Origin of the sequence: Anaerostipes rhamnosivorans, assembly GCF_005280655.1 — a bacterium.
GTDB lineage: Bacteria > Bacillota > Clostridia > Lachnospirales > Lachnospiraceae > Anaerostipes > Anaerostipes rhamnosivorans.
Genome location: NZ_CP040058.1, coordinates 498,701 through 555,873, shown reverse-complemented (window position 1 = coordinate 555,873; position 57,173 = coordinate 498,701). Strand labels below are relative to the sequence as shown.

Annotated in this window: 57 protein-coding genes, 2 pseudogenes and 1 other annotated feature (2 of these 60 running past the window's edge); of the genes and pseudogenes, 9 read left to right on the top strand and 50 right to left on the bottom strand. The window is 47.5% G+C overall.

Annotated elements, in window-relative coordinates; genetic code table 11:
- Together AR1Y2_RS02785 and aspS are read right to left on the bottom strand one after the other, a co-directional pair.
- A protein-coding gene (locus AR1Y2_RS02785) for a YjbE family putative metal transport protein (protein WP_137327596.1) crosses the window boundary here: on the bottom strand, positions 1-218 show its 5' portion. 1,156 nt of this gene lie to the left of the window's left edge; the window shows 218 of its 1,374 coding nt (coding positions 1-218); the start codon lies at positions 216-218; its stop codon lies beyond the left edge, outside the window.
- 166 nt (positions 219-384) lie between these two features.
- A complete protein-coding gene (gene aspS / locus AR1Y2_RS02780; protein ID WP_137327595.1) occupies positions 385-2,130 on the bottom strand; it encodes an aspartate--tRNA ligase in 1,746 nt (581 codons plus the stop codon).
- 84 nt (positions 2,131-2,214) lie between these two features.
- Positions 2,215-2,442, bottom strand: a binding site (T-box leader).
- Between the two features lie 631 nt (positions 2,443-3,073).
- Here aspS and AR1Y2_RS02775 point away from each other — a divergent pair.
- Positions 3,074-6,772 (top strand): EAL domain-containing protein, encoded by a 3,699-nt coding sequence (locus AR1Y2_RS02775; protein ID WP_137327594.1) that lies wholly within the window; start codon positions 3,074-3,076, stop codon positions 6,770-6,772.
- Between the two features lie 91 nt (positions 6,773-6,863).
- Here the strand turns inward: AR1Y2_RS02775 and AR1Y2_RS02770 are convergent, their stop codons facing one another.
- The 10 genes and pseudogenes from AR1Y2_RS02770 to AR1Y2_RS02725 form a co-directional block, all read right to left on the bottom strand.
- On the bottom strand, positions 6,864-7,259 hold the full coding sequence (locus AR1Y2_RS02770) for a MerR family transcriptional regulator (RefSeq protein WP_137327593.1): 396 nt from the start codon (positions 7,257-7,259) through the stop codon (positions 6,864-6,866).
- A 13-nt stretch (positions 7,260-7,272) separates the two neighbouring features.
- Positions 7,273-8,019 (bottom strand): energy-coupling factor ABC transporter ATP-binding protein, encoded by a 747-nt coding sequence (locus tag AR1Y2_RS02765; protein WP_137327592.1) that lies wholly within the window; start codon positions 8,017-8,019, stop codon positions 7,273-7,275.
- Positions 8,020-8,033: 14 nt separating this feature from the next.
- The gene (gene cbiQ, locus AR1Y2_RS02760; RefSeq protein ID WP_137327591.1) at positions 8,034-8,834 is read right to left on the bottom strand and encodes a cobalt ECF transporter T component CbiQ; all 801 of its coding nucleotides are present in this window, start codon (positions 8,832-8,834) and stop codon (positions 8,034-8,036) included.
- Entirely contained in the window at positions 8,818-9,840 is a 1,023-nt protein-coding gene (locus tag AR1Y2_RS02755; protein ID WP_137327590.1) for an energy-coupling factor ABC transporter permease, read from the bottom strand. The genes cbiQ and AR1Y2_RS02755 overlap by 17 nt, the downstream gene beginning before the upstream one ends.
- A 1-nt stretch (position 9,841) precedes the next feature.
- On the bottom strand, positions 9,842-10,675 hold the full coding sequence (gene larE / locus AR1Y2_RS02750; protein ID WP_137327589.1) for an ATP-dependent sacrificial sulfur transferase LarE: 834 nt from the start codon (positions 10,673-10,675) through the stop codon (positions 9,842-9,844).
- Positions 10,662-11,925 (bottom strand): annotated as a pseudogene (gene larC, locus AR1Y2_RS02745) (nickel pincer cofactor biosynthesis protein LarC). The gene larE and the pseudogene larC overlap by 14 nt, the downstream one beginning before the upstream one ends.
- On the bottom strand, positions 11,922-12,668 hold the full coding sequence (larB, locus tag AR1Y2_RS02740) for a nickel pincer cofactor biosynthesis protein LarB (protein WP_137327588.1): 747 nt from the start codon (positions 12,666-12,668) through the stop codon (positions 11,922-11,924). Before larB ends, larC begins: the two are co-directional and overlap by 4 nt.
- A 27-nt stretch (positions 12,669-12,695) precedes the next feature.
- The gene (locus AR1Y2_RS02735; RefSeq protein WP_137330178.1) at positions 12,696-13,814 is read right to left on the bottom strand and encodes an aldo/keto reductase; all 1,119 of its coding nucleotides are present in this window, start codon (positions 13,812-13,814) and stop codon (positions 12,696-12,698) included.
- A 186-nt stretch (positions 13,815-14,000) separates the two neighbouring features.
- Complete coding sequence (glpK, locus tag AR1Y2_RS02730; RefSeq protein ID WP_137327587.1) at positions 14,001-15,497, bottom strand: glycerol kinase GlpK; 1,497 nt, start codon at positions 15,495-15,497, stop codon at positions 14,001-14,003.
- Between the two features lie 139 nt (positions 15,498-15,636).
- A pseudogene (locus AR1Y2_RS02725) lies at positions 15,637-16,128 on the bottom strand (DUF4865 family protein).
- 202 nt (positions 16,129-16,330) lie between these two features.
- Here AR1Y2_RS02725 and AR1Y2_RS02720 point away from each other — a divergent pair.
- A complete protein-coding gene (locus tag AR1Y2_RS02720) occupies positions 16,331-17,152 on the top strand; it encodes a LysR family transcriptional regulator (RefSeq protein ID WP_137327586.1) in 822 nt (273 codons plus the stop codon).
- Here the strand turns inward: AR1Y2_RS02720 and AR1Y2_RS02715 are convergent.
- Positions 17,121-18,011, bottom strand: a complete 891-nt coding sequence (locus AR1Y2_RS02715; RefSeq protein ID WP_137327585.1) for a DMT family transporter — start codon at positions 18,009-18,011, stop codon at positions 17,121-17,123. The two genes, AR1Y2_RS02720 and AR1Y2_RS02715, sit on opposite strands and share 32 nt — an antisense overlap.
- Positions 18,012-18,164: 153 nt before the next feature.
- Between AR1Y2_RS02715 and AR1Y2_RS02710 the strand changes: the two genes are divergently transcribed.
- Positions 18,165-19,256, top strand: coding sequence for a DUF2974 domain-containing protein (locus tag AR1Y2_RS02710; protein WP_137327584.1), 1,092 nt, complete (start codon positions 18,165-18,167; stop codon positions 19,254-19,256).
- A 100-nt stretch (positions 19,257-19,356) separates the two neighbouring features.
- The gene (locus tag AR1Y2_RS02705) at positions 19,357-19,938 is read left to right on the top strand and encodes a zinc dependent phospholipase C family protein (RefSeq protein WP_137327583.1); all 582 of its coding nucleotides are present in this window, start codon (positions 19,357-19,359) and stop codon (positions 19,936-19,938) included.
- A gap of 18 nt (positions 19,939-19,956) precedes the next feature.
- On the opposite strand, the gene AR1Y2_RS02700 is transcribed toward AR1Y2_RS02705, so the two are convergent.
- Positions 19,957-20,757 (bottom strand): protein-ADP-ribose hydrolase, encoded by an 801-nt coding sequence (locus AR1Y2_RS02700; protein WP_137327582.1) that lies wholly within the window; start codon positions 20,755-20,757, stop codon positions 19,957-19,959.
- Positions 20,735-21,577, bottom strand: coding sequence for an SIR2 family NAD-dependent protein deacylase (locus tag AR1Y2_RS02695; protein ID WP_137330177.1), 843 nt, complete (start codon positions 21,575-21,577; stop codon positions 20,735-20,737). Before AR1Y2_RS02695 ends, AR1Y2_RS02700 begins: the two co-directional genes overlap by 23 nt.
- A gap of 231 nt (positions 21,578-21,808) precedes the next feature.
- Between AR1Y2_RS02695 and AR1Y2_RS02690 the strand changes: the two genes are divergently transcribed.
- Positions 21,809-22,150, top strand: a complete 342-nt coding sequence (locus AR1Y2_RS02690; protein ID WP_137327581.1) for a winged helix-turn-helix transcriptional regulator — start codon at positions 21,809-21,811, stop codon at positions 22,148-22,150.
- Positions 22,151-22,180: 30 nt separating this feature from the next.
- On the opposite strand, the gene AR1Y2_RS02685 is transcribed toward AR1Y2_RS02690, so the two are convergent.
- The 7 genes from AR1Y2_RS02685 to AR1Y2_RS02655 all read right to left on the bottom strand — a co-directional run bounded on the left by AR1Y2_RS02685 (position 22,181) and on the right by AR1Y2_RS02655 (position 29,706).
- Complete coding sequence (locus tag AR1Y2_RS02685; protein WP_137327580.1) at positions 22,181-23,278, bottom strand: metallophosphoesterase; 1,098 nt, start codon at positions 23,276-23,278, stop codon at positions 22,181-22,183.
- 22 nt (positions 23,279-23,300) lie between these two features.
- Positions 23,301-24,500, bottom strand: a complete 1,200-nt coding sequence (locus tag AR1Y2_RS02680; RefSeq protein WP_330554820.1) for an aldo/keto reductase — start codon at positions 24,498-24,500, stop codon at positions 23,301-23,303.
- Positions 24,501-24,548: 48 nt separating this feature from the next.
- Positions 24,549-25,295, bottom strand: a complete 747-nt coding sequence (locus tag AR1Y2_RS02675) for an aminotransferase class IV (RefSeq protein ID WP_137327579.1) — start codon at positions 25,293-25,295, stop codon at positions 24,549-24,551.
- Complete coding sequence (gene pabB / locus AR1Y2_RS02670; protein ID WP_137327578.1) at positions 25,292-26,665, bottom strand: aminodeoxychorismate synthase component I; 1,374 nt, start codon at positions 26,663-26,665, stop codon at positions 25,292-25,294. Before pabB ends, AR1Y2_RS02675 begins: the two co-directional genes overlap by 4 nt.
- Positions 26,655-27,257, bottom strand: a complete 603-nt coding sequence (locus tag AR1Y2_RS02665) for an anthranilate synthase component II (protein WP_137327577.1) — start codon at positions 27,255-27,257, stop codon at positions 26,655-26,657. Before AR1Y2_RS02665 ends, pabB begins: the two co-directional genes overlap by 11 nt.
- Before the next feature lie 425 nt (positions 27,258-27,682).
- The gene (locus AR1Y2_RS02660; RefSeq protein ID WP_137327576.1) at positions 27,683-28,948 is read right to left on the bottom strand and encodes a zinc-binding dehydrogenase; all 1,266 of its coding nucleotides are present in this window, start codon (positions 28,946-28,948) and stop codon (positions 27,683-27,685) included.
- An 11-nt stretch (positions 28,949-28,959) separates the two neighbouring features.
- Positions 28,960-29,706, bottom strand: a complete 747-nt coding sequence (locus AR1Y2_RS02655; RefSeq protein WP_137327575.1) for a nucleoside/nucleotide kinase family protein — start codon at positions 29,704-29,706, stop codon at positions 28,960-28,962.
- 209 nt (positions 29,707-29,915) lie between these two features.
- On the opposite strand from AR1Y2_RS02655, the gene AR1Y2_RS02650 reads away from it, so the two are divergent.
- Positions 29,916-30,677: a DeoR/GlpR family DNA-binding transcription regulator gene (locus AR1Y2_RS02650; RefSeq protein ID WP_137327574.1), complete on the top strand. Its 762-nt coding sequence runs from the start codon at positions 29,916-29,918 to the stop codon at positions 30,675-30,677.
- A 112-nt stretch (positions 30,678-30,789) separates the two neighbouring features.
- Here AR1Y2_RS02650 and AR1Y2_RS02645 read toward each other — a convergent pair whose 3' ends face one another.
- From AR1Y2_RS02645 to AR1Y2_RS02630, 4 genes are all read right to left on the bottom strand, one after another.
- Complete coding sequence (locus AR1Y2_RS02645) at positions 30,790-31,239, bottom strand: PTS sugar transporter subunit IIA (RefSeq protein WP_137327573.1); 450 nt, start codon at positions 31,237-31,239, stop codon at positions 30,790-30,792.
- Positions 31,240-31,279: 40 nt separating this feature from the next.
- Positions 31,280-32,665, bottom strand: a complete 1,386-nt coding sequence (locus AR1Y2_RS02640; RefSeq protein WP_137327572.1) for a PTS fructose transporter subunit IIC — start codon at positions 32,663-32,665, stop codon at positions 31,280-31,282.
- A 1-nt stretch (position 32,666) separates the two neighbouring features.
- Positions 32,667-33,590 carry a 1-phosphofructokinase family hexose kinase gene (locus tag AR1Y2_RS02635; RefSeq protein ID WP_175403573.1) on the bottom strand — a complete coding sequence of 308 codons (924 nt, stop codon included), beginning with the start codon at positions 33,588-33,590 and terminating at the stop codon, positions 32,667-32,669.
- A 112-nt stretch (positions 33,591-33,702) separates the two neighbouring features.
- Positions 33,703-34,455 (bottom strand): MurR/RpiR family transcriptional regulator, encoded by a 753-nt coding sequence (locus AR1Y2_RS02630; protein ID WP_137327570.1) that lies wholly within the window; start codon positions 34,453-34,455, stop codon positions 33,703-33,705.
- 151 nt (positions 34,456-34,606) lie between these two features.
- On the opposite strand from AR1Y2_RS02630, the gene AR1Y2_RS02625 reads away from it, so the two are divergent.
- Positions 34,607-35,464, top strand: a complete 858-nt coding sequence (locus AR1Y2_RS02625) for a tagatose bisphosphate family class II aldolase (RefSeq protein ID WP_207670571.1) — start codon at positions 34,607-34,609, stop codon at positions 35,462-35,464.
- 47 nt (positions 35,465-35,511) lie between these two features.
- Here AR1Y2_RS02625 and sdaAA read toward each other — a convergent pair whose 3' ends face one another.
- The 11 genes from sdaAA to AR1Y2_RS02575 form a co-directional block, all read right to left on the bottom strand.
- Entirely contained in the window at positions 35,512-36,402 is an 891-nt protein-coding gene (sdaAA, locus tag AR1Y2_RS02620; RefSeq protein WP_137327568.1) for an L-serine ammonia-lyase, iron-sulfur-dependent, subunit alpha, read from the bottom strand.
- Between the two features lie 13 nt (positions 36,403-36,415).
- Positions 36,416-37,078, bottom strand: a complete 663-nt coding sequence (gene sdaAB, locus AR1Y2_RS02615) for an L-serine ammonia-lyase, iron-sulfur-dependent subunit beta (protein ID WP_137330175.1) — start codon at positions 37,076-37,078, stop codon at positions 36,416-36,418.
- Between the two features lie 224 nt (positions 37,079-37,302).
- Positions 37,303-38,460, bottom strand: a complete 1,158-nt coding sequence (locus tag AR1Y2_RS02610) for an iron-containing alcohol dehydrogenase (protein WP_137327567.1) — start codon at positions 38,458-38,460, stop codon at positions 37,303-37,305.
- Positions 38,461-38,465: 5 nt separating this feature from the next.
- Complete coding sequence (locus AR1Y2_RS02605) at positions 38,466-39,305, bottom strand: class II fructose-bisphosphate aldolase (RefSeq protein ID WP_137327566.1); 840 nt, start codon at positions 39,303-39,305, stop codon at positions 38,466-38,468.
- Between the two features lie 92 nt (positions 39,306-39,397).
- A complete protein-coding gene (locus AR1Y2_RS02600; protein ID WP_137327565.1) occupies positions 39,398-40,654 on the bottom strand; it encodes a zinc-binding dehydrogenase in 1,257 nt (418 codons plus the stop codon).
- A 22-nt stretch (positions 40,655-40,676) separates the two neighbouring features.
- Positions 40,677-41,048 carry a PTS glucitol/sorbitol transporter subunit IIA gene (locus AR1Y2_RS02595; protein WP_137327564.1) on the bottom strand — a complete coding sequence of 124 codons (372 nt, stop codon included), beginning with the start codon at positions 41,046-41,048 and terminating at the stop codon, positions 40,677-40,679.
- A gap of 18 nt (positions 41,049-41,066) precedes the next feature.
- Positions 41,067-41,618: a hypothetical protein gene (locus tag AR1Y2_RS18210; RefSeq protein WP_330554759.1), complete on the bottom strand. Its 552-nt coding sequence runs from the start codon at positions 41,616-41,618 to the stop codon at positions 41,067-41,069.
- A gap of 14 nt (positions 41,619-41,632) precedes the next feature.
- Positions 41,633-42,004 carry a PTS sorbose transporter subunit IIB gene (locus AR1Y2_RS18205; RefSeq protein ID WP_330554758.1) on the bottom strand — a complete coding sequence of 124 codons (372 nt, stop codon included), beginning with the start codon at positions 42,002-42,004 and terminating at the stop codon, positions 41,633-41,635.
- Between the two features lie 29 nt (positions 42,005-42,033).
- A complete protein-coding gene (srlA, locus tag AR1Y2_RS02585; RefSeq protein ID WP_137327563.1) occupies positions 42,034-42,585 on the bottom strand; it encodes a PTS glucitol/sorbitol transporter subunit IIC in 552 nt (183 codons plus the stop codon).
- A gap of 15 nt (positions 42,586-42,600) precedes the next feature.
- Positions 42,601-43,065 carry a transcriptional regulator GutM gene (locus AR1Y2_RS02580; RefSeq protein WP_137327562.1) on the bottom strand — a complete coding sequence of 155 codons (465 nt, stop codon included), beginning with the start codon at positions 43,063-43,065 and terminating at the stop codon, positions 42,601-42,603.
- A gap of 12 nt (positions 43,066-43,077) precedes the next feature.
- Complete coding sequence (locus AR1Y2_RS02575) at positions 43,078-44,040, bottom strand: sugar-binding transcriptional regulator (RefSeq protein ID WP_243118831.1); 963 nt, start codon at positions 44,038-44,040, stop codon at positions 43,078-43,080.
- Positions 44,041-44,484: 444 nt separating this feature from the next.
- Here AR1Y2_RS02575 and deoC point away from each other — a divergent pair, with 444 nt between their 5' ends.
- Positions 44,485-45,198, top strand: a complete 714-nt coding sequence (gene deoC / locus AR1Y2_RS02570) for a deoxyribose-phosphate aldolase (RefSeq protein ID WP_137327560.1) — start codon at positions 44,485-44,487, stop codon at positions 45,196-45,198.
- A gap of 2 nt (positions 45,199-45,200) precedes the next feature.
- Complete coding sequence (locus AR1Y2_RS02565) at positions 45,201-45,992, top strand: YdcF family protein (protein ID WP_243118830.1); 792 nt, start codon at positions 45,201-45,203, stop codon at positions 45,990-45,992.
- A gap of 3 nt (positions 45,993-45,995) precedes the next feature.
- On the opposite strand, the gene AR1Y2_RS02560 is transcribed toward AR1Y2_RS02565, so the two are convergent.
- The 13 genes from AR1Y2_RS02560 to AR1Y2_RS02500 form a co-directional block, all read right to left on the bottom strand.
- Complete coding sequence (locus AR1Y2_RS02560) at positions 45,996-46,865, bottom strand: AraC family transcriptional regulator (RefSeq protein WP_137327559.1); 870 nt, start codon at positions 46,863-46,865, stop codon at positions 45,996-45,998.
- Between the two features lie 26 nt (positions 46,866-46,891).
- The gene (locus AR1Y2_RS02555; RefSeq protein ID WP_137327558.1) at positions 46,892-47,851 is read right to left on the bottom strand and encodes a sugar-binding transcriptional regulator; all 960 of its coding nucleotides are present in this window, start codon (positions 47,849-47,851) and stop codon (positions 46,892-46,894) included.
- 186 nt (positions 47,852-48,037) lie between these two features.
- On the bottom strand, positions 48,038-49,084 hold the full coding sequence (locus AR1Y2_RS02550; protein ID WP_137327557.1) for a galactitol-1-phosphate 5-dehydrogenase: 1,047 nt from the start codon (positions 49,082-49,084) through the stop codon (positions 48,038-48,040).
- An 18-nt stretch (positions 49,085-49,102) separates the two neighbouring features.
- On the bottom strand, positions 49,103-49,573 hold the full coding sequence (locus AR1Y2_RS02545; RefSeq protein WP_137327556.1) for a PTS sugar transporter subunit IIB: 471 nt from the start codon (positions 49,571-49,573) through the stop codon (positions 49,103-49,105).
- 12 nt (positions 49,574-49,585) lie between these two features.
- Entirely contained in the window at positions 49,586-50,146 is a 561-nt protein-coding gene (gene hxlB / locus AR1Y2_RS02540) for a 6-phospho-3-hexuloisomerase (protein ID WP_137327555.1), read from the bottom strand.
- Complete coding sequence (gene alsE, locus AR1Y2_RS02535) at positions 50,136-50,834, bottom strand: D-allulose 6-phosphate 3-epimerase (protein WP_137327554.1); 699 nt, start codon at positions 50,832-50,834, stop codon at positions 50,136-50,138. Before alsE ends, hxlB begins: the two co-directional genes overlap by 11 nt.
- 15 nt (positions 50,835-50,849) lie before the next feature.
- Positions 50,850-51,899, bottom strand: a complete 1,050-nt coding sequence (locus tag AR1Y2_RS02530; protein ID WP_137327553.1) for a galactitol-1-phosphate 5-dehydrogenase — start codon at positions 51,897-51,899, stop codon at positions 50,850-50,852.
- Complete coding sequence (locus tag AR1Y2_RS02525) at positions 51,900-52,310, bottom strand: PTS sugar transporter subunit IIA (RefSeq protein WP_137327552.1); 411 nt, start codon at positions 52,308-52,310, stop codon at positions 51,900-51,902. It lies immediately after the preceding gene.
- Between the two features lie 18 nt (positions 52,311-52,328).
- Positions 52,329-53,933 (bottom strand): PTS system mannose/fructose/sorbose family transporter subunit IID, encoded by a 1,605-nt coding sequence (locus AR1Y2_RS02520; RefSeq protein WP_137327551.1) that lies wholly within the window; start codon positions 53,931-53,933, stop codon positions 52,329-52,331.
- Between the two features lie 127 nt (positions 53,934-54,060).
- Positions 54,061-55,470 (bottom strand): PTS ascorbate transporter subunit IIC, encoded by a 1,410-nt coding sequence (locus tag AR1Y2_RS02515; RefSeq protein WP_137327550.1) that lies wholly within the window; start codon positions 55,468-55,470, stop codon positions 54,061-54,063.
- 13 nt (positions 55,471-55,483) lie between these two features.
- Positions 55,484-55,762, bottom strand: a complete 279-nt coding sequence (locus AR1Y2_RS02510) for a PTS sugar transporter subunit IIB (protein WP_137327549.1) — start codon at positions 55,760-55,762, stop codon at positions 55,484-55,486.
- On the bottom strand, positions 55,759-56,175 hold the full coding sequence (locus AR1Y2_RS02505; RefSeq protein ID WP_137327548.1) for a PTS sugar transporter subunit IIA: 417 nt from the start codon (positions 56,173-56,175) through the stop codon (positions 55,759-55,761). Before AR1Y2_RS02505 ends, AR1Y2_RS02510 begins: the two co-directional genes overlap by 4 nt.
- Positions 56,172-57,173, bottom strand: the 3' portion of a protein-coding gene (locus AR1Y2_RS02500) for a BglG family transcription antiterminator (protein ID WP_243118829.1). The gene runs 963 nt beyond the window's last position; only the last 1,002 of its 1,965 coding nucleotides appear in the window; its start codon lies off the right edge, out of view — the gene reads right to left on this strand; its stop codon occupies positions 56,172-56,174. Before AR1Y2_RS02500 ends, AR1Y2_RS02505 begins: the two co-directional genes overlap by 4 nt.

Here is a 57,173-nt window from a genome sequence, read left to right as displayed (position 1 = left end):
GCTCCGCCAATGATCCGGATATGCAGCCATGGAATACGAAATAAAAAACCAATGATCCCCGTAAAGATCATTTTGAGTAAAATTGAAAGCCAGACTCCCAGATTCCTGGCAGCCTTTGCACGGTGTTCTGAAAGCCCCCTGGTGGCAAGGGCAATGACTCCGATATTGTCAAAGGACACTACCAGGTTGATGAATATGATCTGAAGAAGAGTTCCCAAAAAGGCTTCCTCCCGTAAATTGCTTATTCATTTACCATTTATATGCAGAAAGCCGCACATTCATTTCTGAATGTACGGCTTTACTCGTTACTCTTTCTAGATTTTTTATATGTTTGGTGTGAGGCATTCTAAAAGCCGAACGGAAACCATGTGGAAAATACCACACTTAATCTCTGACTTTAATATGTGTCTCACGAAGCTGAAGCTCTGACACTTCTCCCGGAGCCCCGCACATAAGATCCTGTGCAGTTCCGCTCATCGGGAAGGCGATGACTTCACGGATATTTTCTTCATTTCTTAAAAGCATGAGCATCCGGTCAATTCCAGGTGCCATTCCTGCATGAGGAGGTGCCCCGAACTGGAACGCATTATAGAGAGCCCCAAACTTTTCTTTCAGTGTCTCCTCATTATATCCTGCGATCTCAAATGCTTTGACCATAACGTCCAGATCATGATTTCTCACGGCTCCGGAGGACAGTTCCACTCCGTTGCACACGATATCATACTGGTAAGCCAGGATATCCAGAGGATCCTTTTCATTCAATGCCTCTAAACCTCCCTGCGGCATGGAGAATGGATTGTGGGTGAAGGCAGTCTGGCCTGTCTCCTCATCCTTCTCGTACATCGGGAAGTCGTTGATATAACAGAAGCGGTATGCGTCTTTTTCGCAGAGATCCAGACGTGCCGCAAGCTCATCCCTGATCTGTCCTGCAAACTGGCATGCGAGCTTTTCACTGGCTGCGATAAAGAAGATCACATCTCCGGCCTCAAGTGCTGCAGTGTCAGCCAGCTCTTTCTTCATGTCATCCGGGATAAATTTATCGATCGGCCCTTTATAGGTCATGTCCTCTTTTACTTCCAGGTATCCAAGACCTGCCATACCGATAGACTGGGCAAACTTCAGAAGCTTTTCATGGAATCCCTTAGACAGGTTTGCATGGACCTTGATTGCTCTCACAGTCTTGTCGTGGAACGGTTTGAAGGTACATCTCTGGAAAAAGTCTGTTACGTCCACAATTCGCAGTGGATTTCTCAGGTCCGGTTTGTCTGTACCGAATTCCAGCATCGCCTGCTCGTAGCTGATCACTGGAAACGGTGTCTCTGTTACGCTAGAACCTTCCGGCGCAAACTTCTTAAATGTCTCAGCTAAAACTTCCTCACCAATCTTAAATACATCTTCCTGGGTCGCAAAGCTCATCTCAAAATCCAGCTGGTAGAACTCTCCCGGAGAACGGTCAGCACGGGCATCCTCATCCCTGAAGCAAGGTGCCACTTGATAGTATTTGTCAATGCCGGACACCATCAGGAGCTGCTTATACTGCTGCGGTGCCTGAGGCAGTGCATAAAACTGGCCCTTATATTTTCTGGAAGGCACGATATAATCCCTTGCGCCTTCCGGAGAGGATGCACAGAGAATTGGTGTCTGGATTTCCATAAATCCAAGATCGTCCATCTTTTTTCTCAGAAAGCTGATGACTTCCGACCGGAACTTGATATTATCTTTTACTTTGCGGTTTCTTAGATCTAAATAACGGTATTTTAGGCGGACATCCTCACGGATTTCCTTGGAACTTGACACCTCAAACGGCAGGTCTGTGTATACTTTTCCCAGCACGTTGATCTTGTGTGCCTCCAGCTCAATGGTTCCTGTAGGGATCTTAGGGTTGTAGGTTTCCTCATCACGTTCTTCAATGACTCCTTCAATTGAAAGGCATTCTTCCTTCCTTACATCTTTCAGAAGATCCCCGTCTCTTAACACGACCTGCATCACACCGTACATGTCTCTTAAATCAATAAATGACACTCCGCCGTGGTCACGGATGTTTTCCACCCATCCGGCGATCTTTAACTGGGACCCGATATCGCCTTCGGAAATCTGATCCATTGTTTTGCTGCGGTACATATCTGACATTTTTTTCTCCTTTTACTTCAAATCGTTTGCATAATTCATTCTTTTATTAATGTAACAAAAAAAGCTGCCCATCCTAAAAGTTCATTTCAGGACGAACAACTGTAAAGTCCGCGGTACCACCTGTTTTGCCGCCAAAGCAGCCTCTCTGGTATGCTGAATAACGCACAGCCTGCGGCGCACCTACTGATCCTTTGGACGTTCAGATTGCAGCTCCGAAGTGTTCTTCACATAAATTCACTCTGCGGGGTTTCCACTGTCTCCCGTTCACTGGAAGCGATAATCTATGTTACTTTTCTTCATTCACGCTTTTTGGATTATTATAATTCAGCTTCATCCTCTTTGTCAAATTATTTCTGACCCTTTTCGCTTATTTCTATGACATTTTCACCAGTTCTCCGGCTTGCTGTCTCAGGGACGTAAGATTTTCTAACTTTCAGCAAAGCCTCTCCGGCGGCCCGTTCGGAACTCGCTGGCGCTCAGACAGCCTCACTGCGCAGTGCGCACCGCCTACGAGTCTTTACTTCAAGAAGAAAAACTAACGTCCCTTCGAATGCAAGGCCTCCGAACTGGTGAAAATGGACGTAATGTCTGCTGGAGATGGCTGTTGTTCTTTTGAATTGTACTAATCAGAAGGCATATAAAATGTAGGTTGATGTGAGTCAAAAGGGGCTGCTCCACGAAAGTTATTTACCACTATTGGAGGAGCGCATTTCAAAAGCGCGACGGAAATAGTGGTGAATAACTTTCGAAAAGTTGCTCCTTTTTGACAGAAGCCCTTCTCCATCAGACATTACGTCCATTTTCTACATGATTGGAGTGAGGCATTCTAAGAGCCGAACGGAAATCATGTGGAAAATGTCATACATTTCATTGACTGGTTTCACTAAAAAATACTATAATAGTAGTGAAAATTATAGTGAAGTTGTCTGACAGGAACAGGTATATGAATCCAAAAAATTTTACTTCTGAAACCAGTATCTATATTATTGACCAAAATTACAGAATTGTTCACTTTAACAGAGAACTTCAACAGATTTTTCCCGAGATCTGCTGCGGTGATATCTGTTATGAGACTTTTTGTGCGGAAGATTCCCCCTGCTGCGGCTGCCCTCTGAATGTACCGGACAATGAAAGCACTCTGTTTTATAACAAAAAGCTGAATCAATGGGTGGAAGTAAATACTGGTACGATCAGCTGGCCCGATGCCGGAGTCTGCCATGTACTCCTGTCCAGATCGATTTATGAGGGGAATAAAAATCTGTTTTATAACCTAACCGATCTGTCTACTTATGACGAACTTTTTGAACTAAACCTAACAAAAAATACCTACAAGACCCTGTATCATAGGTCTAATAAATATGTCAATTTAGCAGAAGATGGGTCTCTGTCAGAACTGCTTAAGGATACAGCCCGCCATATGATCCACTCTGAGGACACCGCTGCTTTTCTGGATTTTTGGAATCTAGATACCATTGCAGAACGGCTGGAGGATGCTACCCCTTCCCCCTTGCTGCTTGGACAGTTCCGAAAGAAAAAAACTGACGGCAGTTACTGCTGGGTTTCCCAGACCGCAGTCCCAATCAGACACAGCGAGAACGGCGATGAGATTATTTTTTGTTTTGTCCAGGATATCCAAGAACAGAAGCAAAAAGAGTTAAGCAGTTTGGTCTCTCAGGACAGTAAAATAAAACCATCCAATTCCATTGACTATCTGACCGGCTTGTACAGAAAAAATATTTTCCTTCAAAAGGCCAGTGAATTTCTTAAGCATTCGGGTGACAAGCCCTATTGTCTGATGGCCATCGATATAGAGCATTTCAAACTTTTTAATGAATGGTACGGGCAGAAAGCCGGTGACCAATTCCTAATCGACATCGGCAGCCATCTTAAAAATGCGCAGAATGAACACGGAGGGATCGCAGGTTATATGGGAGATGATGATTTCTGTATCATTCTTCCCGATGACCATGCTTCGATTGCCCGCCTTCAGCATCAGATCATGGGATATATAAAAAATTATCAGGGCAATGTAGGTTTTCTTCCTGCTTTTGGCCTGTACAGCATCTCAGACTGCCATACCCCTGTCAGGACCATGTATGATCGGGCAGCGATCGCCATGTCTTCCGTCAAAGGAAATTACAATCAACGGTCCTGCCGGTATGACAGCCGTATGATGCAGAAGATGAAAAACAACCACATTCTTCTTTCTGAGATCCAGCATGCACTGGAACAAGAAGAATTCACTTTTTATGCTCAGCCGAAATGCAACATGGCCACCGGTAAGATCATCGGCCTGGAATCCCTGGTGCGTTGGATTCATCCGCAGCGCGGCATGATCCCTCCGGGCGATTTTATCCCTTTGCTGGAACGCAATGGATTTATCACTAATCTGGATCTCTATGTGTGGGATCTGGTGTGCAGGTCCGTTAGGCATTGGATCGACCTGGGACACAAAGCCATCCCCATCTCTGTCAATGTTTCCAGAGTTGATATCTACTCTCTGGACATTGTAAAGACGTTTCAGGATCTGGTCCAAAAATACAGCCTGGATCAAAGCCTCATAGAAATTGAAATCACAGAGAGCGCCTACGCGGAAGAATACGAACTGATCAATGACACCATCGTAAAGCTCCGTGCCTCTGGATTTACTGTGCTGATGGATGATTTCGGCAGCGGTTATTCCTCCTTAAATATGCTCAAGGATGTAAATGTGGATGTGCTGAAAATTGATATGAAGTTTCTTGAGATGGACGAGCAGAGTGCGGGAAAAGGCTACGGCATCCTGGAAGCCATTATCAGTATGGCCCGCTTTATGGGACTTAAGATCATAGCAGAGGGTGTAGAAACAAAAGAACAGATGAATTATCTCCTGGATATGGGATGTACCTACGGCCAGGGTTATTACTTTTATCATCCTATGCCTATGAAAGTGTTTGAGCCTCTCCTCGCGGATGAAAACAATCTGGATCTTCGGGGTATCAAAGCCCGCCAGCTGGAACGCCTGCACATCAAAGAACTGTTAAATGAGAATGTGTTCAGTGAGACCCTGCTCAACAATATCATGGGCGGTGTTGCCTTCTACAATGTTCACGGAAAAAAGGTGGAGCTGGTGCGGGCCAACGAACAGTACTTTAAGATCACAGGGACCAACTCTGTGGATCTCGAAGAACAGCGCCAATCCATTATTGAAAGTATTTATAAAGCAGACCATGAAGCCGTTTTCGATCTGTTTGACCGTGCTGACTGCAGCATATTAAACGGGGCAGAAACCGACGTGCGCCGTCTCAAGGACAATGGGGATACCATCTGGCTGCATATGCATGTTTATCTGCTGAAAGAACAGGACGACCAAAGGCTGTACTATGGTTCTGTAAGCGACGTAACGGAGCAGAAGCTCAGAGAACAGAGGCTGGCTGCGTCTCAGCGGGCACTCTCAGCGGTTGTCCATATCTCGGAAAACGACCCTTCCTTTATGAAACTCACAGAAGATAACCGGCGTACCGCTGCCTCTATTTTTGCCCAGATGTCCCCCGGCGGTATGATCGGCGGCTACTGCGAAGACGGTTTTCCTCTTTACTTTGCCAACCACGAGATGGTGCGGCTGCTGGATTACGATTCCTTTGAAGAGCTTGAGAGGGCGATTGATGGCAAGGTCATCAACACGATCCATCCCGATGACCGGGAGCAGGTTGCCAAGGATATCGGTCCGGAATACTATGCCGGGCTTGAATATACGACCACCTACCGGATGCCGAAAAAGGACGGCACCTGGTTCTGGACCTTGGACAAAGGCAAAGTGATCGAGGCTGAGGACGGACGGCTTGCCATTATCAGCGCATGTACGGATATTTCAGAACCTATGGGTGTACAGCTTCAGCTGGCCGAACGGAACAGTATGCTCATGCGCAAGAACAAGGAGCTGGTTTTTTTAAATAATGACATGCCGGGTGGCTATCATCGGTGTGCCGACACGCCTGGTTTTGAATTCCTCTATGTGAGTAACCGGTTTTTACAGATTTTCGGTTACACCCGAGAAGAAATTCAGGACCGCTTTGACAACAAGTTTATGAACATGGTACATCCTGATGACCGTGCTCTCGTTTCAAACGGCGTAGTAGAGCTTGAACAAAAAGATGAGAGCACGAATCTTGAATACCGGATGCTCAGCAAACATGGATACATATGGATCGTTGATCAGAGCAAATACATGAAATATCAGGGAAAACGGTTTTTGCAGGGAGTGATCATGGATATCTCCGAATCAGTCAGCCTCCGCAGCCAGATGGAACATCTGCTGGAGTATCTCCCTGAGAGTGTCTCCCTGCTTGGGGTAGAAAATGGAGACATTAAGTTCAAGCTGCTTTCTACAGGCTTCTTTGAGCAATACGGGTATACTCTCCAGACGCTGGAACAAGCTCTCACCGGGCAAGCTTTTTTCTGTTCTGATGAACCACAGATACAGGATGTAAAAGAGAAACTTTTACATGCCATGGACTGCCGCACTGCTTATAGCACCTCCCTGCAGATCTGTCTGCCTGAAAACAGCACCATCGGAATCACACTGGATGCCAGGCCGGTTGAGCGGACTGCGGACAACTTTTCTTTTCTGTGTATCTGTGAGAAAACAGAGGTACAGCAATAAAATTTGTAGATATTTTCCATAATCAAAACAGGCTGCCGAATTTGATATCGGCAGCCTTCTCCTATATTCTCTTTATCGGTCACTTTATCGGTCATTCCTTTTGTTTCTTCTTCTCCTGAAGCTGATGTTTCACCGTCATCTTTCCCTGTTCGTACTTCTCGATCTTATAGTTCAAACGCTCCAGAGTTTCCTGCATGTCGTCCATTTTCTGAACAAGGCGTCTCCTCTGTTCCACGAGAATGTCTTTCCTTGCACTGATGGTCTCATCCCCCTGCCGGAACAGCTCCACGTACTCGATCAGTGCCTCGATCTGGACTCCTGCTTTCCTCATACACTTCATCAGCCCCACCCACTGGCAGGATTCCTCATCATAATCCCTGATACCGTTAGGCTTTCTCGGAACGGGCGGGATCAGCCCGATTCTCTCGTAGTACCGCAGCGTATCTGCGGAAATATCGTACCTTTTGCTCACCTCTGCTATGGTCATGATTTATTCCTCCTTACCGTGCTCTGGAAAATGACAGCGGAAGCTCCAGTCCGTTGTGTTCCAGAAGTACTTTGTCTTTTAATAATTCTTCTGCCGGCCCGTCAGCAGTAATCCTGCCGTCTGAAATCAGTATAACCCTTTTGCATGTATCATAAATAAAATCCAGGTCATGGGAAGCGATGATCTTTGTCCCTGGCAGTTCATTGAGGACCCGGATCAGATTCCTCCTGTTTCTCGGGTCCAGGGCTACAGACGGTTCGTCTAACAGGATCACATCAGGCTCCATGGACAGGATGGTGGCAATGGAGGCCAGCTTCTTCTGCCCTCCGGACAGCCTGTAGATCTGCTTTTCTTTCATCTGTTCCATATGGACATTTTCCAGCGCACGGATTGTCCGTTTTTTTACCTCTTCCTCTGAGAGGCCATAATTGCGCGGCGCAAACGCCACGTCCTCGTATACGGTGGACATAAAAAGCTGGCTTTCCGAGTCCTGGAATACATACCCTGTCTTTCTCCTGATATGAGCCAGAGAACTCTTCTCCACCCTGGTCCCGCCAATCTTTATGTCTCCCTTGTAGTCTGCCAGGAGCCCGACCAGCAGTTTCAAAAGGGTCGACTTCCCTGCTCCGTTGGCTCCGATCAAACCGATCGTTTCCCCTTCGGCTGCTGAAAAGCTGATATCAGTCAACACGTTGTTTCTGTTCTCTGCAGCCTTCCTTTCATAAGAAAAAGTGAGGCCCTTTAATTCTACACTGTTCATAATCCCTCCACAGATTACCCAAATACTGTTCCGATAAGCCTGAACACAGGAATATACCTGAGCATAAAAGTCAGACAGATCCATCCTGCCAGAAAAGCCAGACTCTTTGTATCCGCTTTCCTTCTCTCTGCTGGATAAAAGCTGCCGTCGTATCCCCTGAGCGTCATACTCTCATAGACTGTCTGGGCCCGGTCAATACTCCTGAGCAAAAGCTGTCCCAGCAGCGGGCCCCATGCATGATAACGGATCCCCTTCTGGTCCGGCGCCCGCAGGGCATATGCCTGTGAAATCCGTTCTGCTTCTTTGAGCAGTACGATGATGTAACGGTAAATGAGCAATACCATAGTCACCATCATTTTGGGGATGTGGATCAGGCGCAAGGCATAACAGATGCTTTCCATAGATGTGGTCAAGATCAGCAGATAAGAAGCCAGCACCGCAAACACCCCTTTCATCATCAGGGTAGCCATAGATACCATCCCTCCCGTTACCGGGACGGCACCCAGCTGAAACAACACGCTCCGGTCAATAAAGGGATTGGCGATTCCCACGACACAGACCAGCAGCAACACCGGCTTTAACTTTTTAAGGCTTCTCCTGACCGGAACTCCCCCCGCCGTCATCATGGTCAGAGGATAAAGGACCATACTCAAGGTTCCTGTCAGATCATAAACCTGAAATGACATGGTAAGAGCGATGTACCAGACCGTCACCAACAGCTTGCAAAGGGGATGGATCCTGTTGATCCATCCGTCTCCTGAGGCCATAGCATCCAAATGATGGAGCTCATGGACGGCCTCACTGATTTTGCTCATGTCTTCCTTTCCTTCCAAACAGCCGAAGCAGCCAGCAGAGACTGGCACACAGAAGAATCACTGCGATCCCCCCAAAGATCCCGGACACGGAAGTGCCCAATGCCGCTCCCTGGTTTGGAATGGAGTAATCCGGGAGGATGGATGTCATACTCTGGATCCTCTCAGCCGCCGCATGGACTGCCCCTGAGGAGGCAAGTTCCGCAGAGCCTGTGATCCTCTCAATGGACCACTCAAGCCCGTCCGGATTTGCAGACGCAGCCAAGGATAAGGCTCCTCCCACAACCACAAAACCGCCTGCCAGCACTAGCAATACTTTTCTGAAAGAGAGTCTCGGCTTCTTTTTGCTTTCCGCGGTCCCGATGGAAGTACCCGTCCAGATCAGCTCCGGCCTTGCCTCATATAAGAAGCACAGCACTGCCGCCGTGATCAGTCCTTCCACCAGGCCGATGGCCAGATGGATCGGCTGCATCGCCGCTGCAAATACCCCAAACGGAAGTTCCGTGATGCCTGAGGCCAGAGTTTCACCCGTCACAGAAAGGGCCCCCAGCTGAAGAGTAAGAATACAGCCCACAATGGATGCCACTGTGATCTTTCTTTTGTCCACTCCATTTTTCATAAACTGCCTCCACAGAAGGCCGGCCCCTATAAAGCAGCCATAAAAAGCCATATTCCATATGTTGCAGCCAAGGGCAAGAAGCCCTCCGTCCGCAAACAAAAGGCACTGGATCAGAAGGACTCCTATCATCGTCAGAAATCCCGCAAAAGGTCCCAGAACCGCCGATACCAAAAGGCCGCCGCAAAGATGGCCCGAAGACCCGGTCCCGGGGATCGTAAAATTGATCATCTGCCCCGCGAACACAAAGGCGCCCATCATTCCCATCAGCGGAACCTTTTTAGGATCGTCTTCTTCCTGTACTTTTTTTACCGCCCATCCCGCCGCCGCTGCGGAGCAGGCATACATTGTGCCTGCCACCGCCGGGGCCACAAGCGCGTCTGCCATATGCATATTAAATCTCCTTTCTTTGTTTCAAGTTCACGTCCATACTGCCGGACCGGAAGCCTTCCAGATCCGCTGAAATATATGTAAAGCCTAATTCTTTCAGCCGCAGGATCACAGTTTTTCTGTAGTTGAGAAAAGAAATCAGATCCTTATCATCCACTTCAATCCTGGCCGTATCTTGGTGAATACGGACACGGACATTGTAAAATCCCAGATCTCGTATAAACTTTTCTGCCTCATCTGCCATCTGCATGTTTTCTATGGACAACTTGGTTCCATAGGGAAATCTGGTGGCAAGGCATGGGCTTGCCGGCCGGTCTGCCACTGAGATGCCATATTCTGATGCCAGTTTCCGGATATCTGCCTTTGTCATGCCCGCTTCAGCAAGCGGGCTTTGAATCCCCAGCTCCTTCACGGCCTGGATCCCCGGCCGGTAGACTTTCAAGTCATCTGCATTGGTCCCTTCCAGCACGGTGCTGATCCCTGCCTTATCCGCCGCCCGGAGCAGTTCGGAAAACAAATACTTTTTGCAGAGATAACACCTGTTTTCCGGATTGTATTGAATCCCCGCATGGGAAAGTTCATCCACGCAGATTACTTTGTGGACCGCTCCTGACTCCTCTGCCACCTTCCGGGCGATTTCTGCGTCCTGGGCAGGATGGAGTTCCGTGGCCATGGTGACTGCCACAACCTGTCTCCCTGTTTCCTTCGCTGCCTGACATAATAGCTTTAGGAGCAGGCTGCTGTCCACTCCCCCGGAAAATGCCAGCATCACATTCTCTTTTGTAACTTCTTTCAATATATCCTTTAGACGGCTGCACCTCTCCTTATATTTGTCCATGGCATTCCTCTGCGATTCTCTGGTAGACCTCCTGAAAAGAAAGCCCATGCTTCCGGCAGAGATCCCTGACACTCCCGTATTCCGGGTACGCCCTCACCGCTTTTTCCATATAGCACAGCTTAACCTTGGCCTCCCCCAGAGAGGTAGTTACAGTCTGGACCTTTCTCTTTAACACGCTGCGCTCCATTCTCTGCCTGCGGATGCCGATGGTTGTTGTCTCCCGGAATATGATATCCTCCAGTTTCTCAATATCTTCTTCCTTGCAGATCACATTGAGCTCATATGCAGGCCGGTTCTTTTTCATAAATACCGGAATATAGTGGACATCTCTTGCGCCTGCCTCCATAAGGCGCTCCATTACATAACCCAGGGCTTCCCCTGTACAGTCATCAATGTTGGTCTCCAGCTTATAGATAAAATCACCTGCCCTGCCCATTCTCTCTGATCAGCATGGCCCTCAGAAGACTTGGCCGTTCGTATTTTCTCTTTCCGGCTCCAATCCCGGTCTTTTCAATCACAAACCGCTCCGGCAGCTGAGAGGAAGTCCTGACAGCCGCTGCAATGGCGGCCCCGGTCGGAGTGACAAATTCCCCCTGGCTCTCTGTGATGCGAAGGGGAAGCTCATGTTTTGCCGCGATGGCGGCAACTGCAGGCACCGGCACGGGGATCACCCCATGCTGGCAGCGGACAGAGCCGGTACCCTCATACAACACCGGGATGATGACCTTCTTGATCTGCAGGTTGTCTAAGCACACCGCAGCAGCTGTGATATCCACAATGGAATCCACCGCTCCCACCTCATGAAAATGAACCTGGTCCGCAGTGGTTCCATGAGCCTGGGATTCCGCCTCTGCCAGGATCTCAAAGATCCTCACTGCCGTATTCCTGGCACCCTCTGTCATCTGCGCTTTCTCAAGGAGCTCGAGGATCTCCGACAGGCCCCTGTGTTCGTGTTTATGCCCATGTTCATGGGTATGGGTGTGGCTGTGGCCGTGCTCATGGAGATGGCCGTGCAGATACTCCATATCGTGATCATGGTTTTCGTGTTCCTCATCCAAAAGCACCGCAAAGTCACAGGCGTCCAGTCCGGCCTTTGTGACTCTGCTGATCCTCGTCTCAAACCCTTTTACGGGAAGGCTTTCCAGTGCCTCTTTTAATACCTTTTCATCCGCTCCCAGGTCCAGAAGAGCGGCTGTCATCATATCCCCGCTGATTCCGGAGTAACATTCTAAATAAAGTGTCCGGTTCATTTTCTTTCCCCCAGTCTGTTAATCTGCGATGCCATATAACCGGCACCGTATCCATTGTCAATGTTTACAACTGCAATCCCGTTGGCACAGGAATTGATCATGGTGAGCAGTGCGGAAATCCCATGCATGTTGGCGCCGTATCCGACTGAAGTGGGCACCGCGATCACCGGCTTATCCACCAGGCCGCCGATAACGCTTGCAAGGGCACCCTCCATGCCTGCCGCTGCGACCACACAGTTTGCGCTCTGGATCACATCCAGCCGGGACAGGAGCCGGTGAAGGCCGCTGACTCCTACGTCATAGATCCGCTCCACATAGCTGCCTAGGTACTCTGCCGTCTGGGCTGCCTCCTCGGCAACAGAAATATCTGCTGTACCCGCTGTACAGACAGCGATCATTCCGACTCTCTCCTTATCCGGCTTCTCGATCTTTAAAATGCCGGACACCGGATCATACTGGATATCGGGAAGTTTCTGCCTTACCAGTTCAAACTGTTTCTCGGTAGCTCTTGTGCCGAAGACCTCCCCATCCTGTTCCCAAAGCCTCTCAAAAATGCTGACCAGATGGTCATCGGATTTGCCGCTGCAGAACACCACCTCAGCTGCTCCATTTCTAAGTTTCCGGTGGGTATCCAGCTTTGCGTACCCCATATCCTCAAAGGGCTGTCTGCGGAAATACGCTTCTGCCTCTTTCACGGACATCTCACTCTGTCTCACTTTTTCTAAAACCTCATGTGCTTCCATTCCTGCGCACTCCTTACTTCACTGTTTTTATTCAAATGTGTCAGCAACCTTGCCAAGCCATTTTGTGATTTCAATATGCTGAGGGCAGCTGGCTTCACATTTTTTGCATCCAATACAGTCAGATGCCTTTCCGTATGTTTTTGTATAGTTGCTGTAATACACACCCTGGGTAGAAAATCCTTTATTTAATGCCTGGATTTCCGCATTATACAGGGCAAAATAATTAGGGATGGCAATGTTCTTCGGACATCCGTCCACACAGTACTGGCAGGCTGTACACGGAATCTCAATAGAATTGTTGATGATCTCCACTGCCTTATCAATGATCTTAAGTTCCATCTTTGTCACCGGCTGAAACTCTCTCATATAGCCGGTATTGTCCAGGAGCTGTTCCATAGAGGACATTCCGCTTAATACCATCATCACATTGTCATGGCTGGCCGCAAAACGCACTGCCCAGGAAGGAACGGTCAGGTCCGGCCGGGCCTCTTTGAAAAGCTGCTCAGCTTCCTTTGGAATATCCGCCAGTGTTCCTCCTTTTACCGGTTCCATAACAATGACCGGTTTCTTGTGTTTCACCGCTGTCTCGTAACACTTCCGGGACTGGATGCTCTCATTGTCCCAATCCAAATAGTTGAGTTGCAGCTGTACAAAATCCACTTCTGGATGATCGGTTAGGATATGATCCAGCACCTCTGCCGTATCGTGGAAGGAGAAACCTATCTTTTTGATCCTGCCTTCTTCTTTCTTTTTCTGTATAAAATCAAATGCATTGAATCTTTCTGCGATGGCGTACTGTTTCACACCCAGGTTGTGCAGAAGATAGTAGTCAAAATAATCCACCCCGCATTTATCCAGCTGCTCATCAAAGATCCTTTCCAGATCCCCGTCCTGTTTTAAAAACATGGTCGGCATCTTATCCGCCACTGTAAACGACTCCCTGGGATGCCGTCTCACCAGAGCTTCCCTGAGCGCCGTCTCACTGGTAAAATCATGATACATATAGGCTGTATCAAAATATGTAAAACCCTGTTCCAGAAATGAATCCACCATCTGACAGACCTGTTTCATGTCAATGCTCTTTGCGTCATCCTGATCAGTCTGTGGAAGCCTCATAAAACCAAAACCTAATTTTTTTTGTTCCATCACTTTGATATCCTCCTTTAACCGGTTCTAACTGTACAGCATCTTTTGTGCTTCTGATTTTACTATAGCACTTGGAGCGCACTCTAAGTCAATCCTTTTTCCAGAATCAACAATTTTTTTCCTATTGGCCGGGCCAATTTGTTTCTAAAGTTCACCAACACCATCGTGGCATTGGTGAACCGATCTTTATTCTTCTTTTGCCCATCCGTAGGAATAGCGGACCGCCCGCTTCCATCCGGACACTTTCTTGTCTCTCTCCTCTTCGCTGATCTGCGGTTCAAATACACAGTCGATATCCAGATTCTTGGCAAGCTCGTCTTTGCTGCTCCAATAGCCCACGGCAAGTCCTGCCAGGTATGCTGCCCCCATGGCAGTGGTCTCCACGCAGCTGGGACGCTTCACCGGAGCTCCGCTGATGTCCGCCTGCATCTGCATCAGCAGATTGTTCTGGCTGGCTCCTCCGTCCACCTTAAGAGAACTCATATGGATGCCTCCATCGGCCTCCATGGCCTTCAGCACATCGTTGACCTGGAATGCCAGGGATTCCAGCGTGGCACGGATAATATGGCATTTATTGACCCCTCTGGTGATACCCAGGATCGTCCCTCTGGCATACTGGTCCCAATGAGGCGCCCCAAGGCCTGTAAATGCCGGCACCACATAACAGCCGTTGCTGTCCTTGACCTTTTGAGCCATATACTCTGAATCCTGGGAAGAATCAATGAGCTTCAGCTCATCCCGCAGCCATTGAATAGCAGCTCCTGCCACAAAAATAGATCCCTCCAGGGCATAGTCCACCTTGCCGTCAAGTCCCCAGGCAATGGTCGTCAGAAGTCCGTGCTGGGAATCTACCGGCATCTGCCCGGTGTTCATCAGAAGGAAACCACCGGTGCCGTATGTATTCTTTGCCTCCCCTGCCTTGAAGCAGGTCTGTCCGAACAGGGCTGCCTGCTGGTCTCCCGCGGCCCCCGCAATCGGGATCGGCTCTCCGAAGTAAGACGGATGGGATTCCCCGTACACCTGGCTTGACGGTACGGGTTTTGGCAGCATGGCCTCCGGAATATCAAGAATTTCAAGGATCTCCTTATCCCATGTGAGGTCTTTGATATTAAACAGCATGGTCCTGGAGGCATTGGAATAGTCCGTCACATGAACCTTTCCCTTAGTCAGCTTCCATATAAGCCAAGTCTCCACAGTACCAAACAGAATCTCTCCCTTTTTCGCTTTCTCTCTGGCACCTTCCACATGGTCCAAAATCCACTTGACCTTTGTGCCGGAAAAATAGGCATCGATGATCAGCCCTGTTTTTTCCCGGATCTTCTCCTCCAATCCCTGCTCTTTTAATGAATCACAAAATTCTGAGGTCCTGCGGCATTGCCACACAATGGCATTATAAATCGGTTCTCCCGTCTCCTTATCCCAGAGGATCGTCGTCTCCCTCTGGTTGGTGATACCAATGGCCGCAATCTGCTCTGCTGTCACGTCGATCTTCTGCATAGCTTCCACAGCCACTCCAAGCTGTGTTGACCAGATCTCACTGGCATCGTGTTCCACCCAGCCCGGATTGGGGAAAATCTGTGTAAACTCCTTCTGTGCCACACTGCAGATCTTTCCGCTTTTATCAAACAGGATACACCGGTTGCTCGTTGTCCCCGCATCCAGCGCCATAATGTATTTCTCCATAGTGCCCTCCTTAAATCTCCTATGTCCCACTGAGTATTTGGACTTTTTGTCTGATTTATTATAGCATATTGCATAAATACATCCAACAATTTCCCGGTATTTTTGAGTTTTTCACCAAAACATCCTCCGGATACTTAAGTCACAGGTATTTCTGCCGGGATATATGCAGGACTTGGTAAATCCTTGCGCCGGATACCTGTTCCGGTATCGTTTCCAAAAAATAAAATTCCGTGCATCTCCACTGTCCGGGATCATAAATCACCGCTTTTGCTGTGACACCAGGCAGATTCAGTGAATATTCCGGCTCCTGCATCTTTTCACTTTCCGGTATTTCTCTCTCATATTCCATCACATAAGCCGACCGGACAAAGTTTCCGCCATCCTCATAATGAAATGGGATCCCCGTATGGATTTTCTACCATCCAAAAGAATCCAGGATATTGTCATAAAATCCATGAAAGATAAATTCGTTCATACCTTTTTCATCCTTCCAGAAGTACAGGGGAGCATACTCATTATGAAGGGATCCATGTACGCCTTTTTCCGTAACTAGATATGCTTTAAACAACAAGTCCGGAAAACCGTCTGTCCTGTATCCGTTTTCTTTGATCCTTTGGCGTATCTTACTCATATCGTAATCTGACGGCAGAGATATTTTATACTGCATGGCTATCATTTTTGTCTTCCTCCTTGAAATCATTATGTACCATTTCATTATACAGAGCTGTCTCTTGCGTGTATAATAAGGAAACATGAGGTTTGCCATCAGCCAGAATGATAGGAGGAAAATAGAATGGAAAGCACAGACCTAAAAATATTCATGGAGACAGCCCATGCCGGATCTATCTCAAAGGCAGCAGATCATCTGGGGGTACGTCCAGTCCAATGTGACCGCTCATATCAAAAATCTGGAGTCTGAGTTAAATACCAGTCTTTTTGCCCGGCACAACAAAGGAGTCTCCCTGACAAAAGACGGCGAACTGCTTCTAACCTATGCAGAAAAGATCCTTGCTCTGCTGGATGAGGCAGAACAAGCCCTTTTGTCTGGAAAAACATTAAAGATCGGCACTACCCAGACCATCGCCGGATACTTTCTGCCTCAATATCTTATGCTGTACCAGACAAAATACCCGGATGTGGCAGTATCTGTCATGACCGGTACGCAAAAACAGCTGGAGTCTGATCTACTGCAGGTCAGGTCCGACTGTATTTTTACCAATTCTTCATTTGCTCCTGCCGATACCAAAGAAATATTCCGTCTCGAAGAGGATCTTGTGCTCATCACTCCCCAGACTGTCACAAACATGGAGCAGGCATGGAACTGCCCGGTCATCACCAACAATATACCTGACTGCCCTTACCGCAGGATTCTTTTTAACAGCATGAAATCCATGGACATCCAGGCATCAAAAGTCCTTGAATATGACAGCCCGGAGGGTATCTTAAAAGCAGTCGAATTGGGGATGGGGATATCATTGCTCCCAAGACATATGACAGCCGACACAAAAGGGATTCACACATTTTCTCTCAGCGAATGTCCTACCACTGCCATTAGACTCCTAGTCTCCGATCAGGCTTCTTTGAACCCTCTGGTCATGTCGCTGAAGCTGTTGCTTCATAATTTTAATTCCTGTCAAACACCGCCAAAGATGTGACCCCTCCTAGAATCAGCGCAAATCCGAGAATATCCATGCCGCCAAAGATTTCTCCCAGGAAAATAACTGACATGACTGCCGCCACTAAGGGTTCCACACATGCAAACATGCTGGCTCTTACCGGCCCTAAGAGACGGACTCCTTCCAGGTAACAACCGAAAGGAATGACTGTTCCGAAGATAATAACACAAAGTGCCATAAGTACAGTTCTGCTGTCCCAGATCCCGGGAACATTCCAGAAGCCGACAACAGGTACCATGAGGATTCCTCCCAAAAACATCCCCCATCCCACAGTCTCCAAAGAGCCGAACTCATCCAGCAGCTTTTCCGGCTGGATATTGTAAATTGCCAGTGCCACGGCCGAAAACAGCCCCCAGAACAGAGCCTGTCCCGTCATCGTCAGGCTGCCCGGATCCCCATGGGTTGCCAACAGGAAAACCCCGGCGATCACACAAAACAGCACGATCACCTCCAGACGCTTGGGCCTGCGTTTCTCCACTGCCAGACAAAACAACATGATGATCGCAGGTGCAATATACTGCAGCACTGTGGCTGTACCCGGATTGGAATACTGGATGGCAAGAAAATAAGACATCTGGCACGCTGTCATTCCGAAAAGACAGAAAACCATCTGGCTGGCCGCCGTCCTTTTCTTTTTCCACACACTGAAAATCTTTCCTCTTTTCTGGACTGCGGCAAATAACAGCATCAAAAATCCCGCTGACAGAAGTCTCAGCGTCACCAGCCACACAGCCGTCAGCCCCTTTTGATCAAATAAATATTTACCAATGATGCCGGAGATGCCCCAGAAAATCCCCCCGGCCATGGTAAAGATCACACCCTTTGTACTTTGGTTCATAGCAAACATATCCTTTCTCAAACATTCTAATGTATTATACCTTATCGGGCAGAATGCGTCCATCCGTAGGATATGTAATACTGGATTCTCTTCTGAGTTTTCTTTTTTTGCTGTATAATAGAGACAAAGGCCCATTCATAAAGGAGGATACATATGTCCACAGATCTTTTTGATTATATCGCATGGAGAGGTGACTTAAGCTTTCAGGATTCCAGCTTCAATGAAGTAGACAGCCTGATCCTCTGCTGCCTGTCCTATATCCGTTTTCCCGGCATCGTTCCCGACGTTTCGGAGCCCGGGACAGTAACCGTAGCTGAGGCATCCGAAGCATTTTTTTCATTAAAGGAGGATCAACGGCAGACAAGAACAGAGGAAGACGAAGAGCTTCTCGGAAGAATGGGCAGAAGCCGCCGTTTTGGATCCTTGAAGCTCTCGCGATACGCAGACCATTTGAATCCGGAGCAGGAAAAACAGTTCTCGGCCATCACTGTCTCCTTTGAGGACGGCAGCACTTACTTTGCTTACCGCGGCACTGACAGCACTCTGGTGGGCTGGAAGGAAGATTTTAATATGGCATTTATGCCTGTCATTCCGGCCCAGCAGGAGGCCGCAGAATACCTCATCCAAGGCGCTGGACAGACTGAAGGCCCCCTCCTGTGCGGCGGCCACTCCAAAGGCGGGAACCTGGCTGTATTTGCGGCGGCAAACTGTTCGGAAGCCATCCAGCCGCGCATACAGGCAGTGTATAATAATGACGGTCCGGGCTTTGACCGTGAAGTGTTAAAAAGCAAAGGATACATCGGCGTATCGGACCGTATCCACACATTTCTCCCGCAGTCTTCTGTGGTGGGGATGCTCTTGGACCACGAGGAGGATTATACGGTCATCCACAGTACACAGAATGGGCTTTTACAGCACGATCCCTACTCCTGGGAAGTGATGGGACCAGGTTTTATACAGGTCAAAGCCGTCAGTGCATCCTCAGAAATCATAGACCGTACACTAAAAAACTGGATCTCCAGTATGAACAGTTCTGAGAGAGAGGAATTTTTTAATAATCTGTACCAGATTTTTGCCTCCACGGACGCGGAAACCCTAAAGGACCTGCCTGTCTGCTGGCTAAAGAATTTCCGCAAGGTCTCAAAAAGCCTCCTTACTATCTCTCCCGAAACCCGCCGGATGCTCCACCGGACATTTTTCAGGCTTCTGGACGCGGGTAAAGAGGCACTTCTTGATGAATTATAAAAATAACCATTGATTTCTAATATTTTTATCACTTTTTAGACACAATTTGCAGATACTATGAGAGTAAAGAAACCGCTGTAGTTCTAAAAGAGGTAGCAATATGGAAACAAAAGATCATTACTCTCTCTCAAGATTTATGACCCGCCGGATGAAGCTGAATCTTCCAAAAAAACTTGCATTTATGATGGGAAATGTTTTTCCTGATCTCAATCCCCTGTCTTATTTGAAAGGAGCTAATGCAGCAGATCTGGACGGGCACACTTATCAAGCCCGCAGGAATCTCATGAGCCGCACGTACTCCTCCGGATTTAAGGACACAGTCTCTGGATGGTTCCACGCCGGGGAAATGATGCATTATATCGCCGATTCCTTCACCCGCCCACACAACAAAGAATTCAAGTTTTCTTTTCCGCAGCACGTCATCTATGAACGGCGTCTTCATTCTGTTTTTCACAAGCAATTGTGCCCGGAACAGATCCGCCGGCTTACAAGATCCCACGCCAAGATCCGCCGCTTTGATCCGTGGTTGGAAACGCTGCACCAGAGATACCTCCAGTACTCCTCATCCCCTGAGGATGACTGCCGGTACATTCTCCACTGCGCTCTGACCGTATGCAGCGGTCTGACAGAAAAGTGCACTATACAAAACCTCCAGCCAGTGAAAAAACTGATTCCAGATTAATTATCCGGAATCAGTTTTTTATTTCGTCACAAGTTTTCTGTAAATGTCCCAGCCTATTTCCTTAAATACATTAAAAATGACCCGCTGTATGCCGCTATCTCTGTCCAAAAACGAGAGCACCGTATCCAGAGCGATATCTGCTGCCCTCTGATTCGGAAAATGAAACTCGCCTGTGGAAATACAGCAGAAGACAATACTTTGAAGGTTTCTTTCTTTTGCCGTCTCCAGACAGGACCGATAACAGCTTTCCAGTGCCGCGCAGTGTTCTTTTCTTAGGATTCCTGCCACTACCGGGCCAACCGTGTGGATCACATACCTGCAGGGAAGATTGTATCCGGATGTGATCTTTGCCCGGCCTTCCGGCTCTTCATATCCCTGCTCCTGCATGATTTGGAAGCATTCTTCCCGAAGCTGCATCCCTGCGGCTGAGTGAATGGCATTGTCCACGCACCCGTGGCACGGCACAAAGCACCCAAGCAGCCGGGAGTTTGCCGCATTGACAATGGCATCCGCAGAGATCCTTGTGATATCGCCCCTCCAGACAGAAATCCTGTCAGCGTGTCTGATCCCAGATCCGAACGCTTCTTTTACCGTTGGTATTTCCTCAACAGCTACGATCCCTTTTTGTGCCGTCTCTTCCTTCAGATATTCATCCTGCACTCTCAGAACTTCAGATGAGAGTTCCCCAGGCATCCTGACATTCATAAGAGAGCGCAGAAGCCTTCTTTTGTCAACCTCTCCCACTTTCCATTTCTCATACATGCCGGATTCCCTGCTTAACTCACCGATCAGGAAATCAAGCCTCTGTGTCTGGTCCATTATTTTCCTCCTTCAGTTGTCTCAGTATCTCTGCGATCCCTCCGCTAATGCACACCGAACGGTCCCTGATCTCTCCCGGAGCCCATGCCTCATTCAGATTGATACACACATAAAAGGTATTTTGATGCTGTGAACAAATCTCCCAAAACGGAAATTTGATAATCCCCGGTGTGTTCATACCCACTCCAAGTTCTACAAATAAAATCCTTTTGTCCAGATTTTCCTGCAGGAAGCTCTGGTATCTTTCTGCAGCCTGGTGCCATTTGTCGTCTTCCACAAAAAACCTGCTTTTTCTAAGATTCACTTCCATTTCCCCGCCGCACACAGGACATTTCGGAATCATGGATACCGGAATCTTACAGTTTTTCTGGACTTTCACCATATCCCTGACCTGGGATTCATTGCTGTATAGCTTTAGGTGACATGCCTTTGCACACTGAAACAGGCCATAGTCCCCCTGGGTGGCAAAAATCCTATGGTCCTCAAACCCAGACATCCAGAACTGGTGATCCACATTTGTGGTCAACACAAAATAATTTTTATCTTTGACCAGCTCATATAGATCCTGATAGGCCCGGCCGGCAGACACATCATAGCGGTTGATGTAAATATGCCTGCTCCAATAGGCCCATTTCTCCCGCTGTGTGGGAAATGGGTAAAACCCTGCGGAATACATGTCCTGGATTTCATACCTGCTGATGAAATCCCTAAAGTTTTTTTCAAACCGTTCTCCTGAATATGTCAGCCCGGCTGCCGCCGACATTCCTGCTCCAGCGCCGATCACAACAGCATCCGCCTGCTTTAGCTGCCGTTTTATCATACTAAGCTGTTCTCTCCATTGATCCAAAATATCCTCCCCCTTCTGATTTCCCCAGTCCCGCAAATCCTCTATTTTGATTATATCCCTTGTATCTCTTTCCGTAAATTACGCACAAAAAAGTGGCATGGTATCCAAAAGATACTATGCCGCCTTCTGGTTTCTTATTGTGTTCAGATAATGAAAGATATAGAATAGAATTATATTGTTTAATTACCAAGGAGGAAACACATCATGCAAAAGGAAAAAAAAATACCTGAATGCCCTGTGGAAATGACGCTGCAGCTGATCGGTGACAAATGGAAGGTCCTGATCATCAGGGATCTTCTCACAGGCACCAAACGGTTCAGTGAACTGATGCGGTCCGTGTCAGGAATCACACAGAAAGTCCTGACCAGCCATCTGCGGGCGATGGAGGCCGACGGACTGGTGAACCGGAAAGTGTACCCCCAGGTACCTCCGAAGGTAGAATACTCCCTTACAGAAACCGGAATGAGTTTAAAGCCCATTTTGGACTGCATGGTAGAGTGGGGAACCGAGTACACCCAGAAAACGCTGAATCAGAAGTCTCGTTAAGGGCAGTAAAAGGTAACGATTGCTTCCTGGTCATGGGGCAGTCACTTCTATCATGACATATTCACAGTGTCCGCCCGTCCGGATCGGGTAACCCCATCCGGCCATGCCCGATGTAACAATGGTCTGGAGATTTCCGGTCTTCCGGTATCCATAGTTGATCTCATTAACCCCCATAAGTTCCATCAGCTGGCCGGTAGGCCAGATCTGACCCGCATGGGTGTGCCCCGATAGCTGCAGATCAATGCCCTGCCTGTTATTTTCCTTCAGATCTCCCGGCTGGTGGTCCATCAGCAGATAAAACTTGTCGTCCGGCACATCTTTCATGATCTCTTTGAGACTTTTTCTGTCTTTGTCCCCAGCGTCTTTTCTTCCGATCACGCAGATATCATCCCCTGCCAAGACCGCTTCATCCTCCAGAACATGAATATCGGCCTCCTTAAGCGCCTGCCGCATATCCTCAGAACGATATTCCGGCTTTTCTACATATTGGTTGGAGTCATGATTTCCGTATACATAAAACACCCCATAAGTGCTCTTCATATTTCCCAGCACCTTTGCCGCCTGTTCCATCTCTTCCCGTTTTGTATTTTCATCAAAGATATCCCCAGCCAGCAGAATGATGTCCGGATCCTGTCTCTGGATCTTCTTGCACCAGTTTTTTAAATCTTGGGCCTGCATGGTGACTCCCAGATGAATGTCGGACATGAGCGCGATCTTAAGTGTTTCGCCCTCCTGAAACTTAGAGGATGTGATCCGGTAGCCCGTCTTTCTGATCTGATGCATATTGTAATATCCATATGTAAAGATCAGTGCCATGATGACAAAGACCAGGATTCCGCTTTTATAGACCGTCTCCCACTTTCTCCGGCTGCCATGGGTCTTTTTTATGATAAAGTTCACCAGCTCTAAAAACAAAGAAATTGCGATCAGATGCAGAATTGCCACTCCTCCCCACCCGTAGGCCGGCCATGCAAAATAGATACATCCGCCAGCCGCGGCAGCACTGAGTACCTTTACCAAACGGGTATCTCTTTGCAGCAGCCGGAAAATCCGCCGGAAGAAAAAGTACAAATAAATCCCTGTGGGTATGTAAATCAGTATGGGTAAGATGAAAAATAATAGATACAAATCAGTTCCTCCTAAATGATGCTTACTTGTGAAAGATTTCAGCGGCGTTTTTCATGTTATCTCTAATTGAAACTTGAAACGGACACCGTGTCTCACAGATGCCGCATTCTACGCACTCCGATGCTTTGTGTTCCAGCACTGCATAATGCTCCCTTACTGTCTCCGGAACCTGACTTTTCGCCTTCGCAAGATTCAGAAACTTCGTGACAGATGCCACATCGATCCCTTTTGGACATGGAGCACAGTGGCCGCAGTACATACAATGGCCTTCCCAGCTTAGATTTGGAAAAGACGCCAAGGCACGGGCATAATCTTTTTCTGTCTCTTTCGCATCTTCATATGCAAGACTCGCTTGCAATTCCTCCAGAGAATGGGCTCCAGCCAGCACAGATGCCGCTGCCGGCCGGGTCAGTGCGTAGTGAATGCACTGGCTTGGTGTCAATGCTTTTCCTGCAGGGGACAATTCCTCATCGAGCAGATCTCCTCCTCCGAAGGCCTTCATGACCGTGATCCCCACACCCATCTGGCTGCAGAGTTCATATAGTGCCTCTCTTGACGGATCCATGTTCACAAGGTGTCCTTTATAACTTTTATCATCCCAGAGTTCCCCGCAGTCTTCCCCTGCCGGCTGCAGATCATAACAGGGATTGACACTGAACATGAGCACCTTTATCTCCTGGCTCCTCACTGCTTCCATGGCTGCTTCCGGATTATGGCTGCTCAGACCGATGTAGTGGATTTTCCCCTGGGCTTTCAGCTCTCTGGCATATTCCATCACCGGACCTTCATAAATGTCTTTCCAGTCCTTTAAAGAATCTACATAGTGGATCATTCCCACCTCAATGGACGACATATGTAGCCTTTCCAGCATATCCTCAAACCCCTCCCGAACCTCATCGATCTGCCGGGTACGTTTATACTGTCCTTCTTTCCATATGGTACAGAGGTGTCCCTGAAGAAAAAAATGATCTCTTCTGCCATTTAGAACTTTTCCGATCTTGTCTCTTACATCCGGATCCGGTGTGTACAGATCTAAATAATTAACACCACTGTTCTGTGCCAAATCCAAAAGTTCTTTTGTCTCCTGTTCGTTCTTTCCCACAAATCCTTCACAGCCAAGTCCGATCTCACTGACCTTCATTCCTGTGTTCCCAAGCTCCCGATAACGCATATGATCTACCTGTTCCTTCCAATGACGGTTTCCTGATATTTCATCTATCATAACATCTGGAGCTAACTCAAAGTCAATCATTATTTGACGGCAAGTCCATCAAGGCAGGGTATCAAAATGTCCAGGGCAGCATGTCTGACGTAGCCGTTCTGTCGTCTCAGCGGTGGCAAAGTGATGATCCCCAAGGCTCTCTGCCGGCATGATGCCCATGAGGGAGTTGGTCAGAAACATCTCATCGTAAGTCTCTACATCCTCCGGGCGGATGACTGCTTCCTCTGCTTTGTACTTTTCACATAGATATTCCCTCATCACCCCCGGGAGCATTCCGCAGGAAACAGGAGGTGTGTACAGCTTATGACCCTTTACAAAAAATACATTGGATACAGTCCCCTCTGTGATCTCCCCCTTGCCGTTGAGAAACACAGCCTCGTCATATCCCAGCTCCTGCACTCTTCTTCTCTCCAACAGATTTTCCGCATAGTTCAGGGTCTTGTGAAAGATAAGCGGAGATGTCTCATTTCTGCGGATCCCGCTGTACACGGTCCGAAACCCATTCGTTTCATCACAGCCTGCGTATGGATTCCTGCGGACAGCGACTGCTGTATTCTTCTCTGACACAACGATCTTCAATGCATCGTGTCTGGAGAGATCCGCCTCCCTGTCTTTCAGATACTCCTCTATCTTACATTCCACACCGCCAGGCCGAACTGGGAGACCAAGAAAATGCACTGTTCTCTCAAGTCTTTCCATATGTCGTTCAAAAAGAATCCGTCTGCCATGTTCCAGGGCAATGGTTTCAAATGCCCCGATCCCAAAATAATACCCTTCATCTGCCTGTATGTTCATAAATCCTGCCTCCCTTCTGCTGCCGCAACTGCCTCCAGCACTGCTTTGGCTTTCTGCATAGTTTCTTCATATTCAAATTTGGGATCTGACTCCCATGTAATACCTCCGCCCACGCCCAGCCGATACATCCCGTCCTGATAGACAGCCGTGCGGATCACGATGTTAAAATCACAGTCCCCGTTCAGAGAGACATACCCAATGGAACCGGTATAGAGTCCTCTCTGGCTCCGCTCCAGACGGTCGATGATCTCCATTGCATGGATCTTGGGAGCACCAGTGACTGATCCCCCTGGGAACATGGCTTTTAACAGCTCCTGGACATTCGTCCCCTCCCTGAGTTTTCCCTTCACTGTGCTGACCAGGTGGAACACAGTTGCGTACTCCTCAACGGTACAGTGCTCCGGCACCTTGACAGTTCCGGGCTCGCAGATACAGTTTAAATCATTCCGCTCCAGATCCACGATCATCAATAATTCACTGCGGTCCTTTTCCGAGTCCAGCAGCTCCTGTCTCAGCTGAACGTCCTCCGCCCTGTTCCTTCCCCGCCTCCTGGTGCCCTTGATGGGCCTGGTGACGGCAGTTTTGTCTGTAACCTTTAAAAACCGCTCCGGCGACGCACAGATCACCTGGAAATCCCCATAATTCATGTACGCTCCGAAGGGGGACGGATTGTGGGTGCGCAGGTAATGAAATACATCATAACACTGTCCTTTTCCCGGAATCCTCAGCTGCTGTGTCATGTTGGCGATATAAATATCTCCCTCTTCAATATAGGAGATCATCTTCTTCACCGCCTTTTCATACTCCTGTTTTTGAAAATCAGGGACAAAGTCCGCGATCCGCTGCTGTCTCTGCGGCTTTCTGAGCGAAAAACTCTCCCTGGCCGTCCGCTCCATCTCCCGGAATACGTCTTCGGCGCTTCGATTTTCTTCCCTGGCTGTCAGGTAAAGCTTTCTTTCCCTTTGGTCCGCAATGATCAGATTGTCATAAAATACAAACACTGCCTCCGGCACTCCTGTCTCTTTCTGATGACAGGACAAAACATGCTCAAACCTTCTCCCAAAATCATAGGACAGATATCCCACGGCACCGGACACAAGGGGCAGTTCTGTCTGGTTCTCCTCCTCAAAGGCTTCCAGATAGTGATCCAGGACCTCTTCCAATGGACGCGCATCTGCTGTGCCATTGACGGTGCATTGGCCATTTTCCTGGCTTAAGATCAGATATGGATTCACACCGATGATTGAATATCTTCCCTGATCGTTTTCCAGAGAAGAATCGAGAAACACCGCATATTGTTCCTCCCTGTAAGGATAAAAAATCTCCTCCGGATCTTTATAAAAGGACAGTTGTTTTATCTTAGTCTTCATGCTCTCTCCATTCCTGGCATATTTTCATAAAATTCTGCAACAGCTCTCTGCCATATTCCGTAAGCACCGCTTCCGGGTGAAACTGGACACCGTAGACAGGTTTCGTTTTATGGCTGACTGCCATGATCTCCTGGTCCTCTGAGACTGCGTCCAACCGGAGCACATCTGGCAGGCTGTCTCTCTCAGCCACCAGGGAATGATATCTGGTCACAAGAAACTCCCTTGGAAGTCCCCTAAACAGGTCCCTCTGATCATGTGTGATCTTCGTCACCTTCCCGTGCATAGGCCTGGCTCCTTTTACGATCCTGCCCCCAAACGCCCGGCAGATCATCTGATGCCCCAGACACACACCCAAAACCGGGACACGGCCGGCAAAATGCCGCACCAGCCTGACAGAGGAATCACAGTCCTCCGGGCGTTTGGGACCCGGTGATAAAATCAATCCCTCAAGCCTGCCCTGTTCTCTCAGATCCTCCAGATATTCTGCATCTGCTTTGTCACTTCTGATCAATTCTGTTTTTCCCCCCAGGACCTCCAGGTCCCGTGCCAGATTATGGACATAAGAGTCATAATGGTCGATGATCACAAACATATCAAAAATTCCTTTCTAAAACAAAGAGTGCATAACGCCCGCAGGGCTTTTTTATTTCATAGGACGCACTTTCCTATGAAGATTAGGGTGCCAAAAGGTTCGATTTGAAATAATTGTTGTGATATTGCATAATAAATTATCCACTAAATAGCTTTTCGAACGCTTAAAAGGTATGGCTATTTGTGCAAAATCTACAATGACTTTTGGCAAAGATACCTTTTGACACCCGAATCCTATGAAATAAAAAAGACTGCCAAAAGTGTACACATCCCCTAAAGGCATATGTACGCTTCGGCAGTCTTCCGTTTTATTTTTTCCCAGCAGTCGGGTTTTATCCGGGCACACCATCACTTTATGTTTAATTTTTCTTTCTCAGGCATCTTACCACATCTATCCCGAATCTGCAATCATCTACTATTAAATCTTTATTCCTCAGGTGCCAGTGTCTTCAGCAGATATTCCTCTGCCTCCTGACACCATACATTGTTATTTGCCTCGCAGATCTCTGCCAGATGTGCAAACATTTCATTATCTTTCCCAAGCTTTCCGAAATCCTCGATGGCAGTCAATTCCATCTGGATATGAGGATAGATCAGCTTCTTGCCTCCCGGGAGCTTCGGAAGATTTAAGATCGTATCCGGTGCCGCATTGATTCCTCCGATATGTGTTACCATATAGGACGGATTGATCTTTCCAGCCGCAGAAAGCTCCAGAGACTCGATCATATCGGCAGGGGCGCCTCCTGAAGTTCCGCAGATATGGGTTCCTTCATAGTGAACATTGTAGAAATTATATTTTGCTTTAAAGTTGTTGTCCGTCGGCCCTGCAAAGAAGTTCAGGCAGCCGTCATTTCCAAGGAGATCGTCTCCCATCTCAATCAGGGGTTCTACCGGCGCGAATACAAAGACCTCATCATATCCTTTGCCTCCGTTCAGCTCTTTCAGATCCTCCACAGCATGATCGTTCCCAGCCGTGTTCACATAAATAAGCTCTACTCCCTTTGCCGCCGCATCCTCCGGAGTGATTAGGGATTTTGCGCGCTCAAGTCTCTCTTCGTTGATATCCGTGACTACAATCCGTTTTGAGTTATAAGGCCCGTTTAACGCATAATCAATGGCTCCGATCCCCATAGGTCCTGCACATCCCAGCAGCGCGACACTTCCTCCGTCTTTTAAGCCCATCCTGTGCTCATACACATACGGTGTTGTATGATAGGTCGCATGAAATGCGCCGATGATGCATGACATGGGCTCTGCCAGGGAAGCATTTGCAAAATAATCTCCCTCATATGGAAGCACACATCCGATATCAATGGATACCTTCGGGATGATGCAGTAGGTAGCATTTCCTCCGTAATATTCGTAGCTGTATCCCGCGGAGTAACCGCTTGGAAGTCCCATGGCCGGCTGGAGCACAAACTTTTCTCCCGGTTTAAAACGGTCTTTTAGCTTCTCTCCCACTTCTACAATATATCCGCCGAACTCATGGCCTGTGATCGTCGGATGTTCCGGACTCAGATCATCCGGTACTCTCTTGTGGTCCCCTCCCCTTAAAGCCGCCTTATATGTAGAAAGACAGATACTGTTTGATACTACCTTTACCAAAAGTTCCTCTTCTCCGATCTCCGGAAGTTCCACTTCTTTTACATAAACCTGATTTTTTGCTGCCAAAACTGCCGCTGTTGATTTCATCCCTGATCCTCCTATAATTCTATATAATCGTTATCTGCTTCGACTTTTAACATGAAGTCTCCGTCTAAAGATGTCTTAAGCACCCTCCTGACATTCACGCTGTCACTGTTGATGTACCAATCCTCTGCCTCTTCTCTCGTAAGGCCGCCCTTCATCTTTCTTCCCACCAGCCGTTCTTTTAAAGTCTCTTCCTCAGAGCGGATCATGATTGTATAATCTGCCGTATCCTTCATAGATCTCCATGGCTCCTCGTCTAAAAGCAGCCAGTTTCCCTCAATCAGGATAATGTCCTTTGTGATCTTCTCCACATCCTCCACAACATCGTGGATCGTCCTGTCATACACTGGCCACAGGATATCTTCCTCTTTGATCCTTCTGAACTTCTCCCTGAGTTTTTCCGTGTCATAGGTTTCCGGACATCCTTTGACTTTCTTCATAGGAACCTCTTTTCCCATGACCACTGCATTGTGGGTATTGATGTAATCCGAATGGTAATGGAAACCATCTAAACCGATAGCCTGGATCTCCGTCAGGTCTTCCGACTGTACAGACAGATACTCCAGAAATTTTGACAGTGTGGTCTTTCCCACTGCAGGAGGCGCTGCCATAAACACAATCAGTCTGCGGTTCTTTTTCTTCTGCATCTCGGTCAGATTTCTAAGTAAAGGCAAGAAAATTTTCTCTATGGTTTCCTCATTGTAGATGGTGTTTACCTGAAAACCATTGACATCAAACACATATTCCTTCCATTTTTTCATGATCTACCTCTTAATATTTGCTTTTCTTGGTTTTGTGTCCGTTTGTTTTTGTTTATACGTGAATTATAAGTTTTTTAATGATATATGTCAATGCTTTCCCACAAAAAATGTGTAGTTTTGTTGTTTTATTTTTGTTTGTGTGTGTTCACATTTGAATTTATCCATATTTTCTGTTATGATGAGGTTATCAGTATGAAGGAGGAACGATTATGGGAAAACTTCTCGCAAAAGAACGCCAGAAGGAAATTGTTGAATATATCAACAGTACAGGAAGCGCTAAAATCGGCGACCTGGCAGATAAATTTGAAGTGACAAAAGAAACCATCAGAAGAGACCTGACTCATCTTCAGGAGATCGGGGCGATAGAGCGCAGCCACGGGGGCGCCACCCTAGTCTCAAGCTTCCGCCCGATCCCTATCGAAACACGGGTCAGCGAAAACAGCTCCGTAAAGTATGCCCTCTGTGAGAAGGGGTTGGAATTAATCCCGGAACAGGGGGTCATTTATCTGGATGCCGGGAGCACGATGCAGTGTATGGCACAGCTTTTAAGCCAGAAATCCGGTTATACCATTGTGACCAATTCCATCAATACCACTTACCATTTAAATAACGGCAACAACGTGACCATCTTAACCGGAGGCCAGCTGAACCCGAACAATATGTCCACAGAAGGGTTCCAGACCACCAACTTTATCAACACCATCAAGGTAGATATTTCATTTCTGGGGACCAGCGGATTTGAGCAGCACAACGGGCCGGCAGTCTCAGAGTTCACAGATGCACAGATCAAACAGGCCATCATCCCCCAGTCTAAGATCATTGTTGTCATCTCTGACAGCTCCAAGGCCCATATCTGCTCTCTGGTGCAGTACGCCAACTGGAAGGATATCGACTATTTTATCACGGATAAAGATCTGCCGTCCGCTGTTTATAAGACATTGAGCGAGCTCACGGAAGTTATACTAATTTAAGATTTTCAGCTGGCCCATTCTTTATAATTTGCGAAAGCAGCTACCAATAATGATAAATAAATTGTTAAAACCGGCAGCGGAAAATCTATTTCCACTGCCGGTCTGCTATTATTTATAAAGTTTTCAACACATCCATAACTTCGCCTGCAGTATTGGCTGCCAGAAGCTTCGCTCTAAAGTCTGCTTTAATCAGATTTCTTGAGAGTGTTGCCAGCGCCTGTAGATGCAGGTTGCTGTCTGTATCGGTTGCCGCTATCATGAAAATCAGGTGCGCTTTTGTCCCGTCCTCGGCACCGAAGTCAAATCCTTTGTCAGATTTCCCGAAGGCTACTCTCGCAGTTTTAACCGCCGCAGTTTTTGCATGTGGGATCGCGATGTCGAATCCAAGTCCTGTGGAAGACTGTTCTTCTCTTGCATAGATTGCTTTTTTATAGTCGTCCTTATCAGCGAGTACTCCGCCTTCGTCTAAAAGTGTTACCATTTCTTCAATGATCTGGTCTTTTGTCTCTCCCTGTAAGTTTAGATTCATTGTTGACTCATCAAATAATTCTATAATTTCCATAAAAGTTACCAACCTTTCTAATACCCAGTAGGGTAAACGTTTATTTCTGTTCTACATCCTTTGCAGTGAGAACATAAAGTACTGCGCCTACTACAGAACCTGCCAGGATACATAATACCCATGTGACAGCCGGATGTACTAATGGAAGGATCAAGAATCCGCCGTGAGGTGCCGGTACCTGGACCTTCATCACGTAGGACAGGATCGCTGAGATTGAGGAACCTACCATCAGAATTGGCAGCACTCTCACCGGATCTTTTGCCGCAAATGGAATTGCACCTTCTGTGATGTGGGTGCATCCAAGCACATAGTTTACAAGTCCTGCTGCACGGTCAGCTTTTGTAAATTTCTTTGGTGCAAATGTTGCTGCAAGCGCGATGATCAACGGCGGTGTAATACATGCCGCAGATACACCTGCCATAAAGTAAAAGTTCCCCTGTGCTAAAAGTGTTGTTCCTGTTACATATGCAGCTTTGTTTACCGGGCCTCCCATGTCAAATGCAGACATACATCCTACAGCAAGTCCCAAAATGATCGGGCTGGAGTTCTGAAGCCCTGCTAGGAAATCCATCATTCCCTTATTGATTCCTGAAACTGGACCCGCAGTTACCTGCATTACAATACCCACGACAGCCACTGTGATGATCGGTATAAAGAAGATAGATTTTAAACCTTCAAACTGTCTTGGAAGTCCTTTTAATGCATTTACAACAAACTTACATAAGTATCCTGCAAAGAAACCTGCAATGATAGCTCCGATAAATCCGGACCCTGTAGTGTTGGCGATCATACCGCCTACAAAACCTGCGATCATACCCGGACGGTCACCGATTGACTGGGCGATGAATGCTGCCAGCACAGGAACCATCATTCCCATGGATGTACCACCGACAGTCTTGATAGTGGCTGCAATTACATTATACTGATCAGAGTTCGGATCGAAAGAATAAATTCCCCATAAGAAAGAGATGGCTGTCAATACACCACCGGCTACAACGAACGGAAGCATATGGGAGACACCGTTCATCAGATGCTTATAGATCTGATGTCCAATAGAATCTTTTCCTTCTTCTGCTTTCTTTTCGCTTCCAGCTGCTTTCACTTCCCCGCCTCTTACGGAAACGTTTCCATCAAGCATCTTCTGCACTAATTCTTCCGCTTTGCTGATCCCGTCTGAGACCGGCACTTCTATGACTGGTTTTCCGTTAAAACGGTCCATGTCTACATTTTTATCACAAGCTACGATAATTCCGTCACATTCAGCAATATCCTCAGCAGTCAATTCATTCTCGACACCAACAGCTCCGTTGGTCTCAACTTTCATTTCAGCGCCCAGCTTTTCGGCAGCTTCCTTTAAAGCTTCCTCCGCCATGTAAGTATGGGCGATCCCGGTTGGGCAACCTGTAACACCTAATAGTTTTTTCATATCATTTCTCCACCTTTCTTATTTTGATATTGTGAAAGTAAGTATCTACTTTGGCAAAATCACCGAGTGCGTTGCTCTCCGCCACATTTGCCCCTGTGGCAGCTGAACGCTTCAATGCATCCTCAACATTTTCCGGATGGTCGAGCCAAAGGCTTAAAAAGCTTGCCAATGCGGCATCTCCCGCACACGCCGAGCTTAATAACTTAACCGGCTGGGAAGATGAATAATACACATCTTCTCCGTTACTGAAATACGCTCCTTTGCTTCCGAGCGTCAGCAGTACATTCCTGGCCCCCTGTTCTTTCAGGAAGGTAAGGACATGCAGTATGTCTTCTTCGTCCTTGATCTTAATCCCGAAGATCTCTTCGATCTCTTCATCGTTTGGTTTGATCAGCAAGGGCTGGTATTTTAATAAGTCTTTCAGTTTCGGAGAACTGATATCCAGCACCACATCAATGCCCCTCTTTTTACAGATTGACAAAATACTTTCGTAATAACTCGGTTCGATTCCAGGCGGAAGACTGCCGCTGATCACAAGACAGCTCAGATCTTCGGCTGTCTCGAAAAGATGCAGCATTTCTTCCTGCTGGTCCCTTCCGACAAACGATCCGCTGTTGACAAATTTGAATTCGCCCTCTCCATCATTTAAAAATATATTGATCCTTGTTGTGTCACCGACCCAGACCGGCTTTACAGCCACCTGTCTATTTTCCAGTTCCTCTACAATATATTTTCCCGAAAATCCTCCAAAAAATCCAGTAACCGTGGAATCAACCCCATAATGCTTTAATGTCAGCGTGACGTTGACACCTTTTCCATTGGGAGTGTAAACCGTATCGAATGTGCGGTTTACTTTTGCACGTTCCATTCCTTTTGTGGAAATGTTCATATCGATGGCAGGATTTGTAGTTAACGTATAAATCATACTGCTCATCCATAGAATACAATTTCTTTTTACAGTCTTTATTATAGACAAGTATTCCATGAAAATCTTTTCATATCCTGAAAACGACAAAAAAATAAGACCTTCAAAGGCCTTATTTTTTATGGTCTATATTCTCGACTAAAAAGTCTACGAGGATTCGGCACATAATGTACAGCGGAAGCCTGGACGTTACCTCATAGTTTCTTATTGCAATGTGGGAGTGTTTGTAGCCCAGCCATGTATAATCTGAATACTCAAATAGCTCACTGGTACTGCTGCAGCAGAGCGTGATGACCTTGCAGCCTCTGAGTTTCGCGTTCCTGGCTGAGTCGATCAGTTCCTTAGTCTCCCCGTTTAACGACAGAATAATCACAACCTCATCTTCCTGTAAGTTCTTTGACATGATCCTCATGATCTGCGGATCTTCCACATCCACCACAAAAAAATCCAGCACCTGAAGCTTCATGCTCAGCTCCTGTGCCACCAAATGGGTAGGTCCCCTGGAGAAGATCAAAACCCTTTTGGCATCCCGAATGGCATGGAGTATATCCAGCACATTTGGAATGGACATATGCTCAATAACGGAAGTGGCCTCGATCAAAGACTTGTTCATGATCTCATTTAAGTCCTTTACTTCCGTATTTTCTGTTTTCGCCGTTAATTTATACCGCAGCTCATTAAAGCCATTGATGCCGCATTTGCGGATGGCCCTGGAAACAGTTGCCGGTGAAGAGAATGTCTCAAAGGCTATATCCACAATCGATAGGTCTGAAAGCTTATCCTCATTGTCATTGATATAATTGACAACCCCTAATTCAGTCTTAGAAAGGTTCTCAGCAATCTTGCTGTTTAATTCAATAATCATAACTTGTCCCTCCTGTCTGTGTGAAAGATCTTTTTTATTATACATGATTTTCATTGGTTTTCATAACCTGAAAAGATTTTCACCGGCAGTTTTTTTATAATGTAAATGGTTAAACTAAGACAGAAAGCAGGAAAGCTTTAGGAGGATGATTATGAGTAAGATGGTATCAACCAGACATATGTTAAGAGATGCACAGGAAAAACGATATGCCGTGCCGGCATTTAACATTCACAACTTAGAGACAATCCAGGTCGTAGCGGAAACGTCAGCAAAGCTTGGTTCCCCGATCATTCTGGCCGGAACACCCGGAACATTTTCCTATGCGAACCGCGATTACCTTCAGGCTATCGTAGAGGCAACTGCAAATAAATATGACATTCCCGTGGCTCTCCATCTGGACCACCATGAAGAATTTGAAGGCATCAAAGAATCCATCGACCTTGGCACAAGATCTGTCATGATCGATGCTTCCAAGCTTCCATATGAAGAAAATATAGAAAAAGTAAAGAAAGTCGTAGCTTATGCCCATCTCCACGATGTGACTGTGGAGGGAGAACTTGGACGTCTCGGCGGACGCGAGGACGATCTTGTTGTGGATGAAAAAGATTCCATGTACACCAACCCTGCACAGGCTGCGGACTATGTGGCCCGTACTGGCATTGATTCCCTTGCAGTTGCCATCGGAACAGCCCACGGTTTATATAAGGAAGAGCCAAAGCTTGACTTTGACCGCCTGGCAGAGATCCGCGCAGAAGTTTCCGTACCTCTTGTACTCCACGGTGCGTCCGGTGTGCCTGGTGATGCTGTAAGACGTGCCATCGAACTTGGAATCTGCAAGGTTAACATCGCCACAGAATTAAAGATTCCTTATTCACAGGAACTCAGGAAGACTTTGATAGAAAATCCGGAAGCCAACGATCCGAGAATCTATACAAAAGAAGCAAAAGAGGCAATGGCGGCAGTTGTAGAAGAAAAGATCAAGATGTGCAACAGCCAGAACCGATACTAATTTTATCTATTTATCCCCGGCAGGCCTTTCCTGACCGGGGATTTTTTTCAGCACTGGGGCGTCTGGTTCCTCTGTGCCAGGTCGAGGGCGATCTTCTTTCCAGTCTCCGTGGCGGCAAGTCCCGCCTGGCTTGTCTCCTTTAAACCTCCCGGCATCATCTCACCGATCTCCCCCATGGCGTCAATCACCTCGTCAAACGGCACCCTGGAGTAAACTCCTGCCATTGCCATGTCAGAACAGGCCACTGCACCTACAGCACCGGTCACATTTCTCCGTATACACGGAATCTCCACCAACCCGCCCAGAGGATCACAGACCAGCCCCAGCAGACCTTTTAAGGCAAAGGCACCTGCCGAACAGATCTGCTGCGTATTCCCACCGCGGATATGGGTTAGAGCCCCTGCGCACATGGCAGAGGCCGATCCGATCTCTGCCTGGCAGCCTCCCTGTGCCCCGGAAATGCTGGCCCTATGTGCAATGACCTGTCCAATGCCCGCAGCTAAGAACATTCCCTCCAGCATGGACCTCTCCGGTATCTTATAAAACTTTTCGTAAGCCAGAAACACAGCAGGAACCACTCCACAGGCCCCGGCCGTGGGAGCCGCCACGATCCGCTTCATGCAGGCATTGGATTCTCCCATTTTCAGCGCTCCCGCGATCACTTCGCCCATCAGTTCCCCTGAGACTGCATTTCCCTGGGACACAAATCTCTGCATTTTGGCCCCGTCCCCGCCGGAAAGGCCGCTCCATGAACTAAGATTTTCCTCATAGTCCGCGTCTGACTGTTTCATGGCATGATAGCGCTCCCTCATCTTCAACATTGTCTCCTCTTCCGATACATGACGCTCCCTCTTATCGTCTTCCATGACCGCTTTCCAGAGCGGGATCCCGGCCTCCTTTGCCGCTTCCTCCATCTCCGCCATTGATTGAAATCCCATTCCAAACCTCACCTCAATCCATTCCCGCCAGGCAGGCGGCTTTGTGGATTCCTTTCATCTTTTCTATCTGTCTCACTGTTTCGTTAGAAATCTCCTGGTCACATTCCAACACCATGACAGCATTTCCCTCTCTCCGGTCCCTGGAAAGCCGCATAGATGCGATGTTGATCCCTGATTCAGCCAGCAGGGAAGCCACTGCGGCCACATGTCCTGGATTATCGTCATTGTGTACGATCATCGTGGGCATGTCTCCTGAAAAATCTGTCTCAAGCCCATCCATCCGGCAGATCAAAACCCTGCCGCCTCCTGGAGAACTTGCGACGATCTCAAGTTCTCTTCCGCTTTTGCCTGTGAGCAGAAGTTTCACACTGTTTGGATGGACATCTTTTAAGAACGTCTTTCCAAACCTCCATTGGATCCCCTCATCCCTGGCAATCTCTAAACTTTGCGGGATTCTCAGATCATCCTGTCCCATGCCCAGAAGCCCTGCCATGACCGCCCGGTCAGTTCCATGTCCGACACCGGTAGCCTGAAAGGATCCATGAAACAAGATCTCCGCCCGCCAGACCGGCTCCCCCAAAAGCTTTCTGGAGATCAGGCCGATCCTTGCCGCACCTGCCGTGTGTGAACTAGAAGGACCCACCATGACGGGGCCCATAATATCGTATAGATTCATCATATTTTTCTCCATTATCTCCAGTCGGCTCTGGAAAGGCCTCCTTGCGACAATGGAGAAAAATAATCGCAGGTATTGCCTTCTGTTTTTTAACCGATTTTTTGTATGAAATAACTTTCGTATATATTATGTTTCTTTTGGTATCTTTTTATGAATCCACGCCGAAAAAACAGGTATGAGAACATTCATACCTGTTTTTATCCAAACGACATACATTGTTTTTCTTAATAAGCTTTCTCAAACAAACGGATGATATCTTCTTTTGACCCTTTTCTTGGGTTGCTGAACGCATTTCCGTCTAACAGTGCGTTCTCTGCCATCAGCTCGAAATCTTCCCTTTTAACTCCCATCTCTTTTAAGGTTTTTGGTATCCCTACATCTTCCGCCAGATTTCTCATTGCTTGAATGGCTTTTTGTCCGGCTTCCATCACAGACAGCCCATCAATGTTCTCTCCGAGAAGCACTGCCAGATCCGCAAATCTTTCCGGCGCTGAGTTCAGGTTGTATTCCTCCACTGTCGGCAGAAGGATCGCATTGGCTACACCGTGGGGCATGTCATACTGCCCTCCCAGCTGATGTGCCATGGCGTGGACATAACCCAGGTTGGCATTGTTGAATGCCATTCCCGCTAAAAGTGATGCATAGGCCATATTTTCTCTTGCCTTTTCATTCTGCCCGTTGGCTGTTGCCTGCCTTAAGTTTCCTGCCACCAGCTTGATGGCCTGGACAGCCGCAGCATCTGTGACCGGATTGGCGTCCACGGATACATAGGATTCCACTGCATGAGTCAGCGCATCCATTCCTGTGGCTGCAGTGAGACCTTTAGGCACACCCAGCATAAGCAGCGGATCATTGATGGAAACCAGCGGTACATTTCTCCAGCTCACAATGACGAACTTAAGGTGAGTGTCTAAATTAGTAAGCACACAATGTCTTGTAACTTCACTCGCAGTACCTGCTGTGGTATTTACAGCGATCACCGGAGGCAGCGGGTTGGTCAGAGTCTCAATCCCTGCATATTCTGTCAAGGGTTTTTCATGAGTTGCCGCGATACCAATTCCCTTTCCGCAGTCATGGGAAGAACCGCCTCCCACTGTAATGATGGAGTCACAACCTTCTTCTTTATAGATCTTAAGCCCGTCCAGACAGTTCTGTACCTTCGGGTTTGGCTCAACTCCTGTATAAACAGCATATTCAATGCCTGTATTTTTCAGGGAAGCTGCTGCCTGCATGACAGGGCCGTCCTCCAACTCATTTAAAAATGTATCTGTAACCAGAAGCGGCTTTTTTACGCCGAGCAGTTTTACACGTTCTCCGAGGACTTCAATACATCCCGGTCCCATAAAATTCACAGACGGCGCCATATAATCATAATATCTCATGGTTTTTACTTTTCTCCTTTGGTCTGGAACACTTCATAATAGTGCATCAGACATTCTTTAATTCCCTGGACAGCTAACTTTGTACTGTCATAATAACTTCTGTCAGCATATCCTTCTTTTGTCTTTTCTTTTGCGGCAATGGTCAGGTCTGTAAAAATATTCACTTTGCATATGCCAAGCTGGACTGCCTTTGTCAGATTCTCATCCCCGGAACCGGAACCTCCGTGGAGTACCAGCGGCACTTCCACACGCTCTGCGATCTGGCTTAATCTGTCAAAATTCAGATGAGGAATGCCTTTGTATTCCCCGTGCGCAGTGCCAATGGATACAGCCAGGGAGTCCACTCCTGTGAGCTCCGCGAATTTTACTGCCTCATCTACTGTGGTGAGCATTGTGTCGTCATCTTCCGGGTCCAGATAAGATTCTCCCCCGCCCACGTGTCCGATCTCTGCTTCCACTGTTACATTGCGCTTATGGGCATAAGCCACGATCTCCTTTGTTTTCTCCACATTTTCTTCAAACGGAAGGCTGGAGCCGTCGATCATAACGGAAGTGAAACCCGCATCAATGGCCTGCTTTACCATCTCACTTGTAAATCCGTGGTCATAGTGAAGGACAATGTCCTGACTGCATTTTTCAGCATAATATTTTACAATATGGGCTGCTTCCTCAATCCCAAGTTCCGGTGTATGTACTTCCGCCAAGCAGACCATCAACGGATGGTTTGTCTCTTCTGCTGCACTGAGTACTCCTTTGATGCTCTCTAAGTTAAATACATTTGTCGCAGGCACTGCATAGTGTCCTTTTTTCGCTGCCAATAAAATTTCTTTGCTGTTCACTAACATAAGATGCTCCTTTACGTTGACTTGATTTATGTTTTCGTATATTCTGGTCTTAATGATGGATTTGGTGTTCAGAAAACAAATTTGACCGTTTGTTAAAAGTTATCTAAGAGATAATTTTCTGCTTCTGCACACCACAGTCCATTATTTTTTTGTGTAATATTGGCAAGTGTTTGAAATCTCTCATCTGTCCTGCCTTTTTCTTCAAATTCATCAATCGCTGTCAGTTCCATGTCAATTCCCACATAGATCAGCTTCTTGCCCCCGGGGATCTTAGGAAGATTTAATGTAGTGTCAATGACCGCGTCCATTCCGCCCACATGGGTCACCATCACGGCCGGATTAAGGATTCCTTCTCCGGACATTCTGAGGCATTCCTTCATATCCTCCGTATTGCCGCCGCTGGAGCCTACAATATGGGTCATCTTGTAGTGGACATTAAAGAAGTTAAACATCGCTGACAATTCCGGATCTACCGGTCCGGCAAAAAAGTTCAGACAGCCGTCAAAACCAAGGATCTTATCAGCGGTCTCGATCACCTGGCGGACCGGTGCATATACAGACACATCGTCAAAGCCTGTTCCGCCTGTGAGAGCTCTCAAAGTCTCCACTTCATTTTCTTCTTTTGCAGTGTTCACATAGTGAAGTTCCACGCCTCGCTCTTTTGCATAGTCCTCAGAAAACAGCGTCTGCGCCCTTTTGAGCCGGTCTTCATCAATGTCAGTCACCACAAGCAATCCCGGTCTTCTTACGCAGTTCAGCATATATCCGATAGCTCCCAGCCCCATAGGTCCGCAGCAGGCTAACAGCGCGCTTTTCCCGCCTTTTACAATGCCCATCTCATGCTGGTAAACTCCCCGCTCCCCGTGATACATGGAATGGAATGCCCCGATAATACAACTCATAGGTTCTGCCAAAGATGCCTGGAAAAAGCCATTGCCGCTGTCAAACGGAAGCAGGCAGCCCTTTTCCATCACAATGTCCGGTACAACAATAAAGGTTGCATCCCCTCCGCAGTATTCAAAGGAGTATCCCACAGAAGCCATGGACCCTTCGATGTTCAAAGCCGGCTGGATAGTGTAGGTCTCATTTTCCTTGTATTGATCCTTCCACTTTTTCCCTACCTTCCGAATGATCCCCGCACACTCATGTCCTACGATCACCGGGCGTTCTTTGATATCTTTGTTGACTCTCTGGTGATTTTCTCCCTGTAATGCTTCCTTATAAGTAGACATGCAGACGCTGTCTGAAACAATCTCCATAAGGATCTCATCATCATTCAACTCCGGTAAATCAAACTCTTCCAGTCTCAGGTCTTCTTTTCCGTAAATTCTAACTGCTTTCGTTTTCATTCTTTTTTATTCCTTCCTTCTGCTATGCCTGAATGATCTGTATGATGCTTCCCACACCAGCCTTCGGCGCCCTAAGTGATTTTAAATAGATGCTGCCCGGAAGAATCTCCTGGTCCTGATTTTCTCCAAATGTCAGGGTGCAGTGCCCCAGCTGTGACAGATTCTGGTATGCCACTTCCCCAACACTAAGAATCTCAAATTCCTGTTCGTCCACCAGGAGATAGTCTCCCTTTTTTGGCTCTGCCAGCACTTCATTGTTGTTATGTACAAACACCATGTCCTCCAGGATCTCCGGCACTTCCTGTCCGAACAGGATCAACAGGTTCTGGTCCAGCGCATCCATGGCCTCTGATCCAAGACGGATCACTTCTGTCTTATATATTACCTGGCTCATTTGTCTCCTCTACCTCCGTTAAAACATTCCAGTCATCAGGATGAATCCAAGCAGCACACCTACAGGGGCAGTGATGAACCTCACCATCAGCACCGAAGGAACCGTACATTCCACCGTCTCAGGCTGCGCGTCCTCCAATCCCAGGGCAACTGGGATAAAGTCACATCCCACCTGCGGGTTGATGGCAAACAGTGCCGGAAGTGCATATTGGGGAGGGATGGTCCCTTTTCCAATCTCTGTACCGATCAAAACACCGATGACCTGGGCGATAACAGCTCCCGGTCCCAGAAGAGGGGACAGGATAGGAACTCCGCAGATCAGGGAGATGATAATTAATCCAATCAGGTTTCCTGCCAGCGGCTTTAATCCGTTGGCGATCATATTTCCCACCCCAGTGGCTGTAATGATCCCCACCAGAGCTGAGACAAAAAACATAAAGGGAAGGATCGTTCCTGTGATAACTTCCATCGTTTCTCTTCCCGCCTGAAAGAATACGGAAGTAAATTTACCGGCTCCCCGTCCAAATGTATCAATAATTCTGGAAATTACATTGCCTTTCTTTTCCTCCATCAGTTCATCCTCCTCTAATCTTCACTCAATGAAACGTTCTCTGGTTTTACTCCGGATACATAAAGCCCTTCCTTGATAAAGCTTTTAAGCGGCCCGGAAGGCCCTCCTCCGTTGATGTTGATCGTCAAAATTCCCTTTTTCGGAAGGATGCCCAGACGGCAGGTTCCGCCACAGTCAATGACTGCACAGGCTGTCTCTTCATCTTTTACCGGATTTTTAAATCCATCCACCACCGGTGCCCCTGTAAGCTCCGCGATCTTCTCAGCTACCGGATGAATCTTTCCTCCAGTGACGCTGACAATCTTCTGCCCTTCTTTTGGTGTCACGATTAAAGGGGTTCCCCATCCGCTTCTTCCTTTTTCAACTTTCACTGTTTTATAACTCATGATTCATATCCTCCTTATATCACCTTTGATTAAATTGTCAGTTCATTGGAATCTCTGAACGGAACATCGTTTTTCTTTGCGTAGATCATCCAGATCTTTTCTGTCAGCACACCCCGGATAAACGCGAGCACAATACCGATCAGCAGGAACCGCACCGCAAGCCCTGTGGTTCCCAGTCCCAGCTTCGTGATTCCGCTGGAAATTCCAAGCCAGATAAATAATTCTCCTGAATTTACATGTGGAAATAATCCGGTCATTGGATGTACCACCGTACAGCATGCGTCAAAGAAAGATCCTTTGTATTTCTCAGGGAGAAATCTTCCCAGCGCGAAGTTCATTGGGTTAGTGAACACGAAGTAAGAGATCATCGGAAGGATCGTGTATCTCATGATCACGTTCTTTGATCCTTTCAGGGCTAATTTTTCAATGCGCTCCTCTCCGATCAGTTTTACGATTGCCAGCACGAATGTCATAAGACATGCCAGTGTCGGCAGAATTGATGTGATCAGTCCCATCAGATTCTCGCCTCCTGCGTTGAACATCTTGATGAAACCTTCAAAAAAAGAACTAACTGCGTCCATAATTACCTCCTTTGGTTATGCCTGGCTCACTTGGTTTTTCTGATTGATATAATCATAAATATTTCTAGCGGCCAGACTGATTGCTTTTTCCTCACTTGTTTTTCTTTGGTCTCTTTTCTTAATAAATCTTCTTTTTGGCTGATCTCTTAATTGTAAAAACTCCTCCTTTCTGACTGTCAGCGATAGATCTCTGCCGATCAGGTCCCGGTTGGGCCTCATCCTGCTCAACACAGAAACTCCTGCCAGTTTCACAGAATCCTTTACGATCATATTCCGGTCCGCCACCACAAGCAGGATGCAGCCTTTTCCGAAGAACCTTCCCTTTGCCTGGCCGAATCCGATACAGTAGTCTTTGGCGTATCGGTCTGTCAGTTCTTTGTAGGTCTTCTGGATGTTCCTGGCCTGGCTGAATGCAAAGAATCCCTGCAGCAGCCATGCAATAACGATTCCTCCAAATACAATTGCCATCGTTAATTTCATACATACACCTCCCTAAATCTCTAAGATATTTTCTGCAGTTGCGGCATCCGTGATCAGCACATTGATGATTCCTCCTTTCATTGCTCCCCTGATGGCTTCTGTTTTTCCAGGCCCGTAGGCAACCCCGGCCCGGATTGGTATGGTCCTCATGCGTTCCAATGAGATCCCTACCATCTTTTTGTTCAGTTTTTCATCTATTGTATTTCCAAAAGAATCATAGATTCTGCCTACGATCTCTCCCGCACCGCCCTGTCTTCTCAATTCTTCATATTCTTCCCCAGTCCTCATCCCTGCCTTTATGATCGAGGAATCCGCTCCTATGGAGCCGATGCCAAACAGGGCGATATCCGACTGCTCCGCAATCTTTAACACCTTTGAAACTCCATCGATGCTCTCAATCATATTTTTAGCCTGCTCATCCTGTACAAACATAGGTGCCGACAGATTATAGCTGGTACAGCCTAAAATATCCCCGATGCCGGTGGCCAGTGTATTAGAGTAAGTCATACGGTACTTATAATTCCGGTCCACCTCACTAGGTGTTCCAAGGAAAGGAACGATCTTTACATTCCGGTAGGATAGGGCCCTGGTCCGTTCATCCTCGCCTAGACGCCTCACAAACTCATACATAGCTCTTCCCCAGGTCACTCCCAGGATCATATTCTTCTTGAGGACCCGGATGACATAGTCTGCAGTCTGACCAGCCACAGCCTGAGCGGATGTCTGTCCCTCCACAGGTACGGCGATCAGTGCCTCCTTCAGTCCAAATCTCTTTTCCATCTCTTTTTCCATCATCATGTTGCTGGATTCGGGATATGTAATGTGGATCCGGACGATCCCTTCCTGCTTTGCTTTCCCCAGTGCCCTGGAGATGGTAGTCCTCGACACATTCAGTTTTTTTGCTATTTTTTCCTGGGACAGTCCATCCTTAAAATATAATTCTGACACTTTGATCAAAAATCGATTGTCTTCCACTTTCTCCGTCCTCCTTTCTCTGATGTCTTTGGTCATTTGACCATGTTCCTGTTCTATTGATCGTTTTCTACATTGTACGTTCGTTTGTATGGGTTGTCAATAACCATAAAACTTTTTCATTTTTTTCAGCAATTCTGCACATGGACAATTGTTATTTATAGTTTTATTGCTGATGATGATTTTGGAAATAATAAAAGAAAACTTTCAAATCTGTAGAAAAACGGAACCTGGATAGAAGAAAATGGAGATCTCTTTTAAACTTTTTCTAGATACCTTTTTCTACAATATATATGAGTGATCGGATATGTCGGGATTGAGAATAATAAGTTTTTTAGAGATATCAATATATTACAAAAACTTGGATTTCCAAAACAAGAAAAGCTTATGGAACGATGATATATTACAATTACAGAAACAAACAAAAGCACTTTCAGGAGGTAAATCATGAAAAAGATATCTAAAAAAGCAAGTGAAATGACAGTGAAAGAACTGGCAGCCTACATTGACTATTCCGTGCTGAAGCCGGAATTCACAGAGGAGCAGATCATTGATCTGACAAAAGACGGGGTAAAACAGGGATGTGCCACAATCTGCATCAACCCTGGATACATTGAACTCTGCACACCATATGTAGAAGGAACTAATACAGGACTCTGCCCGGTGACAGACTTCCCGTTCGGCACAAGCGCCACAGAATCCAAGGTTGCACAGATCGAGATCGCGGCCCGTTATGAATGTGTAAAGGAGATTGACGTGGTGGCAAACTTCGGATGGATCCGTTCCGGAGAATACGGCAAAGTCACCGAGGATCTGAAAGCCTGCGCGGATGCTGCACACAAGCATGGGAAAGAACTGAAAGCCATTTTTGAGACCGATGCACTCACAGAAGAACAGATCAAAAAGACCTGTCAGTGCTGTATCGAAGCGGGTGTGGATTTTGTAAAGACCAGTACTGGATTCCTGACAGGCTTTGAGCTGCACGGTGCCACACCGGAGGTGATTAAGCTTATGATGGACGAGGTTGGTGACAAGTGTAAGATCAAGGGAAGCGGGTCTATCCGTACAAGAGAGCATTTCTTACAACTGATCGACATGGGAATTGACAGAATGGGCGTGGGATATAAATCAGTGCCTGTAGTCCTGGGGCTGGATTCCTGAGAATGATGACAGCAGAATTAGAAAGAACAGCGAAGAACCTAAATATTCTGGCTGATTTCTGCGGCATAAGAGACATAAAACATCTGGATTCGGTTTCTCTGAATGAAACCTATGGGATCCGGCAGGCTGACGTCTTAATATTATTCGGCGGCAGTATTCCCGCAGGATGTGATACAGCGGCGGAGGGGTTCCTTAACGGAACTGCCTCCCGGCTGATGATCGTCGGCGGAGAGGGCCATACAACGGATGCCCTGCGCAGCCGCTTCCATGCCAGATATCCTGAAATACCTGTGGAAGGCAGGATGGAAGCGGATATCATGCAGGACTATATCACACAAAAATATGGAATCCGGGATATCCTGCTGGAACGTAACTCTACTAACTGCGGAAACAATGTGACCAATGCACTAGAAATTCTGCGGCTTCACCATATAGATGCTAAACATATCATTTTGATGCAGGACGCTTCTATGCAGCGGCGTATGTGTGCGGGCTTTAAAAGATACGCACCCAGCATCAAAGTGATCAACTATGCATCTTACCGTAATCAGGTGATAGTACAGGACGGAGAATTACAGTTCAGCGACAGCACTTTGTGGGGCATGTGGGAAATGGATCACTATATTTCGCTGCTTATGAGTGAGGTCCCCCGCTTATCCAATAATGAAGAGGGATACGGTCCAATGGGACGCGGTTATATTGCAGAGGTGCAGATCCCAGATGTGGTTATGAATGCTTTTTACGAACTGAAAGAGATATATGAGGATAAATTAAGAAGCACCGCCCCAAGATAGACATCACTGTGACGGTGCTCTCCCATTCATCTTTCTAAATTTTGACGGAGGACATTGGTATTTCTTTTTGAACAGATGGTAAAAATGGCTCAGGGATGAAAATCCGCAAAGCATACTGATCTCTATGATCTCCTTGGAAGTCTGGGTCAGAAGATAGACCGAATATTCCAGCCGTTTGCTGTTGATATATTCTGTGGGTGTCACGGACATAACCGACTTAAATACCCTGCACAGATGATTGGAAGAACATGCGGACAGTTCGATCATTTTAGGAAAACCGATCCTTAGATTGTCGATCTTCTGCATTTCCTCCAGCATAGGCTGGAACCAGGAAGGACAGCTGACCGCCGGTAATTCTTCTGCATCGTAGGAGAAGAAATATCTTGTAAATATATCTGCAAGGCAGCTTTTGGCATAGAGAACCGTTTTCTGCACGGACGAACCATTCATAAGAGATCCGATTTCCTCAAAACGGGTGATGATCTCTTTTTTCTCATCTGCATCCATATGGACACATGGCGGCAGCTCCGCGTCCACCATATCCTGCAGCATGACTGTGTGGTCTAAGAACAGCCTGACATTCAAAAACAGCTGTTCACTGAATCCGATGTTCACAATCCGGAAGTCCTGGGAATAATAGAACTCATAGCTGTGGGTGTCTTTAGGGCGTATAAAGATTAAGTCTCCCTGAGTAATGGTCTGTATGGAATCGTTCACAAGATGCAGGGCACTGCCCCCCGCAACGATAAAAAATTCATAAAAGGTATGGGTGTGGATAGACGCCGTCTCTTGAAACCGGGAGTTGCGAAACAGCAGCCCGGTTTTTTCGTCCAGAAAGGTATGCTCTTTTCCATACACAGGAATATGCGCCACGTTCTTTTCCTCCTCACTGTTTCTGCTCAGCCCAGAACAGCTTCCGCAGTGGCTGTATCTGTGATGAGCACATTGATAATCTGCCCTTTTATAGCGCCCTGAATGGCCTCTATCTTATCTTTTCCATATGCGACTCCCACACGGATGGGGATTTTTTTCATACTTTCCAGGGAGATTCCGATCATCTTTTTCTTCATTTCCTGGTCCACAGGATTTCCCTCAGCATCATAGATCCTGCCGACAATCTCTCCGATGCCTCCCCTCTCCACTAATTCCAGGTATTCGGCTTCTGTCCTTATACCGGCTTTCAGTATAGAGGAGTCTTTGCCCATGGAGCCGATACCAAACAAAGCGATATCAGCTTGTTCTGCCATCTTAAGTACATTTGAGATCTCTCCGATACTCTCGATCATCTGCTTCGTCTTTTCATCTTCCACGGACATGGGAGCTGACAGGTTATAGCTGATGCATCCAAGAATTCCTCCCACTTCTGTGGCCAATGTGTTGGAGTATGTCATCGTATATTTGTAGTCGCTGTTGATGCCGCTGGGTGTGCCCAGGAACGGCACGACTTTGACATTCTGGAAAGAAAGAGATCTGATCCTTGCATCAATCTTCAGCTGTTCTACAAAACGGAACATAGCTCTCCCCCAGGTCATGCCAAAGGTCATGTTCTTTTTCAGTACCCTGATAATAAAATCTGCGGTCTGAAATGAAACGGCCTGCTCCACGGTCTGGTCACATCCCGGAACAGCGATCAGCGCCTCTTTCAGATCAAATTTCTGTTCTATCTGTTTTTCTAGTTTCAAATCACTCTGGTCAGGATAATTGATGTGGATCTGGACATATCCTTCTTTCCTCGCCTTGATCAGTGTCCTGGATATGGTAGTCCTTGATGTGTTCAGTTTCTTGGCTATTTTCTCCTGCGACAAACCATCCTGATAATACAATTCCACTACCTTTATTAAAAATCTGTCATTCTTCATCTTGCTGTTCTCCCAGAATCTTGGATATATTTTCTTCTATCTTTTTTATTGTAAATTTGATCCTGATAGATGTCAAATAAAAAAGATCAGAAGCTTTCTCTGATCTTTTTCACTGCCCGTCAGTAATTTTGTCGGTACCGGTTTACTGGCCGGAGGTGTCAGAATTCCCATAATGGACATCCCCTGCTATTCTTCCGGCAAACAGATCGCCTTGCATATGGTGATCTCTCTTTTATAAATCTGGTCAAACATTTCTTTCAAATGTGTAAGATCCGACCTGTGTGTTATCAGATCCTCCACCAAAAGCCTCCCGTCCGCGATCCTGTCAACCGTATACTGCCACTCGTTAAACGGCAGGTCGTTAAAATAATTGTTCCACACCCCAGTAAGTCTCAATTCCTTCCGGAGAATCTGGCTGTGGCTGTCCAGCGCCAGAACAGTATCCTTGTGGGGATTGCCCAAAAGGACCAGCATGCCAAACGGTTTTAAACACTCTACTGCCTGGTTCAGTGCCGGAGAACTTCCGGTCCCCTCAATGACCGCATCTGCCATGCCTTTGCCGGTCAGTTTTCTTACCTGCTCCTCAACTTCTCCATCCTCCGGGTGGATGACCGTCAGTCCCTTTTCCCTCGCAAATTCTGTTTTCTTCCGGTCGATCTCTACCAGCAGAGCCTGAATCCCAAATAATCGGCACCAGCGCGCTGTGAGTATCCCAATTGGCCCTGCGCCAAAAATCACTACGGTATCCCCGCCTTTGATCTCTCCCTTTCGGATAGCATGCAGTGCCACACAGGCAGGCTCCGTCAGCGCCAGCCACTCTGCCGGTACGTCCTCATTCTTTGGGAACACCAGGTGGTCCGCTGACGGGAGCAGACAGTACTGTGCAAAACCTCCGTCGGTCCTGGAACCAAGATTTTTATAATTACTGCACTGGGCATACTGTCCAATCCTGCAGCTTTGACATTTCATACATGGTACTACTGGATAGATCGCTCCTGTCTTTCCAATCAGATCTGTGTCCTGCTCGTCCCCGACACTCACAACTGTGCCTGAATATTCATGTCCCAGCGTCACGGGATAAACCTTAGTGCCAAGTTCATACACCCGCGGAATGTCCGAACCACAAATGCCGCAGGCCTCAACCCTCACAAGAATTTCCCGTCCTGAAGGTTTGGGCTTTTCAACCTCATCCAGCGTAAATCTGTCGATCTCATGCAGTCTCATTGCTTTCATTTTCTGTCCCTCCCCGTCCTATAAAAGTCCGGACACATCGACAACTTTATCCGCAGGAATTACCTGGATCTTCACTTGGATGCCCTTGTTGATAAATTCTTTTATGGCATCCCTCTCCTGCGGGTCAGCTGCGATATTCTTGTATAATGTCTTCCGCTCACCACTGATTCCCATACCTCCGATATTGATCTCCGGTATCTCTGCTCCCAGATCCATGATCTTTTTGTAGGTCAGCGGAGTCTTTGCCAGCATAATGGAAGGGGCCTTAAGCCCTTCTTTCAGTGCCTGTGCCGCCTGTTCCACGGAGTAGACCTTGACCTTCACACCCCCAGGCGCCGCCATTGTCAGGACCTGTGTCATAAACGGGTCCTTTGCCACTTTGTCATCCGCGATGAGTATTTCTTTTGCCGGCAGCAGCTTCATCCATGCCGTCATCACCTGTCCGTGGATCAGTCGGTCGTCCACCCGGGCCAATAGTAAATGTTCCATTTTCTTTTCCTCCTATTCCAGATTCGCATGCTTCTCCCAAAGGGAGTCTATATCTTCGATCTTCTTCTCCTGCATGATCATCAGCGCGGCCGCATCCAAAAGAAGCAACAGACTCTGCTCAAACAGGCTGCTCATGATCTGTGCTGATTCTATTTCATCCTCAAGGTGCAGTTTTGTCCTGCATGGAATCCTTACAAACAGATCTTCATATGCTGACATGGAGCTTTCCGCATTGGAACCGATGTGGATGACGGATGTCCCATACTGTTTTGCCTTTTTCGCAAGCTCCAGGGGTATGATACTCTCCCCGGATCCGGAGCCGGCTATCAGCACATCATGTTTTGTGACTGCAGGTTCATTCACATCCCCCACACAGTAAGCTTCGATTCCCAGATGATTCAGACGTTTTGCAAATGCTTCCATCATCATAAACACTCTCCCCACTCCGGTCACAAATACTTTCTCTGCTTTTAGGATCATTTCTGTCATCTCCCGCACTTCCTGTCCGTTTACCGCGGAGAGTGACTGGTCAAGTTCCCCCAGGATCAGCTCTTTGTAATCTTTATAATCCACAAGAAACCTCCGATCCTTCCAGTGCCTTCCTGTAGCTTTCCGTCATTTTCCTGCATGCCTCATGTAAGTCCTGATCCAGCCCGAACAACCCGGAACTTCCCAGTATCAACACATCGGCCCCCGCATCCATAAGTCTCTTAAATGTGGACGGCTTGCAGGAACCGTCGATCTGTATACGGTAATGGTATCCGTTTTCTTCCCGCAGCCTTTTGGCCTCGGCTATTTTGTCCAGCATCTCTTCAATAAACGGCTGCCCCGCAAATCCCACATCCACGGTCATAATGGTCAGCAGGTCAATCCTGCCCAGATAATGGGCCGCCTCCGAAAGCGGGGTTGCCGGATTGAGTACCAGTCCGGTTTTCAACCCCAGCTCCCGGATCTGGTTATACAGCCGGAACGCCTGCCCATTGATGGTTTCCGCATGCAGGGATATGATGTCTGCCCCGGCTTCTGCCACGGTGTTAATCCAAAGTTCAGGATTTGTTGTCATAAGGTGTACGTCAAGAGGGACCTTTGACACCTTTTTAAATGCTTTGACCATATCCGGTGACAGGGTGATATTCTTACAGTAGTGGCCGTCCATGATATCCACATGATACATACCAACCTGTTCATTTAATATTTCAAGCTGCTCCCTGATGTTTAAGAAATCCATACACATCAGGGAAACAGAAAAGTTCTCTTTCATGATTTCCTCCGTCCTTTATGCCCTGGAGCTGTAGATTGCTTTACAGATGGTGATCTCCTTCCGGTAAATCTTTGTAAACAGTTCACTTAGATGGTCAAGGTCTGATACGTGGGTGATCAGATCGTCTGTCTTCAACTTCCCTCTGTCCATCATCTGGACCGTATACTTCCATTCATTGAGGGGCATCTGTGCATAATAAGAATTCCATACCCCAGCGATGTCCACCTCTTTTCTCAGGATACTGCTATGGTTTCCAAGCTTTAGGAAGGTATCCTGATGAGGATTTCCAAGCATAGCGATCCTTCCGAATGTTCTGACGATCTCCACCGCCTGGTTAAGGGCTGCCGAAGTGCCGGTTCCCTCGATGACAACGTCCACACAGCCGGTCCCCAGGATCCGTCTCAGTGCTTCTTTCGGGTCCTCCTCCATGGAATTTACGATGGTGAGTCCCCTCTCCCTGGCAAAATCTATTTTTTGCTCACTGATGTCAAACAGAATGACTTTCTCTGCTCCAAAAAGTTCCGCCCAACGGGCTGTCATGATTCCAATAGGACCTGCCCCGAAGATGGCGATGCTCTGACCTGCCTGCACTTTGGATCTGCGCACTGCATGCTGGGCCACTGTTGCCGGCTCTACAAGACTCAATTCTTCTTTGGTCACATCGGGGCTGTTTGAAAACACCAGATTCCAACGGGACGGTACCACGCAGTATTCTGCAAACCCTCCGTCGCACCGGGACCCGAGGTAATTATAGTTCTCACACTGGGCATAATGCCCTGTCTTGCAGAACTCACACTCGTTACATGGAATCAGCGGGAAAACGGCGGCAGTCTTCCCTACCAGCTCCTGGTCTTCATCCCTGGCTGCTTTTACGATAGTGCCCGCAAACTCATGCCCGATTGTGATGGGATGGACATGGGCTCCCAGTTCAAACACTCTCGGAAGATCCGAACCACAGATGCCGCAGGCCTCCACTTTTACAAGAAGTTCTTCCCCTTTTATCTCCGGGATCTCTGTCTCCTCCAGTCGGAAGTCCCCGATTTTATTCAGTCTCACTGCTTTCATTTATTCTGCCGCTCCTCTCTTCTGTATCCCCAGCCTTTTGATACCGTCGTGTCCCGCTGCCTCGGCGAGATTTGACAGTTCTTCAAGAGACATATCCGCCTCTCTCTGAAGGGCTGTACAGATCCCCATTGCCATGTTCATACCGGTGATGACCGATACCGTATATTCCTGGCTCAACATGGCGATGGTATTAAACGGGGTGCCCCCTAAAAGGTCAGTGAGCACCAGCACGCCCATTCCTGTATCCAGTGCTTCCAGTGCTTTTGTTACCGTTTCCCTGAACTCCCCGGGCTCCTGCCCGGGAAGTAGAGAAATACACTTGGACTGTTCTATGTCTCCTGCCACCATGGATACGCTGTCTACCAGACCTTTACACAGCGTTCCATGGCTGATGATTAAAACTCCTACCATTTTTTCCTCCTGTTCTGATTACGCAACAGCCAGCAGACCGATCAGGGAAGTGATCACACCGACTACAAAAATAATAACAATGATATAGGTCGGTTTCACTTTCTTGCTCAGAAGCTTCCACACAAGCAAAGTTGCAATGAGCGGCAGCATTCCCGGAAGAAGGGAGTTTAAGATATTTTGAAGATTGATCCCTACTTCCCCAACCTTAAAGGCAATCGGAGTTTTGATATTGACTCGTGTGGCCGCCATATTTCCAACTACCATCAATCCCACAATACTGAAAGCTTCTGTGATGCGGTTTAACGTACCTGCGCTCAAGATTTTCACGATCGCATTTTTACCCTGTTTATAACCCATCATGTACATGGCGTAACCCATACCGATCATGAGCACCTTGTACGCGATCTCAAACAGAATCGGTCCGGCGATGTTGCCTGCCAATGCAAGACTGCAGGCGATACCGGCTAAAATCGGGTAAGCGATTCCCTGTGATACCGTATCTCCGATCCCAGCCATAGGCCCCATAAGACCGGTACGGACTGCGTTGATGTCCTCCGCGTCAATGTCTGCCCCGTTGGCGGACTGTTCCTCCATGGATGCGGTGACACCGTGGATCACGGTTCCGATCCATGACGGTTCAGTGTTGAAGAATACCATGTACTTTTTCAGTGCTTTTGCCTGCTTTTCCTTGGTGTCATACAGTCTTCTCACAATCGGCACCATAGCATTGGCGGTTCCAAGTGCCTGGAGACGCTCATAGTTGTAACAGGTCTCACTGGAGTAGCCCAGAAGGAAATGCTTCACAAGATCCTTTTTCAGAAGCTTCTTGGAACCAGTCTGCTTCTCTTCCTCCAGGTTAAGTTCTGTCTCCTGTATTTCCTCCTGTCCCTGCTCTGCTTTTCCTGTGAACAGATAAATGAGGATCGCCACTGCCGCCGCAAATACTGTGACAGCCATGGTATCAACCTTTGCATAGATGGTCAGGAAATAACCGATGAAGAAAAAGGCCACGATCTTCTTTTTCCCGAGAAAGCTCAGCAGCATGGCAATTCCAAGTGCCGGCATTAAGGCTCCCACCACGTTCAGCGCATCGATCATCGGTTCCGGAATCGCCTTCAGTGCGTTGGTGGCAAAATCCCCTCCGAAATACACAAGGGCAAAGGCCGGGATACCGTAAAGCACTGTGGCGGTAATACCGGAAGGCAGGTAGTTCATCAGCCTGAGCCCCCTTATGTTGCCTTTCTCCAGATACTGGTCCGCTTTATGTACCCAGAAACTATTAATGGTCATATACGCCTGGTTGATCAGGATGCCCAGCAGACTGAATGGTACCGCAAAAGTCGGCGCCAGGTTCGGGGATGCCCCTGAGATGATAGTCAGTGCAGTTCCGAAGACACCGGCTACCATTAGGTTCCCCGGCATGGTCCCCCCTGCGGTGATCCATCCCAGATATGTAAGCTGGATATAGGCGGCGGCTTTCATTCCTGTGACTGGTTCCCCCATAACGACTGCCACAAGAAATCCTGCCCAGATCGGATACAGCCATGTACGGGTCACTGTGTGGCTGAACCACCACTGGCTTCCAATGGCGATCAACGCCACCAAGATTGCTGAAATTAACATAATACTTCCTCCTTTTCTTTTGATGTATCTTTAGTGTACCGGCACCCAAACATCCCCGCCATACCATTTGTTTTCCAGTATTGCGGAAAGCGGAAACCTGAATAAACCCAGATTCCCGCTTTCTCTTCTATTTTTTCTGTGACATCTTGGATTCCTCCAGAATCTTGTCTGTATCAAAGGAAAACCAATCCTCCTGGCTGTCCTCCATGTCATCCATCATTTCAGGGATCAGGATCATGATGATGACGATCCCGATCAGGATGGTCAGTGTCCCATAGCTGCCGATCCGGTTCAGCCAGTCCCCAAGAAAAGCACCTACAAAGCCCAGGTCAGCATCAGGAAAAGTAACCGATGCATCGGACAAAGATCCCAGATGAGGAAGGAAAATGACCGGCAGAAAGGAGATAATGACACCGTTTAAAAACCCGCCTAAGATTGCTCCCCGCCTTCCACCGGTGGAATTGCCGTACACACCTGCCGTAGCCCCGCAGAAAAAATGAGGCACCACACCGGGCAGGATTATAGTCAGATTGCATGCCATCATAATACCCAAAGAAATGAGTCCACCCAAAAACGACGAGATGAATCCCACAATCAGCGCATTGGGCGCATAGGGGAACACCACCGGACTGTCCACGGCGGGTTTGGCATTGGGGATCCAGTTGTCGGCAATTCCCTTGACAGCCGGCACGATCTCATTGATGAACCATCGGACCCCGGTGATGACCACAGAAAATCCAACGGCAAAAGTCAGCCCCTGGATGATTGCATAGACCAGATAATTTTTCCCCTCCGACAGATTCTGTTCCACAAAATCACTGCCGCACGCCACGGCGGCCACAAGGTACATGAGTATCATCGTGATGGAGACAGTAACAGAAGAATCCCGTAGAAACGCCAGCTTTTTTGGTATTTTCATCTCCTCCGTGGACCTGGAATTTTCCCCATAGATCTTTCCCAGCCATGCAGACAGAAAATATGCACTTCCCCCGAAATGCCCCACGGCCACAGAGTCATTATGGCAGATCTCCCTTGTATACTTCTGAAGAATAGCCGGTGAGATCACCATGACAATACCAAGAGCCAGCCCTCCGATGGCATAGAAAATCCAGCCCTCCATGTCCGCCCCTTTTAAGGAGACCACGATCATACAGGCCATGAACAACGTCTGGTGCCCTGTCACAAACACATACCGGAATCTGGTAATCCTGGCAAGGAGAAGATTGACCGCCATTCCAAGCAGCATGACCAGGGATATTTCCATCCCGAACCTGCCCACGGCAATGCCGGCGGCCCCTTCCACGCTCAGTATGACACCGGATACATGAAAGGCGTATTGGAACATTTTCCCGAACGGTTCCACACATTCGGCGATGATATTCCCTCCAATCCGTATGACCATAAACCCAATGGCCGATTTCAGTGTTCCCTTCACCGTTGCCTCCAGGCTCTTTCTCTGCAGCACCAGGCCTAAAAACACAATGCCTCCCACTACAATGGCCGGCTCCAGTACAAGGTCTTTCAGCATTTTCAGCATATCGATCCCTCTTTTATCTTGACAGCAAGACTGTTGTCAGTTTTTCTCTCAGTTCCTCTTCATCGATCAGCGATTCCAGCACGATCAGGTGCCCCACAGGTGGAATGCTGTCTTTTAGATCATTTGCTACGATAAAATAGTCTGCGTCCATGGCACTCATCTCATAAACTGATGAATGACAGGTCTCAAACTCTGTCTCCTTTCCCATCTCCCAGAGTATCTTTTGAATGTTCATCTCTACAAGAAAGCTGGACCCAAGCCCTGTCCCGCAGACTGTCATGATCCTTTTCATAGTTTTTCCTCCATAATCTTAAGCATCTCCTCCCGCGTCCTTGACCCCAGCATCTTCCTTAAGCTCTGTTTCTTTGAACAGACCCCGGCAATCTGCTTCATCAGTGTGTAATGGGAACTCTCGTCTCTGGCAGCCAGAGTAAAAAAAATATGAACCTTTTTCCCCTCAAAATCTACCGGTGTATTGAGCTTTACAATACAAAGACCGGATGCCAGTACTCCGTCCTCCGGCTTGGCATGGGGCATGCAGACCCCTTCTCCCAGATAAAAATAGCCCCCGTACTGACTAATACTGCTTAAGATGCCCTGATAATACTGTTTTGTGACAATGCCATGCTGTTCCAGAACATCACAGCTTCTTTGAATCGCCTCTGTGTACAGGGCGGCACCGTCCATGATCTCTGCGTAAATCATAGCTCCTCCTCTGCATCTTCCCTGAGGGAGACAAGTTCCTGGTAAGAGTTGATCTGCTTGATCTTCTCCATGTTCCCGCCCTGTGCAAGGATTCTTACCAAGTCTGCCAGATTTTCATTCTCCGTCACATTGCCAAGGACAATGACCACCTTCACATCCACCTTTGCTTTGCTTCCAAAATCGATGGCATGATGAAGCCTTAAAAAGCTGATACAGTTTTCTCTGACCTTGTCTTTTTTTCCATGTACAAAGGCGATCTCCGGGATAAAGACCATGTAGTTCCCCAGGTTCTGGACCGTTCTGACCATCTCATCCACATAGGAAGGTTCAACAAGGCCGTCTTTGATCAGGGGAGCCGCGGCGATTGCAATGGCCTCCCTCCAGTCATCTGTCTCCACATCAAACTGGCAGTATTCTTCCTTCAAAAGCTCCCGGATGCCTTTATTCATCGTCTGATGGATGCGGTGGACCAAATAGGAATTTTTGCGGTTATAGACTAGCACGGAAATGATATTTTTGATCTTGTCGATATCCGGAGGGTTGAGAAGAGGATTCACCTGGATCACCTGTTGTTTTTCCAGATGCAGCGGCACGGTACTAATGATAAAATCCGGCCTGGCCTTTCTGATCTCCTCTTCCACGTCGCTGGCACGACATATCTTCCTGACCTGTAGTTCAGGAAAACACTCCTGCAGCCTCTGTTTGAGCAGAACCGCTGTAGCTGTTCCTCCTCCGCATACGAGAAGGATTTCCGGGGATAGCTTTAGGCTGAAATTTTCCTGGAACAACACTTCAAAATACATGGTGGTATAGGCAATCTCTGATTCAGGAAATACCACACCCAGCATTTCCTCCTGTTCCTTCAAAAGCCGTTCGGTGATCTCATACATAAAGGAGTGGGAATATTTAATATCCTCCAAAAGAGGATTCTGGATCTCGATCTTATTTTTCAGCCGGAACACTGCCACCTTTAAATGCATCATGATCTGTTTGCGGAT

What these genes read in the sequence shown, in the direction of transcription:
- aspS (WP_137327595.1), bottom strand. Translation starts at nt 2,130, where the DNA reads ATGTCAGATATGTACCGCAGCAAAACAATGGATCAGATTTCCGAAGGC.
- AR1Y2_RS02775 (WP_137327594.1), top strand. Translation starts at nt 3,074, where the DNA reads ATGAATCCAAAAAATTTTACTTCTGAAACCAGTATCTATATTATTGAC.
- AR1Y2_RS02770 (WP_137327593.1), bottom strand. Translation starts at nt 7,259, where the DNA reads ATGACCATAGCAGAGGTGAGCAAAAGGTACGATATTTCCGCAGATACG.
- AR1Y2_RS02765 (WP_137327592.1), bottom strand. Translation starts at nt 8,019, where the DNA reads ATGAACAGTGTAGAATTAAAGGGCCTCACTTTTTCTTATGAAAGGAAG.
- cbiQ (WP_137327591.1), bottom strand. Translation starts at nt 8,834, where the DNA reads ATGAGCAAAATCAGTGAGGCCGTCCATGAGCTCCATCATTTGGATGCT.
- AR1Y2_RS02755 (WP_137327590.1), bottom strand. Translation starts at nt 9,840, where the DNA reads ATGCATATGGCAGACGCGCTTGTGGCCCCGGCGGTGGCAGGCACAATG.
- larE (WP_137327589.1), bottom strand. Translation starts at nt 10,675, where the DNA reads ATGGACAAATATAAGGAGAGGTGCAGCCGTCTAAAGGATATATTGAAA.
- larB (WP_137327588.1), bottom strand. Translation starts at nt 12,668, where the DNA reads ATGGAAGCACATGAGGTTTTAGAAAAAGTGAGACAGAGTGAGATGTCC.
- AR1Y2_RS02735 (WP_137330178.1), bottom strand. Translation starts at nt 13,814, where the DNA reads ATGGAACAAAAAAAATTAGGTTTTGGTTTTATGAGGCTTCCACAGACT.
- glpK (WP_137327587.1), bottom strand. Translation starts at nt 15,497, where the DNA reads ATGGAGAAATACATTATGGCGCTGGATGCGGGGACAACGAGCAACCGG.
- AR1Y2_RS02720 (WP_137327586.1), top strand. Translation starts at nt 16,331, where the DNA reads ATGCCGGATCTATCTCAAAGGCAGCAGATCATCTGGGGGTACGTCCAG.
- AR1Y2_RS02715 (WP_137327585.1), bottom strand. Translation starts at nt 18,011, where the DNA reads ATGAACCAAAGTACAAAGGGTGTGATCTTTACCATGGCCGGGGGGATT.
- AR1Y2_RS02710 (WP_137327584.1), top strand. Translation starts at nt 18,165, where the DNA reads ATGTCCACAGATCTTTTTGATTATATCGCATGGAGAGGTGACTTAAGC.
- AR1Y2_RS02705 (WP_137327583.1), top strand. Translation starts at nt 19,357, where the DNA reads ATGGAAACAAAAGATCATTACTCTCTCTCAAGATTTATGACCCGCCGG.
- AR1Y2_RS02700 (WP_137327582.1), bottom strand. Translation starts at nt 20,757, where the DNA reads ATGGACCAGACACAGAGGCTTGATTTCCTGATCGGTGAGTTAAGCAGG.
- AR1Y2_RS02695 (WP_137330177.1), bottom strand. Translation starts at nt 21,577, where the DNA reads ATGATAAAACGGCAGCTAAAGCAGGCGGATGCTGTTGTGATCGGCGCT.
- AR1Y2_RS02690 (WP_137327581.1), top strand. Translation starts at nt 21,809, where the DNA reads ATGCAAAAGGAAAAAAAAATACCTGAATGCCCTGTGGAAATGACGCTG.
- AR1Y2_RS02680 (WP_330554820.1), bottom strand. Translation starts at nt 24,500, where the DNA reads ATGATAGATGAAATATCAGGAAACCGTCATTGGAAGGAACAGGTAGAT.
- AR1Y2_RS02675 (WP_137327579.1), bottom strand. Translation starts at nt 25,295, where the DNA reads ATGAACATACAGGCAGATGAAGGGTATTATTTTGGGATCGGGGCATTT.
- pabB (WP_137327578.1), bottom strand. Translation starts at nt 26,665, where the DNA reads ATGAAGACTAAGATAAAACAACTGTCCTTTTATAAAGATCCGGAGGAG.
- AR1Y2_RS02665 (WP_137327577.1), bottom strand. Translation starts at nt 27,257, where the DNA reads ATGTTTGTGATCATCGACCATTATGACTCTTATGTCCATAATCTGGCA.
- AR1Y2_RS02660 (WP_137327576.1), bottom strand. Translation starts at nt 28,948, where the DNA reads ATGAAATCAACAGCGGCAGTTTTGGCAGCAAAAAATCAGGTTTATGTA.
- AR1Y2_RS02655 (WP_137327575.1), bottom strand. Translation starts at nt 29,706, where the DNA reads ATGAAAAAATGGAAGGAATATGTGTTTGATGTCAATGGTTTTCAGGTA.
- AR1Y2_RS02650 (WP_137327574.1), top strand. Translation starts at nt 29,916, where the DNA reads ATGGGAAAACTTCTCGCAAAAGAACGCCAGAAGGAAATTGTTGAATAT.
- AR1Y2_RS02645 (WP_137327573.1), bottom strand. Translation starts at nt 31,239, where the DNA reads ATGGAAATTATAGAATTATTTGATGAGTCAACAATGAATCTAAACTTA.
- AR1Y2_RS02640 (WP_137327572.1), bottom strand. Translation starts at nt 32,665, where the DNA reads ATGAAAAAACTATTAGGTGTTACAGGTTGCCCAACCGGGATCGCCCAT.
- AR1Y2_RS02635 (WP_175403573.1), bottom strand. Translation starts at nt 33,590, where the DNA reads ATGATTTATACGTTAACTACAAATCCTGCCATCGATATGAACATTTCC.
- AR1Y2_RS02630 (WP_137327570.1), bottom strand. Translation starts at nt 34,455, where the DNA reads ATGATTATTGAATTAAACAGCAAGATTGCTGAGAACCTTTCTAAGACT.
- AR1Y2_RS02625 (WP_207670571.1), top strand. Translation starts at nt 34,607, where the DNA reads ATGAGTAAGATGGTATCAACCAGACATATGTTAAGAGATGCACAGGAA.
- sdaAA (WP_137327568.1), bottom strand. Translation starts at nt 36,402, where the DNA reads ATGGGATTTCAATCAATGGCGGAGATGGAGGAAGCGGCAAAGGAGGCC.
- sdaAB (WP_137330175.1), bottom strand. Translation starts at nt 37,078, where the DNA reads ATGAATCTATACGATATTATGGGCCCCGTCATGGTGGGTCCTTCTAGT.
- AR1Y2_RS02610 (WP_137327567.1), bottom strand. Translation starts at nt 38,460, where the DNA reads ATGAGATATTATGATTATATGGCGCCGTCTGTGAATTTTATGGGACCG.
- AR1Y2_RS02605 (WP_137327566.1), bottom strand. Translation starts at nt 39,305, where the DNA reads ATGTTAGTGAACAGCAAAGAAATTTTATTGGCAGCGAAAAAAGGACAC.
- AR1Y2_RS02600 (WP_137327565.1), bottom strand. Translation starts at nt 40,654, where the DNA reads ATGAAAACGAAAGCAGTTAGAATTTACGGAAAAGAAGACCTGAGACTG.
- AR1Y2_RS02595 (WP_137327564.1), bottom strand. Translation starts at nt 41,048, where the DNA reads ATGAGCCAGGTAATATATAAGACAGAAGTGATCCGTCTTGGATCAGAG.
- AR1Y2_RS18210 (WP_330554759.1), bottom strand. Translation starts at nt 41,618, where the DNA reads ATGGAGGAAAAGAAAGGCAATGTAATTTCCAGAATTATTGATACATTT.
- AR1Y2_RS18205 (WP_330554758.1), bottom strand. Translation starts at nt 42,004, where the DNA reads ATGAGTTATAAAACAGTGAAAGTTGAAAAAGGAAGAAGCGGATGGGGA.
- srlA (WP_137327563.1), bottom strand. Translation starts at nt 42,585, where the DNA reads ATGGACGCAGTTAGTTCTTTTTTTGAAGGTTTCATCAAGATGTTCAAC.
- AR1Y2_RS02580 (WP_137327562.1), bottom strand. Translation starts at nt 43,065, where the DNA reads ATGAAATTAACGATGGCAATTGTATTTGGAGGAATCGTTATTGCATGG.
- deoC (WP_137327560.1), top strand. Translation starts at nt 44,485, where the DNA reads ATGAAAAAGATATCTAAAAAAGCAAGTGAAATGACAGTGAAAGAACTG.
- AR1Y2_RS02565 (WP_243118830.1), top strand. Translation starts at nt 45,201, where the DNA reads ATGATGACAGCAGAATTAGAAAGAACAGCGAAGAACCTAAATATTCTG.
- AR1Y2_RS02555 (WP_137327558.1), bottom strand. Translation starts at nt 47,851, where the DNA reads ATGAAGAATGACAGATTTTTAATAAAGGTAGTGGAATTGTATTATCAG.
- AR1Y2_RS02550 (WP_137327557.1), bottom strand. Translation starts at nt 49,084, where the DNA reads ATGAAAGCAATGAGACTGCATGAGATCGACAGATTTACGCTGGATGAG.
- AR1Y2_RS02545 (WP_137327556.1), bottom strand. Translation starts at nt 49,573, where the DNA reads ATGGAACATTTACTATTGGCCCGGGTGGACGACCGACTGATCCACGGA.
- alsE (WP_137327554.1), bottom strand. Translation starts at nt 50,834, where the DNA reads ATGAAAGAGAACTTTTCTGTTTCCCTGATGTGTATGGATTTCTTAAAC.
- AR1Y2_RS02530 (WP_137327553.1), bottom strand. Translation starts at nt 51,899, where the DNA reads ATGAAAGCAGTGAGACTGAATAAAATCGGGGACTTCCGACTGGAGGAG.
- AR1Y2_RS02525 (WP_137327552.1), bottom strand. Translation starts at nt 52,310, where the DNA reads ATGGTAGGAGTTTTAATCATCAGCCATGGAACGCTGTGTAAAGGTCTG.
- AR1Y2_RS02520 (WP_137327551.1), bottom strand. Translation starts at nt 53,933, where the DNA reads ATGTTAATTTCAGCAATCTTGGTGGCGTTGATCGCCATTGGAAGCCAG.
- AR1Y2_RS02515 (WP_137327550.1), bottom strand. Translation starts at nt 55,470, where the DNA reads ATGCTGAAAATGCTGAAAGACCTTGTACTGGAGCCGGCCATTGTAGTG.
- AR1Y2_RS02510 (WP_137327549.1), bottom strand. Translation starts at nt 55,762, where the DNA reads ATGAAAAGGATCATGACAGTCTGCGGGACAGGGCTTGGGTCCAGCTTT.
- AR1Y2_RS02505 (WP_137327548.1), bottom strand. Translation starts at nt 56,175, where the DNA reads ATGATTTACGCAGAGATCATGGACGGTGCCGCCCTGTACACAGAGGCG.